The 57,671-nt window shown below is 57.6% G+C and carries 49 protein-coding genes, 1 tRNA gene, 1 pseudogene and 1 riboswitch (1 of these 52 running past the window's edge); of the genes and pseudogenes, 36 read left to right on the plus strand and 15 right to left on the minus strand.

Annotation, left to right across the window (positions count from 1 at the left end):
* From DHN60_RS19315 to DHN60_RS19340, 5 genes and pseudogenes are all read left to right on the plus strand, one after another.
* Positions 1-211, plus strand: a 211-nt coding sequence (locus DHN60_RS19315; protein WP_159089299.1) for an integrase core domain-containing protein, incomplete at its 5' end; no start/stop codon positions are given.
* A 315-nt stretch (positions 212-526) separates the two neighbouring features.
* Positions 527-814 (plus strand): co-chaperone GroES, encoded by a 288-nt coding sequence (locus DHN60_RS19325; RefSeq protein ID WP_108838961.1) that lies wholly within the window; start codon positions 527-529, stop codon positions 812-814.
* A 44-nt stretch (positions 815-858) separates the two neighbouring features.
* Positions 859-2,487 (plus strand): annotated as a pseudogene (gene groL, locus DHN60_RS19330) (chaperonin GroEL).
* Positions 2,488-3,124: 637 nt separating this feature from the next.
* Entirely contained in the window at positions 3,125-3,373 is a 249-nt protein-coding gene (locus DHN60_RS19335) for a hypothetical protein (RefSeq protein WP_234423716.1), read from the plus strand.
* A gap of 23 nt (positions 3,374-3,396) precedes the next feature.
* Positions 3,397-3,753 carry an SPW repeat protein gene (locus DHN60_RS19340; protein WP_108838963.1) on the plus strand — a complete coding sequence of 119 codons (357 nt, stop codon included), beginning with the start codon at positions 3,397-3,399 and terminating at the stop codon, positions 3,751-3,753.
* Positions 3,754-4,138: 385 nt separating this feature from the next.
* Here the strand turns inward: DHN60_RS19340 and ilvC are convergent, their stop codons facing one another.
* Positions 4,139-5,161: a ketol-acid reductoisomerase gene (gene ilvC / locus DHN60_RS19345; protein WP_108838964.1), complete on the minus strand. Its 1,023-nt coding sequence runs from the start codon at positions 5,159-5,161 to the stop codon at positions 4,139-4,141.
* Positions 5,162-5,295: 134 nt separating this feature from the next.
* Here ilvC and DHN60_RS19350 point away from each other — a divergent pair, with 134 nt between their 5' ends.
* The 4 genes from DHN60_RS19350 to DHN60_RS19365 all read left to right on the plus strand — a co-directional run bounded on the left by DHN60_RS19350 (position 5,296) and on the right by DHN60_RS19365 (position 8,284).
* Positions 5,296-5,751, plus strand: coding sequence for an Lrp/AsnC family transcriptional regulator (locus DHN60_RS19350; protein WP_108838965.1), 456 nt, complete (start codon positions 5,296-5,298; stop codon positions 5,749-5,751).
* Entirely contained in the window at positions 5,748-6,224 is a 477-nt protein-coding gene (locus DHN60_RS19355; protein WP_108838966.1) for an Lrp/AsnC family transcriptional regulator, read from the plus strand. The genes DHN60_RS19350 and DHN60_RS19355 overlap by 4 nt, the downstream gene beginning before the upstream one ends.
* Before the next feature lie 41 nt (positions 6,225-6,265).
* Entirely contained in the window at positions 6,266-7,072 is an 807-nt protein-coding gene (locus DHN60_RS19360) for a zinc-dependent peptidase (protein WP_108838967.1), read from the plus strand.
* Between the two features lie 84 nt (positions 7,073-7,156).
* Complete coding sequence (locus DHN60_RS19365; RefSeq protein ID WP_108838968.1) at positions 7,157-8,284, plus strand: aminotransferase class V-fold PLP-dependent enzyme; 1,128 nt, start codon at positions 7,157-7,159, stop codon at positions 8,282-8,284.
* Positions 8,285-8,359: 75 nt separating this feature from the next.
* Here the strand turns inward: DHN60_RS19365 and DHN60_RS19370 are convergent, their stop codons facing one another.
* The gene (locus DHN60_RS19370; RefSeq protein WP_108838969.1) at positions 8,360-8,821 is read right to left on the minus strand and encodes a GatB/YqeY domain-containing protein; all 462 of its coding nucleotides are present in this window, start codon (positions 8,819-8,821) and stop codon (positions 8,360-8,362) included.
* 213 nt (positions 8,822-9,034) lie between these two features.
* Here DHN60_RS19370 and carA point away from each other — a divergent pair, with 213 nt between their 5' ends.
* Both carA and DHN60_RS19380 read left to right on the plus strand, forming a co-directional pair.
* On the plus strand, positions 9,035-10,192 hold the full coding sequence (gene carA, locus DHN60_RS19375) for a glutamine-hydrolyzing carbamoyl-phosphate synthase small subunit (RefSeq protein WP_108838970.1): 1,158 nt from the start codon (positions 9,035-9,037) through the stop codon (positions 10,190-10,192).
* A gap of 90 nt (positions 10,193-10,282) precedes the next feature.
* On the plus strand, positions 10,283-12,169 hold the full coding sequence (locus DHN60_RS19380; RefSeq protein ID WP_108838971.1) for a glycosyltransferase: 1,887 nt from the start codon (positions 10,283-10,285) through the stop codon (positions 12,167-12,169).
* Here the strand turns inward: DHN60_RS19380 and DHN60_RS19385 are convergent.
* A complete protein-coding gene (locus tag DHN60_RS19385; protein ID WP_108838972.1) occupies positions 12,166-12,819 on the minus strand; it encodes a GntR family transcriptional regulator in 654 nt (217 codons plus the stop codon). The two genes, DHN60_RS19380 and DHN60_RS19385, sit on opposite strands and share 4 nt — an antisense overlap.
* A 103-nt stretch (positions 12,820-12,922) precedes the next feature.
* On the opposite strand from DHN60_RS19385, the gene DHN60_RS19390 reads away from it, so the two are divergent.
* Together DHN60_RS19390 and DHN60_RS19395 are read left to right on the plus strand one after the other, a co-directional pair.
* The gene (locus DHN60_RS19390) at positions 12,923-13,570 is read left to right on the plus strand and encodes a pyrimidine 5'-nucleotidase (RefSeq protein ID WP_108838973.1); all 648 of its coding nucleotides are present in this window, start codon (positions 12,923-12,925) and stop codon (positions 13,568-13,570) included.
* A gap of 64 nt (positions 13,571-13,634) precedes the next feature.
* The gene (locus DHN60_RS19395) at positions 13,635-14,846 is read left to right on the plus strand and encodes a UbiH/UbiF family hydroxylase (RefSeq protein ID WP_108838974.1); all 1,212 of its coding nucleotides are present in this window, start codon (positions 13,635-13,637) and stop codon (positions 14,844-14,846) included.
* A gap of 42 nt (positions 14,847-14,888) precedes the next feature.
* On the opposite strand, the gene DHN60_RS19400 is transcribed toward DHN60_RS19395, so the two are convergent.
* The 3 genes from DHN60_RS19400 to ctaD form a co-directional block, all read right to left on the minus strand.
* Positions 14,889-15,377, minus strand: coding sequence for a DUF2244 domain-containing protein (locus DHN60_RS19400; RefSeq protein WP_108838975.1), 489 nt, complete (start codon positions 15,375-15,377; stop codon positions 14,889-14,891).
* 94 nt (positions 15,378-15,471) lie between these two features.
* On the minus strand, positions 15,472-16,095 hold the full coding sequence (locus DHN60_RS19405) for a peptidoglycan-binding domain-containing protein (protein ID WP_108838976.1): 624 nt from the start codon (positions 16,093-16,095) through the stop codon (positions 15,472-15,474).
* A gap of 325 nt (positions 16,096-16,420) precedes the next feature.
* Positions 16,421-18,094, minus strand: a complete 1,674-nt coding sequence (ctaD, locus tag DHN60_RS19410; RefSeq protein WP_108838977.1) for a cytochrome c oxidase subunit I — start codon at positions 18,092-18,094, stop codon at positions 16,421-16,423.
* 314 nt (positions 18,095-18,408) lie between these two features.
* Here ctaD and DHN60_RS19415 point away from each other — a divergent pair, with 314 nt between their 5' ends.
* Positions 18,409-20,766 (plus strand): Hint domain-containing protein, encoded by a 2,358-nt coding sequence (locus tag DHN60_RS19415; RefSeq protein WP_108838978.1) that lies wholly within the window; start codon positions 18,409-18,411, stop codon positions 20,764-20,766.
* On the opposite strand, the gene lipB is transcribed toward DHN60_RS19415, so the two are convergent.
* Together lipB and DHN60_RS19425 are read right to left on the minus strand one after the other, a co-directional pair.
* Complete coding sequence (lipB, locus tag DHN60_RS19420; RefSeq protein WP_108838979.1) at positions 20,763-21,416, minus strand: lipoyl(octanoyl) transferase LipB; 654 nt, start codon at positions 21,414-21,416, stop codon at positions 20,763-20,765. The genes DHN60_RS19415 and lipB overlap by 4 nt on opposite strands.
* 5 nt (positions 21,417-21,421) lie before the next feature.
* A complete protein-coding gene (locus tag DHN60_RS19425) occupies positions 21,422-22,087 on the minus strand; it encodes a DsbA family oxidoreductase (RefSeq protein ID WP_108838980.1) in 666 nt (221 codons plus the stop codon).
* A 159-nt stretch (positions 22,088-22,246) separates the two neighbouring features.
* Here DHN60_RS19425 and DHN60_RS19430 point away from each other — a divergent pair, with 159 nt between their 5' ends.
* On the plus strand, positions 22,247-23,575 hold the full coding sequence (locus tag DHN60_RS19430; protein WP_159089300.1) for a peptidoglycan-binding domain-containing protein: 1,329 nt from the start codon (positions 22,247-22,249) through the stop codon (positions 23,573-23,575).
* Positions 23,576-23,694: 119 nt separating this feature from the next.
* Positions 23,695-23,781 (plus strand) — tRNA-Leu (locus DHN60_RS19435).
* 182 nt (positions 23,782-23,963) lie between these two features.
* Here the strand turns inward: DHN60_RS19435 and DHN60_RS22405 are convergent.
* From DHN60_RS22405 to DHN60_RS19445, 3 genes are all read right to left on the minus strand, one after another.
* Positions 23,964-24,104: a hypothetical protein gene (locus DHN60_RS22405; protein WP_159089301.1), complete on the minus strand. Its 141-nt coding sequence runs from the start codon at positions 24,102-24,104 to the stop codon at positions 23,964-23,966.
* 986 nt (positions 24,105-25,090) lie between these two features.
* Positions 25,091-26,521, minus strand: a complete 1,431-nt coding sequence (locus DHN60_RS19440) for a DUF1214 domain-containing protein (protein ID WP_108838982.1) — start codon at positions 26,519-26,521, stop codon at positions 25,091-25,093.
* Positions 26,522-26,866: 345 nt separating this feature from the next.
* Complete coding sequence (locus DHN60_RS19445; protein ID WP_108838983.1) at positions 26,867-28,084, minus strand: FkbM family methyltransferase; 1,218 nt, start codon at positions 28,082-28,084, stop codon at positions 26,867-26,869.
* Positions 28,085-28,690: 606 nt separating this feature from the next.
* Between DHN60_RS19445 and DHN60_RS22410 the strand changes: the two genes are divergently transcribed.
* The 3 genes from DHN60_RS22410 to DHN60_RS19455 all read left to right on the plus strand — a co-directional run bounded on the left by DHN60_RS22410 (position 28,691) and on the right by DHN60_RS19455 (position 31,114).
* Positions 28,691-28,855, plus strand: coding sequence for a hypothetical protein (locus DHN60_RS22410; RefSeq protein WP_159089302.1), 165 nt, complete (start codon positions 28,691-28,693; stop codon positions 28,853-28,855).
* 235 nt (positions 28,856-29,090) lie between these two features.
* The gene (locus DHN60_RS19450) at positions 29,091-29,876 is read left to right on the plus strand and encodes a mannosyl-3-phosphoglycerate phosphatase (RefSeq protein ID WP_108838984.1); all 786 of its coding nucleotides are present in this window, start codon (positions 29,091-29,093) and stop codon (positions 29,874-29,876) included.
* 11 nt (positions 29,877-29,887) lie between these two features.
* Complete coding sequence (locus DHN60_RS19455) at positions 29,888-31,114, plus strand: glycosyl transferase (protein WP_108838985.1); 1,227 nt, start codon at positions 29,888-29,890, stop codon at positions 31,112-31,114.
* Between the two features lie 22 nt (positions 31,115-31,136).
* Here DHN60_RS19455 and DHN60_RS19460 read toward each other — a convergent pair whose 3' ends face one another.
* Positions 31,137-32,882, minus strand: a complete 1,746-nt coding sequence (locus DHN60_RS19460) for a sugar phosphorylase (RefSeq protein ID WP_108838986.1) — start codon at positions 32,880-32,882, stop codon at positions 31,137-31,139.
* Positions 32,883-33,118: 236 nt separating this feature from the next.
* Here DHN60_RS19460 and DHN60_RS19465 point away from each other — a divergent pair, with 236 nt between their 5' ends.
* Positions 33,119-34,237 (plus strand): CaiB/BaiF CoA-transferase family protein, encoded by a 1,119-nt coding sequence (locus tag DHN60_RS19465; RefSeq protein ID WP_108838987.1) that lies wholly within the window; start codon positions 33,119-33,121, stop codon positions 34,235-34,237.
* On the plus strand, positions 34,234-35,421 hold the full coding sequence (locus DHN60_RS19470) for an FAD-dependent monooxygenase (RefSeq protein WP_108838988.1): 1,188 nt from the start codon (positions 34,234-34,236) through the stop codon (positions 35,419-35,421). The genes DHN60_RS19465 and DHN60_RS19470 overlap by 4 nt, the downstream gene beginning before the upstream one ends.
* Before the next feature lie 16 nt (positions 35,422-35,437).
* Here DHN60_RS19470 and acs read toward each other — a convergent pair whose 3' ends face one another.
* The gene (acs, locus tag DHN60_RS19475; RefSeq protein ID WP_108838989.1) at positions 35,438-37,390 is read right to left on the minus strand and encodes an acetate--CoA ligase; all 1,953 of its coding nucleotides are present in this window, start codon (positions 37,388-37,390) and stop codon (positions 35,438-35,440) included.
* A gap of 717 nt (positions 37,391-38,107) precedes the next feature.
* Here acs and arsB point away from each other — a divergent pair.
* The 5 genes from arsB (at position 38,108) to DHN60_RS19505 (ending at position 43,646) form a co-directional block, all read left to right on the plus strand.
* Complete coding sequence (gene arsB, locus DHN60_RS19480) at positions 38,108-39,145, plus strand: ACR3 family arsenite efflux transporter (RefSeq protein WP_108838990.1); 1,038 nt, start codon at positions 38,108-38,110, stop codon at positions 39,143-39,145.
* Positions 39,146-39,402: 257 nt separating this feature from the next.
* Positions 39,403-40,287 carry a DMT family transporter gene (locus DHN60_RS19485; protein WP_108838991.1) on the plus strand — a complete coding sequence of 295 codons (885 nt, stop codon included), beginning with the start codon at positions 39,403-39,405 and terminating at the stop codon, positions 40,285-40,287.
* 230 nt (positions 40,288-40,517) lie between these two features.
* Positions 40,518-41,534: a TRAP transporter substrate-binding protein DctP gene (gene dctP / locus DHN60_RS19495; RefSeq protein WP_108838993.1), complete on the plus strand. Its 1,017-nt coding sequence runs from the start codon at positions 40,518-40,520 to the stop codon at positions 41,532-41,534.
* An 82-nt stretch (positions 41,535-41,616) separates the two neighbouring features.
* Positions 41,617-42,246: a TRAP transporter small permease subunit gene (locus tag DHN60_RS19500; RefSeq protein ID WP_108838994.1), complete on the plus strand. Its 630-nt coding sequence runs from the start codon at positions 41,617-41,619 to the stop codon at positions 42,244-42,246.
* On the plus strand, positions 42,246-43,646 hold the full coding sequence (locus DHN60_RS19505; protein ID WP_108838995.1) for a TRAP transporter large permease: 1,401 nt from the start codon (positions 42,246-42,248) through the stop codon (positions 43,644-43,646). The genes DHN60_RS19500 and DHN60_RS19505 overlap by 1 nt, the downstream gene beginning before the upstream one ends.
* Positions 43,647-44,696: 1,050 nt before the next feature.
* On the opposite strand, the gene DHN60_RS19510 is transcribed toward DHN60_RS19505, so the two are convergent.
* Both DHN60_RS19510 and DHN60_RS19515 read right to left on the minus strand, forming a co-directional pair.
* Positions 44,697-46,055, minus strand: coding sequence for an adenylate/guanylate cyclase domain-containing protein (locus tag DHN60_RS19510; RefSeq protein ID WP_108838996.1), 1,359 nt, complete (start codon positions 46,053-46,055; stop codon positions 44,697-44,699).
* Between the two features lie 261 nt (positions 46,056-46,316).
* Entirely contained in the window at positions 46,317-47,237 is a 921-nt protein-coding gene (locus tag DHN60_RS19515; protein ID WP_108838997.1) for a CehA/McbA family metallohydrolase, read from the minus strand.
* Positions 47,238-47,492: 255 nt separating this feature from the next.
* Between DHN60_RS19515 and glpD the strand changes: the two genes are divergently transcribed.
* The 10 genes from glpD to DHN60_RS19565 form a co-directional block, all read left to right on the plus strand.
* Positions 47,493-49,070 (plus strand): glycerol-3-phosphate dehydrogenase, encoded by a 1,578-nt coding sequence (gene glpD, locus DHN60_RS19520; RefSeq protein ID WP_108838998.1) that lies wholly within the window; start codon positions 47,493-47,495, stop codon positions 49,068-49,070.
* A 43-nt stretch (positions 49,071-49,113) separates the two neighbouring features.
* Entirely contained in the window at positions 49,114-49,869 is a 756-nt protein-coding gene (locus DHN60_RS19525) for a metallophosphoesterase (RefSeq protein ID WP_108838999.1), read from the plus strand.
* 223 nt (positions 49,870-50,092) lie between these two features.
* Positions 50,093-52,954, plus strand: coding sequence for a monovalent cation/H+ antiporter subunit A (locus DHN60_RS19530; protein WP_108839000.1), 2,862 nt, complete (start codon positions 50,093-50,095; stop codon positions 52,952-52,954).
* A gap of 1 nt (position 52,955) precedes the next feature.
* A complete protein-coding gene (locus DHN60_RS19535; protein ID WP_108839001.1) occupies positions 52,956-53,291 on the plus strand; it encodes a Na+/H+ antiporter subunit C in 336 nt (111 codons plus the stop codon).
* Positions 53,288-54,835, plus strand: coding sequence for a monovalent cation/H+ antiporter subunit D (locus DHN60_RS19540; RefSeq protein WP_108839002.1), 1,548 nt, complete (start codon positions 53,288-53,290; stop codon positions 54,833-54,835). Before DHN60_RS19535 ends, DHN60_RS19540 begins: the two co-directional genes overlap by 4 nt.
* A 1-nt stretch (position 54,836) precedes the next feature.
* Positions 54,837-55,340, plus strand: a complete 504-nt coding sequence (locus DHN60_RS19545) for a Na+/H+ antiporter subunit E (RefSeq protein WP_108839003.1) — start codon at positions 54,837-54,839, stop codon at positions 55,338-55,340.
* Entirely contained in the window at positions 55,337-55,624 is a 288-nt protein-coding gene (locus tag DHN60_RS19550; protein ID WP_108839004.1) for a K+/H+ antiporter subunit F, read from the plus strand. The genes DHN60_RS19545 and DHN60_RS19550 overlap by 4 nt, the downstream gene beginning before the upstream one ends.
* Positions 55,621-56,010 (plus strand): monovalent cation/H(+) antiporter subunit G, encoded by a 390-nt coding sequence (gene mnhG / locus DHN60_RS19555; protein ID WP_108839005.1) that lies wholly within the window; start codon positions 55,621-55,623, stop codon positions 56,008-56,010. Before DHN60_RS19550 ends, mnhG begins: the two co-directional genes overlap by 4 nt.
* A 152-nt stretch (positions 56,011-56,162) precedes the next feature.
* Positions 56,163-56,268, plus strand: a riboswitch (guanidine-I (ykkC/yxkD leader).
* 78 nt (positions 56,269-56,346) lie between these two features.
* The gene (locus DHN60_RS19560; RefSeq protein ID WP_108839006.1) at positions 56,347-57,399 is read left to right on the plus strand and encodes a putative urea ABC transporter substrate-binding protein; all 1,053 of its coding nucleotides are present in this window, start codon (positions 56,347-56,349) and stop codon (positions 57,397-57,399) included.
* Positions 57,400-57,441: 42 nt separating this feature from the next.
* Positions 57,442-57,671, plus strand: partial view of an ABC transporter permease gene (locus DHN60_RS19565; protein WP_108839007.1) — the 5' portion only. The gene runs 583 nt beyond the window's last position; the window shows 230 of its 813 coding nt (coding positions 1-230); its start codon is at positions 57,442-57,444; the stop codon falls past the right edge of the window.

Here is a 57,671-nt window from a genome sequence, read left to right on the forward strand (position 1 = left end):
TTGGGAGAACGGATACTGCGAAAGCTTCAATGCCCGTCTCCGCGAGGAGCTGCTCAACGGCGAGGTCTTTTACTCGCTACGCGAAGCCCAAATCATCATCGAAAAATGGAGAAAACACTACAACACCAAACGACCCCACAGTGCACTGGGCTATCGCCCACCGGCACTGGAAACCATCATCCCGATGGAAACCACGCCAATCATGCACTAACATTCAAACTGGACCACTCAGGTGGGGCTGATCACCGTTCCAGGCGTCAACGAGACGCTTCCGGCGGGAGAGTACGAGATCGAAACGGAATTGGTTTCACCCCCGGATCAACAGGATCCCGCAGCCTGGAAAGCCTCAGTCCTGGTGAAACTTGATCCCCGGACATCGCATCCGGGGCTTACACGGTCTCTGACCCCTATTGTAGAGTTCCGTCGGGATAGCCACTTTTGATACATTGGCACTCAGGTGTGGCGAGTGCCAATGTGTCCCTATGCATGCCACCCCTACCCGGAAATCCCGAAAAGGAGCATTTCCATGATGTTTACACCCCTACATGACCGTGTCTTGGTCCGCCGTATTGAAGGCGACGAAAAGACCTCGGGCGGCCTGATCATCCCTGACAATGCAAAAGAAAAACCGCAGGAAGGCGAAGTCGTATCCGTCGGTGCCGGTGCAAAAGACGACGCAGGCGAACGTATCGCAATGGACGTCAAAGCTGGCGACAAAATTTTGTTCGGCAAATGGTCGGGCACTGAAATTAAGATTGATAGCGAAGAGCTGATGATCATGAAGGAGAGCGACATCTTAGGCATTATGGCCTGAACGACGCGTCCCCTTTCACACATCTTTCATTTAGGAATACCGACATGTCTGCAAAAGACGTCAAATTCGGCACGGACTCCCGTGACCGCATGCTCATTAATACGCTCGCCAACGCAGTCAAGGTCACGCTTGGCCCCAAGGGCCGCAACGTGGTCCTCGACAAATCCTATGGCGCGCCACGCATTACCAAGGACGGTGTTACAGTCGCCAAGGAAATCGAACTCTCGGATGCGTTCGAGAACATGGGCGCACAGCTCGTCAAGGATGTTGCATCACGCACCAATGACGAGGCAGGCGACGGCACAACAACCGCCACGGTTCTCGCTCAGGCCACCGTCAAGGAAGGCATGAAGTCGGTCGCCGCTGGCATGAACCCGATGGACCTCAAACGCGGTATCGACAAAGCGGTCACCGCCGTTGTTGCCGAGGTCAAGGCAATGTCGCGGCCAGTGGGCGATACGGCCGAGATCGCCAAAGTCGGCACAATCTCCGCGAACGGTGAGGCTGCTATCGGTCAGCAAATCGCGGACGCGATGGCCAAGGTCGGCAACGAAGGCGTAATCACCGTCGAAGAGAACAAAGGGCTGGAGACCGAGACCGAAGTGGTCGAAGGCATGCAATTTGATCGCGGCTATCTCAGCCCGTATTTCATCACAGATACCGCTAAAATGACGGCGACCCTGGAAGACTGCGTCATCCTCCTGCACGAGAAGAAACTGACATCTCTGGCACCCATGGTGCCCTTGCTTGAGGCTGTGATGCAGTCAAACAAGCAGCTTTTGGTGATGGCAGAGGACATTGACGGTGAAGCACTTGCGACGCTTGTCGTGAACAAACTGCGCGGTGGCCTGAAAGTCGCCGCTGTCAAAGCGCCCGGATTTGGGGATCGCCGCAAAGCGATGCTGGAAGATCTTGCCGTACTGACGGGCGGACAAGTGATTTCCGAAGAACTGGGCATCAAGCTCGAAAACGTCACAATGGACATGCTTGGCGATGCCAAAAAGATCACAATCACCAAGGACACTACAACTGTGATCGACGGTGCTGGCGACAAAGAAGCTATCGCTTCGCGTGTCACCCAAATCCGTGCACAGATTGAAGAGACCACCTCTGACTATGACAAGGAAAAGCTGTAGGAACGGCTCGCCAAACTGGCGGGCGGTGTTGCGGTAATCAAAGTTGGTGGCGCGACCGAGATCGAAGTGAAAGAGCGTAAGGACCGGGTTGATGACGCCTTGAACGCAACTCGTGCAGCCGTCCAAGAGGGCGTCGTACCAGGCGGTGGCGTTGCACTTGTCCATGCGGGCAAGGTTCTGGAAGGTCTAAAAGGTGACAACGCGGATAAGGATGCGGGTATCAAGATCATCCGGAAAGCCCTTCAGGCCCCGTTGCGCCAGATCGCTGAAAACGCCGGTGTCGATGGCTCGGTCGTGGCTGGAAAAGTACTTGAGAACACCAGCAAGACGTTCGGTTATGATGCGCAGTTGGACCAGTACGGCGATATGTTGAAGGCCGGTGTCATTGATCCGACCAAGGTCGTTCGGATCGCGCTGGAATACGCGGCATCGGTTGCGGGCCTGCTCGTTACCACCGAAGCGATGGTGGCGGATAAACCCGTCAAGCCAAACCGCCACGGCATACCCGACATGGAGGGTATGGAAGGCATGATTTAGAAGCGAACTTTTGCTCGCGGCATTGGAACCAATCTTTATGAGCCGCGAGCAGCATATTTCTGAAGACGGCTCGCACCAGCGACCTTGCTTCTTTGGTCGCTCTGCCCCCTGAGTAGACCATGTCTGAAGGCTCCGCTTTCTGACGTTAAGTTGCTCCAAGCTGATCTGTGTAAGCGTCGAAAACTGGAATGTAAGCTAGCTAGAGAATGCCTGCTGAAAATTCAGTAGGAAGTGTGTTTTCGAGTATTTAAGCGGCGCGCAAGTGGCAGTTCCCTAAAAAAGAAATTCTTCTTTCGCGTGCCGCTCTTTCTCGAAGTGCCTAGGAAAGGACACCACAATGAAACTCAACACCAATACCATCTTGGAAAAGATGAAGTCCGTTAAAGCCAGCTGTGGAGGCGCACCCTTCGGTGAAAAAAGAACGCAGGCCTAGAGACATTACAACGCTGCTGAGCGCCGCGCACAAAGCGAATGACGACATCAAGACGAAATACGAACTCGACGCGGCCAGGAAGGCCCTTGCGTAATTAATAACGGCCGCGTGAAAAAACGGGCCAGTTTGCGCAAATGCAGAATGCAATATGCCGGGACCTGAACCGCAATCCATGATGGATTGCCCTAAATTGATTGGAAAAACGTGAAAAATGCAACTCTCGTAGCTGCCCTTGTGACATCCGTCGCATTCTCTGCCAATGCAATGTCCGCCGACACTGATACCGACGGCGACGGCATGGCATCCTTCGCTGAACTTCAGCTTGTGTACCCTTTCCTCACCGATTCAATGTTCATGGACATCGATACAAACGGCGATGGCCTTGTCGACGACGAGGAAATGGCTATCGCCGTCGAGCTTGGCAATCTCGCGGATCCTGAAACCGATGCCTGAAACCAAGGATTGGAGTGCGCGCTATGCAGAATCGTGAAGCTTTCAGATGGACCTTCACCGCCTCGGGGCTCTGGCTGATGTTGTCGCCATTCATGCTTCTCGGCGGCCAATCGGCTCTTAGCAATGCCCTCGTTGGAGATGCAGGACTGCTCATTCTCTCGGGGCTTTTGGCATTGACCGTAGCGGGCTACGGCCACAGTAAACATTACCTGATCCAGACCTATCTGGGAGTTTCCTACGGTTTGGTTTTGGTAGCGGCTCCTTGGTTGTTCGGATTCACCGAACCTATGACCGCCTGGAATGCCGGCGTGGTCGGAACGGCTTTGGTTCTGGCGGGCCTTTATGTGGTGTTTCAAAAAATGCCGAAACACCACGCATAGTGAAGACACTGTGTGGGGCGGCAAACGCCCCACACTTCTAATCGTTGTCCTTGCCAATACTACTCACCCTGCATCTCTTCCGGAGATGGCTATTGGCCATTGACCGCGAGTCGAACGCTTCGCGACTTATGGAGGAATGGACAGACTGTCTCACTGGACCAAGGTCGTAACCACTGGAGGTGTGCAACTCGTGTGCACTCCAAAGTGAAGGTCCGGAAAGCGCACGAAAGAAGCCTCTTGCGCAAACGCAGCGAATTCACCCTTCGTCCGCACAGCGGACACCGTACCTATGCCTTCAATCCGCTGAAACCCAGCCTTGCCAGCGATGGTGTAAGGATGGGCAGGGTTGCCCATCCTCCGTTGCGTTTGGCGTCGCAGCCGTGCCTTAGTTCTTGGCTTTGTCGACCATTTTGCCTGCCGAAATCCAAGGCATCATGCCGCGCAGGGTTTCGCCTGTGGCTTCGATCTGGTGTTCGTCGTTGATCCGGCGTGTCCCTTTGAAGAACGGCTGGCCAACTGCGTTTTCGGTCATGAAGTCACGCACGAATTTGCCGGTTTGGATGTCGGTCAGGATGTCCTTCATCCGTGCCTTTGTCTCGTCGTACGGCAGCACGCGCGGGCCGGAGACGTATTCGCCGTACTCAGCCGTATTGGAGATCGAGTAGTTCATGTTGGCAATGCCGCCCTCATAGATCAGGTCCACGATCAGCTTCACTTCGTGCAGGCATTCGAAATAGGCCATCTCGGGGGCGTAACCCGCCTCGACCAGCGTTTCAAAGCCCATGCGGATCAGTTCGACCAGACCGCCACACAGAACGGCCTGTTCGCCGAAGAGGTCTGTTTCGCATTCTTCGCGGAAGTTGGTTTCGATGATGCCTGAGCGGCCGCCACCGATGGCGGAGCAGTAGGACAGGCCGATTTCCAGCGCGCGGCCGGACGCGTCGTTGTCGATCGCGACAAGGCAGGGCACGCCGCCGCCTTTGACGTATTCACCGCGCACGGTGTGGCCGGGGCCTTTGGGGGCCATCATGACGACGTCGATGCCTGCTTTGGGTTCGATCAGGCCAAAGTGCACGTTCAGGCCGTGGGCGAATGCGATTGCAGCGCCTTCACGGATGTTGTCGTGCACATATTTCTTGTAGGTTTCGGCCTGCAGTTCGTCGGGCATTGTGAACATGATCAGGTCGGCCCAAGCGGCGGCTTCGGCGATGCCCATTGTTTTCAGGCCTTCGCCTTCGGCTTTGGCGATGGATGGCGAGCCTTCGCGCAGGGCAACGACGACGTTCTTGGCGCCACTGTCGCGCAGGTTCAGCGCGTGGGCGTGGCCTTGGGAGCCGTAGCCGAGAATGGCCACTTTCATGTCTTTGATCAGGTTGATGTCGCAATCGCGGTCATAATATACGCGCATGTCTTGTCCCTCCGGGGTTGATGTCTGGGCTGGGTTATACGGATGTTCTGTCGGTTGGACAGCGTTGGTTTTTGAGTTATTTTGGTGTCAAGTGGGGTAGATCATGCGTAAGAAAGCCACTATGCGGTGAAATCATGTTAGATGATGTAGACCGCCGCATAGTGCGCCAATGGCAGGCCGACCCGACCCTTGCCCCTGCTGATCTGGCGGAGCGGGCGCGGGTCAGTGTGGGCCAGCTTGCCCGTCGTCAGGCCAAGTTGCGCGAGGCCGGGGTGGTCAAGGGGGTCGTTGGCATCATTGACTGGGCGGCACTTGGATACGCGGTTGAGGTGTCTTTGCGCGTGACGTTGGACAAGACCCAAGGTGCGGCCTTTGACGAATTTATTGCCGGTGCCCGCGAGGTGCCCGAAGTGATCGAGATCCAAACGTTTTTGGGTCGGGTTGACGTGCGCCTGTCGGTCATCGCGCGGGACATGGCCCATTACCAGCATCTTTATCGCAGTCGCATTCTGGTCTTGCCCCATATCGCGGATATCGAGGCGCTGATGCATGTGGCCCGCATCAAGAGCGATCTGGCGCTGCCGTTATGACGTTGGATTACACAGATTTCGCGATCCTGCGGATGTTGGCGCAGGATGCAGGGCAGGGTGCGGGGGCCATTGGGCGCGCTTGTGGACTGTCGCAACCTGCCGCGTGGCGCCGGATCAAGCGGTTGCGCGAGGCGGGTGTTTTTGGGGGGCAGCGGCTGGTGCTGGATGCGGCGGGCCTCGGGTTTGGTGTGACTGTGTTTCTGGGGGTGAAACTGGCCACCAAGGGCCGCGTTAGTCTGGATGATTTTGAGCGCGCCGTCAGCGCCATTCCCGAGGTGCAGACGGTTGAGCATGTGCTGGGACTTTATGACTATCGCCTGCGCGTTGTGGCCCGCGACCTGCCCGACTTTGAGCGAGTTTTGCGCCGTCGCATAATGACTTTGCCCGGTGCGGGCGAGGTCGAAGCCAATGTACTGCTCAGCGAAGAGCGGCGCCCGGGGCCACTGGGGGTTGGCGCGCCCGGCGTTGGCTGACATTGCCTTTTCCCGGCTCAGGCCTGTAGTAGGATCACACCATGCTCGTCCTTTTGCTTATCATCGTTGTTTTGGGTGTGATCGGCGCACTTTACGTCCGTCGCGTGCGCCATAGGCGTGCGCTGCTGAGTGCGCCTTTGACCGACCGGGAGTGGGACATCCTGTTTGATGCCGTGCCTTTGCTGCGCCGCATGCCTGTCAAGTTTCGCGCAGCGTTCGAGGGCAAGGTCAATCTGTTCCTCGACCAAGTGGAATTTCAGGGCTGCAACGGGCTGGAGGTTACCGAAGACATGGAACTGTCCGTTGCCGCGCAGGCCTGCCTGCTCGTGGTGAATACGGATCGCTGGTACGACAAGCTGACCACCGTGTTGATGTACCCGGCGGCCTTCAAATCCAAGCAGGTGCGCCGAGACGGATATGTCGTGAGCGAGGCCGAAGTGGTGCGGACCGGCGAAAGCTGGAGCAGGGGGCCAGTGATCCTGTCATGGAGAGACGCACAAATCGGGGCAGAACAGGATCGCAGCGGGCACAATGTGGTTTTGCACGAGTTTGCCCATCAACTCGACGATATGTCCGGGCGCACGAACGGCATCCCGGTACTTGAGCCGGGGCAGGCCTTTGCAACATGGGAGGCCGTGTTCGTGGACGCCTTCAACCGCCATGTAGATGATGTAGAGAATGGTCGCAGAACGGCTGTTGACGCTTACGGCGCTACCAATCACCAGGAGTACTTTGCCGTCGTCATTGAGCTCTTTTACGAACGGCCTGCCGTGCTGAAGCGTGCGGAACCCAAGGTGTACGAACAGATTTCCAAACTGTTGCGACTTGATCCGGTGACATGGGGCTGAGCATCCAATTGAATACCAAGGTAGACTTTGCCTTTGGTGCAACGCTCCGGTAATTCATCAAGTTAATGATGGGAGAAACATGACATGGCTGCACTTTTGGATACCGTAGACCCGACCGGTCTGGAAGAATTCTCGGTGGTTTTCACGGATCGCTCGCTGAACCACATGAGCGTGGCCTTTCAGGGGGTGATGAACGACATCTCGTCCATGTTGAAGGATGTGTATTCCGCTGACGCTGTGGTCATTGTGCCCGGTGGCGGCACCTTTGGAATGGAGGCTGTGGCCCGTCAGTTTGGACGCGGATCGGACGTTTTGGTCGTGCGCAACGGGTGGTTCTCCTATCGTTGGTCCCAGATTTTTGAACTGGGCGGGCTGACCGCCTCTACCACGGTGATGAAGGCGCGCCAGACTGGCAATGCAAGCCCGTCGCCCTTTGCCCCTTGCCCGATTGACGAGGTGGTCGAGGCCATCCGGACCCAGAAACCCGACGTTGTGTTTGCCCCGCATGTAGAAACAAGCGCGGGTGTGATCCTGCCGGACGACTACGTTGCAGCGATGGCGGCGGCGGCCCACGATGTCGGCGCGCTGATGGTGCTGGATTGCATCGCATCGGGCTGTGCCTGGGTTGATATGCGAAAGCTAGGTGTGGATGTGCTGATTTCCGCCCCACAAAAGGGGTGGTCAGCCTCGCCTTGTGCCGGTTTGGTTATGCTGTCCGAGCGGGCAGTGGCCCGGATGGAAGAGACCACATCAGACAGTTTCGCCATCGACCTCAAGAAGTGGCACCAGATCATGCAGGCCTATGAGAATGGGGGCCATGCCTATCACGCGACCATGCCCACGGATGCGCTGCGCGATTTCCGTGACACCATGAAAGAGACGCAGACCTATGGGTTTGACAAGCTGAAGGATGCGCAATTGGCGCTGGGCAATGCGGTGCGCGCGATGATGGCTGACAAGGGCATTACGTCGGTTGCTGCTGATGGTTTTGGGGCACCGGGCGTTGTCGTCAGCTATACCAGCGACCCTGATATCCAGACCGGCAAACGGTTTGCGGCTGAAGGGATGCAAATCGCCGCCGGTGTGCCGCTGCAATGCGATGAGCCTGCGGATTTCCGGACTTTTCGGATTGGCCTGTTCGGTCTCGACAAGCTTTATGATGTGGATGCGACGGTGGCCCGGTTGGGACGTGTTGTCGATCAGGTGCTGTAAAGGCGGGCGCCCACGCGTCCGCCTTGAGGGGCAGAGCAAGGATGACACCCTGAGGTGTGCCTTGCCCGCCTCAGGTCAGCCGCACAAACGGTCCTTGACCATCGGCCCAACGGAGCCAAAGTCCATTTGGCCCGTATATTTGGCCTTTAGCACGCCCATGACCTTGCCCATGTCGCGAATGTTGTCCGCGCCCACTTCGGCGATGGCGGCATCAACGGCCTTGGCGGAGGCCGCTTCGTCCAGCTGTTGCGGCAGAAATTCTTCGATCACCGAAATCTCGCCCAACTCACGTTCGGCCAGATCAAGACGCCCACCTTCTTCGTAGGTGCGCGCGCTTTCGACCCGTTGCTTGGACATTTTGCCCAGAATGGACAGCACTTCGGCTTCGCCCACTCCGTCGTCCTGGCCCGCGGCGCGGGCGTCGATGTCCTTGTCTTTGATGGCTGCATTGATCAGACGCAGCGTCGACAAACGCACCGCATCTTTCTCTTTCATAGCCTGTTTCATCGCAGCCGAAATCTTCGTGCGCAAATCCATATTCGACGTCCATCCCCATGGCCTCGTGATAAGCGCACATTCATAGGCCATGTCAGATTGTGTGGCAAGGCATGCAATTCTTTCTAACCTATTGATATTGCTCATATCTGTAAAATACTGATCCTGCTTGACCCGGCCCACTGGTACCATTAGTTTCCGCGCAATTTGCTGCCCATAGGGCGTGCACCCCCCCTTGTTGCCAAAGGTTTGCCCATGAACATCACCGCTCCGCCCGCGCCAACCGCCTGCCTCGCGCTGGCCGATGGAACGCTGTTTTACGGCGCCGGTTTCGGGGCGACGGGGCAGGTCGTGGCCGAGTTGTGCTTTAACACCGCGATGACCGGCTATCAGGAAATCATGACCGACCCATCTTATGCCGGTCAGGTGGTTACCTTTACGTTTCCCCATATCGGCAACACCGGCGTAAACCCCGAAGATGACGAAACCGGCGATCCCGTGGCCAGTGGAATGGTTGTGAAGTGGATGCCAACGCAATCGTCGAATTGGCGCGCGACCGAAGAATTGTCTTCGTGGCTGGCTGCTCGGGGACGCATCGCGATTGGCGGCGTCGACACACGGCGGCTGACCCGCGCCATCCGGCAGGCAGGTGCGCCGCATGTGGCGTTGGCCTATGACCCCAACGGGAATTTCGACACTGATGCCCTTGTCGCCGCTGCGCGCGACTTTGCCGGGCTTGAAGGCATGGATCTGGCCAAGGATGTGACCTGCGCACAGTCCTATCATTGGAACCAGATGCGTTGGGCCTGGCCCGAGGGTTATACGCCCCAGAACGATCCAAAATACAAAGTCGTCGCCATCGACTATGGCGCCAAACGCAACATCCTGCGCTGCCTTGCTTCTGCGGGCTGTGATGTGACCGTGTTGCCTGCGACGGCGACCGCTGATGAGGTTATGGCCCATAACCCTGACGGCGTGTTTCTGTCTAATGGCCCCGGCGATCCGGCCGCCACCGGCGCATACGCTGTGCCGATGATCAAGGACGTGCTGACCCGCGATCTTCCTGTCTTTGGCATTTGCCTTGGCCATCAGATGCTTGCGCTGGCCCTTGGGGCCAAGACGATCAAGATGAACCATGGCCATCACGGTGCCAACCACCCGGTGAAAGACCTTGAGACCGGCAAGGTTGAAATCACCTCGATGAACCACGGCTTTGCTGTAGATGCGCAAACCTTGCCTGAGGGCGTGGAGGAGACGCATACATCGCTCTTTGACGGTTCGAACTGTGGTATTCGGGTCAAGGGCAGGCCGGTCTATTCGGTGCAATACCACCCCGAAGCCAGCCCGGGCCCTCAGGACAGCTATTATCTGTTCGAACGCTTTGCTGCGGCTATGGACGCACAGCGCACCTGACTCAAAACCGTTCACCCTAAATAGAAATTTTAACGTCCCATTAACCATGCGGGCGCACTGTGGCTTGACCCATAGGTTCAGGCCCCGAGAATGAGTGATCCTTTGCTGCGTTTGTCCGCGCCGCGCCCCGTTGCGCGGCGCGACCGCCCCGGCTTGCCGGTGGGGCGACAGTTGGTCAATGCCGGGCTGATCAGCCAGACAGCCGTGTTGCAGGCGCTGGCCATGCACCGGCGCATCGATTCCCCCTTGGGTGAGATTTTGGTGGCCGAAGGGCATGTGGCGCGTGACGATGTTCTGTCGGCGCTGGCCGTTCAATATGATGCCGACCGCGTGGATATGGATATCGATCCGCCCGATCCGGTCATGTCAAAGGCATTGCCCGCACATTTGTGCCAACGCTTTGGCGTCGTGCCGTGGCGCTGGATTGACAACACGTTGATGGTTGCAACCACGCGGCCGGATCAGATGGAGGCGTTGGCCGCCGCGCTGCCGCGCACCGCCCCGTCGATGTTGCCGGTGATTGCGGATCAGGATCAGATCATCGCCCAAACCAGTGCGCTTCATGGCGCGCGCCTTGCGCGGCGCGCTGTGACCAAGTTGCCTGCGGCGTTCAGTTTTCGGACATGGTCACTGGGTGCGGCGATGGGGAGGGCGCAGGCTGTTCTGGTTGCGGGCGTCGTTTTTGGGTTGATTGCCCTTTACCCGGCATGGGCCTTGACTGGCCTGATTGCATGTGCGGTGCTGACGCTGGTGATGACAACAACGCTCAAGGCCTTTGCCCTTGGCGCACGCATGACCCATCAACTGCCCGCCCGAGTCGAACCATTGGTGCTGGTCCCGAGAGGCCGGGCCCCCAAAATCTCTGTTATGGTGCCGCTGTTCAACGAAGAGCGGATCGCCGAAGCCCTGATCCAGCGCCTGTCCAAACTCACTTACCCCAAGGCTTTGCTGGAGGTTGTGTTGGTGCTGGAAGCCAAGGATGAGGTCACGCGCGCCACGCTAGAGCGCACGGATCTGCCCAGTTGGATGCGGGTGATCGAGGTGCCCGATGATGGCACGCTTACCACCAAACCACGCGCGATGAACTATGCGCTCGACTTTTGCAGGGGCGATATCATTGGGGTGTGGGACGCCGAAGACGCGCCCGAACCCGACCAGCTAGAAAAGGTCGTTGCGCAATTTGCCAAGGCCGGGCCAAAGGTGGCCTGCCTGCAAGGCATTCTTGATTACTACAACCCGCGCCAGAACTGGCTGTCGCGCTGTTTTACGATTGAATATGCAAGCTGGTGGCGTCTGGTGTTGCCCGGTGTTTCCCGCCTTGGCCTCGTTTTGCCGCTTGGGGGGACCACAGTGTTTTTCCGCCGCAGCATTCTTGAAGACATTGGGGGCTGGGACGCCCACAACGTGACCGAAGACGCCGATCTTGGGATCCGCCTTGTGCGACATGGCTTTACCACCGAACTGATCCCGACCGCGACCTATGAAGAGGCAAACTGCCGTGCGTGGCCGTGGGTCAAACAACGTTCGCGCTGGATCAAGGGATATCTGATCACCTATTTCGTGCACATGCGTTCACCACGCGCCCTGATGCGGGATCTGGGGTTTTGGCGATTTATGGGCATTCAGGCGATGTTTCTGGCCACCGTCATACAATTTGCGGCCTTGCCTGTGCTTTGGAGTTTTTCGCTGCCTGTGTTTGGCTTGCCCCACCCGGTGGTCGAAACGCTGGGCCCCGTAGTCGTCTGGCCAGTGGCGGTGTTCTTCTTCGGCACCGAGGTGCTTAATATCGTTATTGGTATGCTTGCGGTTTCAGGCCGTCGGCATCGCCATTTGCTGGTCTGGGTGCCCACGCTTGTGTTCTATTTTCCGCTTGGGGCACTGGCGAGTTACAAGGCGCTTTATGAATTGGTGGTCAAGCCGTTCTACTGGGACAAAACCCAGCATGGGCATGGCAAGGCGGACAGCGACGCACCTTAGCCTTCGTCCTGACGTGCGTCCGCATCCTGCTTGAGACGGGTCATGAACGCCACAGAGATATGTTCGCGCAGCGCCTCACCTGCGCCTGCCTCGTCCTTAGCTTCGATGGCTCTGACGATCTTGTCGTGTTCGTCTTGCGCAATCCGGGTACGCCCCACCGCTGCCAGTGACGTTGTGGCCATCAGCGCCATAGTGCGGTGCACCAGATCAAGCTGTTGCACCAGATAGCGGTTGTGCGATGCCAGATGGATTTGTTTGTGAAAACGCCGGTTGGCGCGTGACAGCGCGGCCGGGTCGCCAATCAATTCATTGTCCGCTTCGACCATTTCGCGCAGAATGCGGACCTCTTCATCCGTGGCATGGCGCGCCGCGAGGGACGCGGCCAACCCTTCCAACTGGCTGCGTACAACGTAAAGCTCGGACATCTGGTTGTGATCAAGAGAGGCCACTATCAGGCTGCGCCCATCGCGCGCCAGCAGCGACTGGGTTTCAAGGCGTTGCAATGCCTCGCGCACCGGGGTGCGGGACACGCCAAAGCGTTCGGCCAACTCGCTTTCCACCAACCGGTCGCCGGGGCGATAGGTGCCGATGTCGATCGCCTCAAGGATCAGGGAATAGGCATCGGTGTTGTTGGAGCGCGCAGAGGGCATGGGGCAAGGCTCTTAAGTCGTTGATATAGCGCACCCTAGGGTGCCGGGCGTGACCCGCGCAACCCTCTTGCAGTTAATCGCACCCCGCTCTAAGCCTGCGCCTATGCCAACTGCTGAATTCGCCCATGTGCGTGCCTGGGTCTTTGACCTCGACAACACGCTTTATCACCCTTCTGTCCGCCTCTTTGATCAGATCGAGGTTCGGATGACGGCCTATGTGATGGAGGCGCTTGGCGTGGACAAGGCCGAGGCAGATCGGCTGCGCGTCCACTATTGGCGCGAGCACGGCACCACACTGGCGGGCCTGATGCGCGAACATGACCTTGATCCCGATCCATATCTGGTGGACGTGCACGACATTTCGTTTGATGCTTTGCAACCCGATGCGGATCTGCACGCCCGCATCCGTGCGCTGCCCGGGCGGCGGATTGTCTACACCAACGGCTCGGCGCCTTATGCCGAGCAGGTGCTGGCAGCGCGGGGGCTTTCGGGTCTTTTTGATGCGATCTATGGCGTGGAACATGCGGGCTACCGGCCCAAACCCGAACACAGTGCCTTTGAAGAGGTGTTCACCCGCGACGGGCTGGACCCGGCCGTGGGTGCGATGTTTGAGGATGAGCCGCGCAACCTTGCAGCCCCCCACGCGATGGGGATGAAAACGGTCCATGTGGCCCCCGACCCGGTGGAAGAACCCCATATCCACCACCACACAGACGATCTGAGCCACTTTTTAACTCGGTTGACCGGGTAGGACAGGATGCCGCCTTGGCCCGGCGGCGCAAAGGCATATGTCCTGGTGTAACGAAAGGCACATCATGCGCGACATCACCCCTTGTGATATTCTGATTTCCGGCGGCGGCATTGCTGGCCTGACCGCAGCGGCGGCCTTTGGCGCTGCGGGCTTTGATGTCATCTGTGTCGATCCCACCCCGCCCGTGACCGAGCGTGAGGCGACAGGGTCAGACATGCGCACAACGGCCATGCTGCAACCTGCCCGCGACCTTTTGGAGCAAGCTGGTCTTTGGGAGGCCCTTGCCCCCCATGCCACCGCGCTTGACGTGATGCAGATCGTGGACGCGGGCGGCACTGACGGATCAGCACGCGAAATCAGAGCCTTCCGCGCCAGCGATGTGTCCGATCTGCCCTTTGGCTGGAACCTGCCCAACTGGCGATTGCGCCGGGAAATGGTCGCGCGGCTTGAGGCGATGGACCGCGTGGATTTCCGCCCCGGCGTTGGCACACGCAGTCTTTTGGGTCGCACTGCCGAGGCGCGTGTGGGGCTCTCTGACGGCAGCCGTATCAGCGCACGGCTCGTAATCGCGGCAGACGGGCGCGCGTCGCCCATGCGCACCGTGGCCGGCATCGGCGTGACCACCCGTCGCTATGGGCAAAAGGCGCTGGCCTTTGCCGTAACGCACCCGATTCCGCACCAGAATGTGTCGACCGAAGTGCACCAGACCGGCGGGCCGTTCACCCTTGTTCCTTTGCCTGATCATGATGGAATGCCGTCTTCTGCCGTTGTCTGGATGGACGATGGGGCGGCCAGCATGGCGCGGATGCAAGCGGATGTCGCCGATTTCGAAGCAGAGATGACAGCGCGCAGTTGTCATATGCTTGGCCCTCTTACGCTGGCGTCGCGGCGCACGATTTGGCCCATCATCAGCCAATATGCCGAACGGCTGAGCGCGGCCCGGCTTGCTCTGATCGCGGAGGCCGCACATGTGGTGCCCCCGATCGGCGCGCAGGGCCTGAACATGAGCCTTGCGGACACCGCGACCCTGCTGGACCTCGCACAGAAGCGCCCTGAAGGCCTTGGGGATGCGGCGATGCTTGACGCCTATCACCGGGCACGCATGGGCGACATTCGGATGCGTGTGACGGGGATCGACCTTTTGAACCGCGCCAGCCAAGCGTCTTCTACAATGGCCCGCGATGCACGTGCCTTTGGGCTGAAAACCCTGCACGAAGTGGCGCCTGTGCGCAAAACGCTAATGCAACTGGGTCTTGGAACACGCAGCGCAGGTTAGGCAGAGGGCGTTTGCGGCCCTACGCTGTGCTGCTGTACTCTTTTAGTTGGTCGGTTTCAGCGCCTTTATCAGATCGTCATAAAGGGCGACGCGCTCTTCTTCGCTCAAAAACGCGCCGATTTCGACTTCGCGTCCCATGCCTTTGAGCGTCACATATTGCGGCACTGGCCCCTCGCGGTCGTATTTGATCACTTGCGCCCAGTAGCGGTTGCAGTCCCATTCTTGTGTGTCGCCCTTTGGATTGGTGCGAACCAGATGTGCCTGATCGTCGCTGAGGGTCAGCACTTCGATGATTTGTCGCGCCCGCCGATTGCGCCGCAATGCAAAGTAGATGCCCCACACCGCCAGCATCAGGAACGGCAACAGCCCCCACAGCACCACGCTGCCCAGAAGCGGCAGGGCCGGAATCAGGATCAGGGTGAACGTGGACAGCACAAACGCCGCCATGCCTTTTTGCGGCAGGGAGTTGTGTGGCCACAGGTGCAGTTCCTGCGTTGGTGCGTCTGGTGCTGTTGTCCACTGATAGGGCATGGGGAAGAGTATATGGCCCGCAGCCAAAAAGTCGAAGGGCAGGGTGTCGCGGGGCAGTGTGCGTCCCGCGACAGATGGTGAGCCTTGCGAAGTCCTAAAGATCAATCGCGCCTGTGAGCGGCGCGCTTGAGGGGGCAGGGGTAAGGTTGCGCTGTTGCGTGGCACCTGAGGCCAGGTCTTCGCGGTAAAGTTTGAGCAGGCCTTTGGTGCCGTCGGGCAGGCTCGCAATGGTGCCAAGCGTTGTGTCCCCGGCGGCTTCTGCCCGAAGGTAAGAACTGGTCAGCAGTTTTTGCTGAAAGCTGGTCAGGGTGCCTGTTTCGTCATAGCCCATATAGCTTTGGTATTCGGAAATGGCGCGGCGTGTGGCGGGCCCGATGCGCCCGTCTATGTGCCCCGCGTTAAATCCGAAGTAGGCGAGCGACGACTGAATCTCGCGCCCTTCCGGTGTCGCCGGGATGCTGGTGCGATACGTCTTTTTCGGAGCCGCGCGGCGGGGTGCCGAGGTGTAGGTCTGCGGGGCGGCGGCACGGGACCGCAGGCGTTGCTGTTCCTCGCGTGCCAGTTTTTGTTTGCGCACCTCTTTTTGGATCAGCGCACCGGCCACGCCGCCAAGGACGGCACCGGCCAGGAAGTCGCGGGTATCGGCGCTTGCTCGCGTGGCGGGGACAAGGGTGAGCGCGGTTGCCAGAACGGCGGATGTAAGTTTGATCGGTAACATGTGTTGGGTCCTTTTTTCTTGGTCCTGCGACAGACGAGGCACAGCGTTTGGGCGGCGTGATCCACGGGGTGGCAGTTGAGAAAGAGTATGTTCCGGGTTGGCGCGCCGAAAAGGGCGCACGGCTTTTGCCTGTGTGGCCCGGCGAGGGTCTGCCAAAGGTGCGGGTTTGACAGGCAGCGTCCTGCCGGAACAGGCGCTTTGTTATTGCATATCAAGTGGGGCGCGGCGGGCAGGGTGCTGGCAGGTGCCTGATCGCCGTGGCGTACCAAAGCAAAAGGCCCCAGCGTGACACCGGGGCCTTTTGAATTTTCACTTTACAGCTTTGCTAGTGCGAATGCTGTTTGTCCCAGTCTTCCTGCTTTGGCAGGATTTCGAACGTGTGCTCTGGCGGTGGGCTGGGCAGTGTCCATTCCAGCGTGTCCGCATACTCGTTCCATGGGTTGTTTTCTGTCACCACCGCACCTTTGCGCAGCGAGTAGATGATCACCCCAAAGAAGAACAGGAACGACGCAAAGCTCAGGAACGCGCCCCATGAGGACCATGCGTTCCAGTAGGCGAATGCCTCGGGATAGTCGATGTAACGACGTGGCATGCCCTGACGACCCAAGAAGTGTTGGGGGAAGAAGGTCAGGTTGGCCCCGATAAACATTGTCCAGAAGTGCAGTTTGCCCGCCCATTCAGGGTACATGCGACCCGTCATCTTGGGGAAGTAGAAGTAGATCCCCGCAAAGATGCAGAACACGGCCCCAAGCGACATCACGTAGTGGAAGTGAGCCACCACATAGTAGGTGTCGTGATAATAGCGATCGACCGCAGCCTGCGACAGAACGATGCCTGTAACGCCACCCAAGGTGAACAGGAACAGGAAGCCGAAGGCCCACAGCATGGGTGTTTTCAGCTCAACCGAACCGCCCCACATGGTCGCGATCCAGCTAAAGATCTTGACCCCTGTGGGCACCGCGATGACCATCGTGGCCAGCATAAAGTAGGCCTGTTGGTTCAGCGACATACCGACCGTGTACATGTGGTGCGCCCACACGACAAAACCCAGCACACCAATGGCGATCAACGCCCAGACCATCGGCAGGTAGCCGAAAACGGGCTTGCGCGAGAACGTCGCAATGACGTGGCTGATGATGCCGAAGCCGGGCAGGATGATGATGTAGACCTCTGGGTGTCCGAAGAACCACAGGATGTGCTGGTACAGCACAGGGTCGCCGCCACCGGCAGGATCAAAGAAGGTAAAGCCAAAGTTACGGTCCATCAGCAGCATGGTGATCGCACCGGCCAGAACAGGCAGGGACAGCAGGATCAGCCAGCTTGTGATGAAGATCGACCACGAGAACAGCGGCACTTTGAACAGGGACATGCCAGGGGCACGCATGTTCAGGAATGTCGTGATCATGTTGATCGCACCAAGGATCGAGGACGCGCCCGACACGTGGACCGCGAAGATCGCAAGGTCCATGGACATACCCTGTTCGTTGGTCGACAGCGGCGGATACAGCACCCAGCCGACACCTGATCCAAGCTGACCATTGCCACCCGGTGCCAGCACCGAACAAATCGCCAGCGTGGTGCCTGCGACGTAAAGCCAGAAAGACAGGTTGTTCATCCGTGGGAACGCCATGTCCGGCGCGCCGATCTGCAAGGGCATGAAATAGTTGCCAAATCCGCCAAAGAGGGCAGGGATGACCACAAAGAACATCATGAGAATGCCGTGACCCGTGATCAGAACATTCCAAAGATGCCCGTTGGGCGTACATTCGCCAGCGGCAGCCGCTGTGAGGCGCGCGCCTTCCATGCACATGTACTGGACACCGGGGTCCATCAGCTCAAGGCGCATGTAAACGGTAAAGGCCACCGACACAAAGCCGACGACGGCTGAAACGATCAGGTACAGAATACCAATGTCTTTGTGGTTGGTGGACATGAACCAGCGAGTGAAAAACCCGCGCTCGTCTTCGTGTTCGTGGCCGTGAATGGCTGCGTCTGCCATGCGGTGCCTCCTAAATATGTGTTCTCGCCGCGCGCGGGGTTCCCTACCACGCAATGCGTTGGACCCGTTCTAGAGTTTTGCACTCAGCGCTTCAATAACTGATCTCACGTTTAACCGGGGTGAATTGTCGCGCATTGTCGCCCAAATTGCCGCTTTTTCCTACTCTGCCATGCCATGAAGTTGGGCCTGTCGCAGAATAATGCCGCATTTTTGCTAAGTGGTCGTCAAACTTCGTTCATTGTTCGACCGAATTTGCCGAGTACGTCACCGTCAAATGTGCGCAAGGCACAGTATTTATTGAGTGATTGAGTAATATGGCAACCAACGACAATACGAATCCAGGCACTGAGGACGATCAGGTCATTTCCGGCACCACCGGGACGGACACGCTGACGGGTGCGCTTGGCTCTGACACCATCAATGGCGGCGCGGGCGCTGACGTTCTGAGCGGGGACGGTCCGGTTGCGGGCAGTTGGCTGTTTGAGGCGTATGATTACAATTTCAGTTCAAGCGCTGGACAAGCTTTTGACATTGAAAACGGGACACTGACCGGAACGGGTTACGTCACTGATTTCAATGAAAGTGGATTAACCAGCACATTGCGCAATGACGGGGTGAACAACCCTGCGGATTTCGGTGTCATCTACACCAGCACGCTAAACACGACTTTGGGCGGTACCTACCGTTTGACGACGCGTTCTGATGATGGCTCAACCATTCAGATATTTGATTCCAGCGGCAATCCATTGTCCTTTGACAACCAGACTGGTGGCACGCTGGATTATTTGAACAATGACTTCCACCAAGGTGCCAGAACGCGCTACGGCGATGTCGAGCTTGACCCCAACGAAACCTACACCATCCAGATCCGCTATTGGGAAAACCAGGGCGCGGATGTTCTGTCGGCGACGATTTCAGGCCCCGACACAGGCGGCGCCGCTGAAGACCTTTTGACCACTGACATGATTGGCATCCCTCCGGGTCCGCTGAATTCTGTCACTGGCACCCCGGCAGGGGTCGAGGGCGATGATGTACTGGATGGCGGTGCGGGCGATGACACCGTTTCCGGCGACGGCGGCGATGACACGCTGATAGGTGGTGCCGACAATGACAGTTTGATCGGCGGGACGGGCGATGACAGCCTGACCGGAGATGGCGGCAATGACACCCTTGAGGGTGGTGCCGGATCGGACGAACTCGAAGGTGGTTCGGGCGATGACGTTATCACAGGCGATGACGGATCTATCGAGACGACTATTTACAAGGATGATTTTGAGGGCACGGTTGAGGGCTGGTCCAATAACCAGACCGAAACGGATTCCGGCCTTGGCACCTCTTTGGGCCGTTTCGGCAGCCCGGATGGCACAATCGCGACCCAGCGCACCTTTGATATCGGCTCTGACGCCGAACAGATCAACGTGGCGTTCGACGCTCTGCTGTTGGACACTTGGAACGGCGAAGATTTTATCATCACTGTCAACGGCACCGAAGTCCGCGTGCCGTATCTTGAAGGGGATGCAAGCGACCCGGCTCCACAGGCATTTGTCGGACCGGACGGCGCGACATACAGCTTTACCTTCACCAATCAGGCACAGGGCGACCTTGGTTACTCTACCGGTGACGATGCGATCCTCAATGTCGCGCTGACCATCACGGATGCTCCGGGCAGTCTGACGATTGGCTTTGGCTCGGATCTCAACAGCACGATCGCAAACGAAAGTTTTGCGATCGACAATTTCAGCGTGGTCCGCGTCGACACCGCCAACGATACGATCACTGGCGGGACGGGCAATGACACGTTGACGGGCGGGGATGGCGATGACGTCTTTGTCTACACCTCTGGCGACGGCGACGATGTCATCACGGACTTTAACACCGGCAACACCGGTGGGATCGAGGATGACGATCAGGCCAACAACGACTTTATCGACCTGTCTGCATTTTATACCCATCTGGGCGAGTTGCGGGCCGACCTTGCGGACAACGGTATTCTTGACCAGTCGGTTGGCGACTTCACGGACAACACCGCCCTTGGTGGGTCTCTCACGTTCACCGGAGTGCCGGGCAGTGATCTGACTTTTGACAACACCAACGTGGCCTGTTTCACGCGCGGTACCCTGATCGAAAGCGTTGATGGTCCGGTGCCTGTGGAAAAGTTGCGCAAGGGTATGCGTCTGAAGACGTTGGACAATGGCAACCGTCTTGTACGCGCGGTCTTGCGCCGCGAAGTGGATGCGCGCGGCGACCTTGCGCCGATCCACATCTGTGCTGGTGCCCTTGGCAACACCCGCGATCTGCTGGTGTCGCCGGCGCACCGGATGTTGATTTCGGACTGGCGGGGACAGATGTTGTTTGGAGCGGATGAGGTGCTGGTGAGTGCAGCGAACCTTGTGCGCGGCGATCTGGTCTACCGTGCGCCGCGTCCACGCATCACCTATTATCACATCTTGATGGACAGCCACGAGATCATCTTTGCCGAAGGGGCCGCGACCGAAAGCTTTCACCTCACCCGCGAGGCGGCTGAAGCGGTTGAATATGGCCATAGTGAAGAGGATGCTGTTGCGGCTGAAATCGCGCGGATGTTCCCAGAACTTTTGGCTTGTGCCAGCAAATGTGCCCGCCCAGCCGTCAAGGGCTATGAGGCGCGTGCGTTTGCAGGTTTGCTGGGCTAATCCGCGCCGAAAATCTGCGTGAACCGCTGTTTCAAGGCGACATCCACATCGTCCATGGTGACGGGCAGGCCAAGGTCAACCAGAGATGTCACGCCGTGATCTGCAATCCCACAGGGCACGATGCCGTCAAAATGAGACAGGTCCGGTTCAACGTTGATCGACAGCCCGTGAAAGCTGACCCATTTGCGCAGGCGGATACCGATGGCGGCGATCTTGTCTTCTGCCGGTGATCCGTCGGGCAGGGGGGGCTTTTCTGGTCGTTCAACCCAGACGCCGACGCGGCCCTGCCGAATTTCACCGCGCACGTTGAAGGTATCCAGCGTGGCGATCACCCACGATTCAAGCTGGTGCACAAAGGCGCGCACATCTTGGCCGCGTTTGCCCACATCCAGCAGCGTGTAGGCCACTCGCTGGCCCGGGCCATGATAGGTGTATTGGCCGCCGCGCCGGGTTTCGAACACGTCAAAGCGGTCGGGGTCCGTGAGGTCTTCTGCCTTGGCCGAGGTGCCTGCGGTGTACAAAGGGGGGTGTTCGAGCAGCCATATGCATTCATCGGCCTCGCCTGCCGCAATGGCGGTGGCGCGCGCCTCCATCCATGCCTCGGCCTGGCGGTAATCGGTGAGGCCCTCAGTGGTGATCCATTCGACCATGGGGATCAGGCGGCTGCTTCTTCTTGGGCGACTTGCCGCAGGATTTGCGCGTAAGCATCTGCGCCCTGCGCCCCTGTCACGAGGTATTTTTGTGCAAAGATCATGGACGGCACGCCCGAAATGCCGTGCCCCGTCCAGAACGCCTGTTTTTCACGTACGGAGTCGGCCAGCGCGCCGGACTCAAGCACCTGCGCCGCGTCATCGCGCACAATGCCGACGGATTCGGCTACGTCCAGCAACACCTGCTGGTCGGACACGTCGCGCTGCTTGGTGAAATGAGCCTCAAACAGCGCCAGTTTCAGCGGGTGTTGCAACCCAACGCTCAGCGCAAATTCCAACAGTTGATGGGCAGCAAAACTGTTTACGATTTTGCTGTCCGGCGAAAACTGAAAGTCGATGCCCAGAGTTGCCCCAAGCTGTTGCAGCTGCGCGCGGTTTTGCGCCGACTGTTCGGGGCTTGAACCGTACTTCTCTGCGATATGCTCGCTCAGGTTCTGCCCTTCAGGTCCCATGGCGGGGTTCAACTCGAACGGTTGCCAGCGAATTTGAGCACCCATGCCAGTGACGCCAAGCGCTTGTTCGAGCTGGCGAAATCCGACGATGCACCACGGGCACATCACGTCAGACACGATGTCGATCTGGATCACGGGGGCTGTGTCTGGGGTGCTCATCTGTGGGGCGGTCCTTTTGCAGGGGTGCAAACCTACATCATGCACATTTGCGTATAATTCAAGCAGGGTTGACTGTGCGAGGGGGCGGGTAAGGAAATAATGACTGTGCGAATCCCGAACCGATGGTACGCTGATGATGTATTATTCAGGAGATTTTTCATGCTCACCAAGACCATTACTGCATCCGTTCTAGCCCTGTCATTCGCCATACTCCCTGCAAGCCGAGTTGCTGCGGATGCGGGTGACTTTGTGGCCGGAGCCATTATCGGCGGGGTCATCGGCCATGCCGCAACCAAAAACAGTCAACGCAGAAAGTCATCGTCCAGCACCTATGCCCGTCCCCGGATTCCTTCGACCCAAGAGGGGCGGGAGATTCAGGCCTCGCTAAACTATTTCGGGTTCAATGCGGGCACGGTGGATGGCCAGTTGGGGCAGCGGTCGCGCAATGCGGTGTCGTCCTATCAGGCGTACCTTGGCTATCCTGTCACCGGCTATTTGTCTCCGTTTGAACAGAACCTGCTGATCAGTTCCTACAACCGGGCCCAAGCCGGTGGCTATGCGGTCACCCAACAGGTTGCGACCAACCCGGATGGCACGCGTGGCTTGCTCAAGACCTACCGCGCCGAACTGGCGGGCCAGACCGCGGCCCCTGTTCAGGGCACAACGATTGTTGTGGCACCACAGCCTGCGGCCCCCGCGACCACCACCACAACGACGACTGTGGTGGCCGCGGCCCCAGCGCCCGCACCGGCGGCAGAAGCCCCTGCGGCTGGTTTGCCGAGCTTCCTTGGCGGGGGCGCATCCCCATCGCTTGCGTCGCATTGCAACACCGTGTCGTTGCTGACCAACAGCAATGGCGGCTTTACCACGGCTGCGGCCATGACCGACCCCAACGTGGCGCTGAACGAACAGTTCTGCCTTGCGCGCACCTATGCCATTGCCAAGAGCGAAGATATGATAGCCAAGGTGCAGGGCTTCACCCCGGATCAGATTGCCGCCCAGTGCGAACAATTTGCCCCCGCGATGCAGCCTCATGTGGCCGCTCTGGCGCTCAAACCCCAGCCCGAAGTTGTGAGCGGCGTGGCAGCGTTCATCCTGACCACAGGCATGTCGCCTGCGCAGCTTAAGGGCACCGCGCAGATCTGCATGGGTGTCGGGTATCGCACGGACAACATGGAAGTGGCCCTTGGCTCTGCCCTGATGCTTTATGCCATGGGGGATCATGTCTATGGCGAATTGATGGGGCACCATCTGGCCCAAGGGTTCGGCACATCTCAGCGGGTGGACACGGCGCGTGTTTGGTATGCCGAAGGCATCCGGGCAATGGACAGCGGCGCGCCTGCTGTCTTTGCCCCTGGTCAGCCCGAGCGTACCGAGCTTTTGCGCAAAGCGTCGCTCAGCCTTGGGACTTCCAATTCCAGTGTGGTCCCTCAGCAGCCGCAAGTGCAGCCTGCTTCACTGCCTAGCTTTGGCGTTGCCAGCGACTAAGGACGCGCACTCAGCAACATCAAATGACCGGGGTCTTGGCGGGCCCCGGTTTTTCTTTACGAAGTGCTCTTGGCAAGGGATGCGTTCGCCGCTAAAGACCCTTCACCAAGTCAAGGCATGCGGCCGTGGCGGAATTGGTAGACGCGCAGCGTTGAGGTCGCTGTGAGGTAACACTCGTGCGAGTTCGAGTCTCGCCGGCCGCACCATATGTTTCCATCAATTTATTGATTTTAAACAATACATCTGGATGTATTGTTCGTGTATCCACCTCAATATCCACCCTTGGCACTGTGGGTGATCATTGAAGATGGTCATAAACTGAGGATTCGGCTTTCTGAATCTTTGGCCTTTATTGGCCACGCATCCGACAGAAAGGCAGCGAGCGCCATCAGAGGTCGCTGAGGTTGCCAAACTTCTGAGAGATGAAATCCGCCCATCCAAGGGTGCTGCGGTATTCCGCGTCCTCCAGTTCGTCCACTAGCCGGTGATACGTCCGCCAATACATGCCTTTAGGTTTGATACCTTCCATCAGGTCCGGGTCATCCGCCTAGCCTAGTCGCTCTCGTATCTTGTCGGCCTGCCGTTGGCCGCGCTGAAAATCGGCTTCACGCTGAGATGGGTAAATTAGCTGACAACAATGCCGACACGCGAATATCTGTCCCCCATAGAGCTTTGCCACCCGTCGCCCACATCCGCGCGCCGGGCAGGCGAACCACTCGCGATAGCCGCCATAGTGACATGGCTGGGAAAGCAAGCGGACAGGATAATCGTGGCTCTCCCATTCGTCGCCATAGTCTCGGCTGCGATAAATGAGCCTGACTTGTCCGTGCGCTGTCTGCACTTGGATATTGGCAACCTTTTCGCCGTCGATGGACCATCGCCATCCAAAGCGCCTTCCCGGAGTCAGGAAGCCCTCGCGCGCCCACCGCCGCACATCAATGCTGCGATAGTTTGCTGTGGTGTTCTTGACGTTCCATTACCAGTGTCTTCCGCTGCCGATGCCACCCATTTTCGTTTTCGTATTTTGTCGAAATCATAAACGAATTTTGATTACTTGCGAAGCCGGTGTTCACTTAATGCTCCACTTATGGCTTGGCCCAATTCAGTTCCCTCAGACCTCGCTAAAGCGCCGGATGAAATCGCGCGCTATCGCGACGCACCTGCGTCATCAGACGTTTGGGAGGTTCTGAAAGAATGGCTTGAGCAAAATGGCGTGACGCCACCGTCTCGCGAAGCCTCGGATAAATGGCGGAGTTGAAAGGTGTACAGTGGAGAGATCAATCACGGCGGTCTGCACCAATGACTGCTATTCCGGACAAAGCAGCCTTTCGCCGCATCGCCCACCAATCACCGCCTTGCGGACGAAGCAGTCATTTGCTGCATGCTATGTCCGAAGACTAAGCGGTCGAACTACGCGCAAAATTGCGCGAGACCAAGGATCCCGCTTTCACGACTATCATCTATTGGACCTGTTATACTCGAAAACGGTGTCGCAACGTCCATGACATAAATTGACTACTCGATAAACTTTTCGATCTTGGGCAGTTGGTAGTCGCCGCTGAACAGTGCTTCACCTGGGCCGTAAAAGCGAAAGTAGGGAAACCACCCGCCTCCTGTGGCTGTGGGCACATAGTTCGATTCCGAAACGCCGTCTGGTAGTTCGGGACCGAAGACGACGCGTACACTGCCATCTTCGTTGACTTCAAGGTCCTCTGTCGACGCGACCCCATACTTTTCGAAGCCGTCAAGAAAGGTTGCATCCTCGAAATCATAGACCAAAACCGACCAGAACTGGCTTACGGGCACATCAGGTGGCACAACCAGACTGTAGGTCGTTCCTCCATCGAGGCGTTCGTCGTCAGCATCCCTGCTGGTCAGCAAATACATCGTGGGGGGTGCCGTCAGATTGAACTCTTCGGCAGAGGTATAAAATGCAAAGAACGAGCTGCCACGGTCATCAAGTGCAATCGCACCAGAGTCCAAGAGCCAACTAAATGTCGTTTCATAAGAAGACGCTGGGGTTAGAACCGTCCATCCATTCCCCATTTCCTGTTTCTCAGAATGATTGTCGAAGTAGGCTTCTTGCAGAAAAACCTTCGCTTCATTTGCAGCATGATCGAGGATCTCAAGCTCGCGCTCTGTGGGCGTGAACTCTCGCCCCTTTTCAATTCCCAAGCGGCGCAACATTCCAAGTGCAACAGCATCTCGTTCTTCAAGGTTCTCGCTCTGAACAAACTCATCAATCAGCACAAATAACGAGCGATCGAACTCAACGACGCCATCAATATCCATTCCCTGTACATCCAAGTACTGGGTTTGCGCGGGTTGCCCAGGGTCGAAGATTTTCAGTTTTTTGGTGAACTCTTCGGCCGCGGCCAACGAATTGGGTGAGGCATCGGGAATAATCGGTCGTAGGAGTGTATAACCGTTTAACGTTGTTTGAGGCAGGACATAATCCGCATCAAACGTGTCCCCGTCGTATCCTTCAGGCACAATGAGGTAGCTAGCACCAGCACCTTTATCCCGTCCTTTCGCACCGACGTCGGCAAGTGGGCGCTGCCAAATGTCCATTAACGTACCCCAAAGCCCGAGGTCATCTTCCGTGGGCGGCACGTCGATCATTACGGGGCCGTCGGCGATGTTCCAAAACGCCATCACATAGGGCGTCGTATTATTTGGAGTTGTCACCGCTGCCCTGTAGTCTTGGATCTTGGAGAAGTAGCAGACAACGTTGTAATCACAGCCCACCTCTGCAAAACCATCCCTCATCGCAAGTGCGTTCGTCAGCGGCATCGCCCAAACAGCGGTTTCCACAGCGCGGCGATGAACCATCTTTTCCTGTGTCGAAAGCTCGGACGGAAGCGCATCGTTCTGCGCAATCGTTTGGGTGGCAAACCAAGTTGTTCCGGCAAGAACTACTGCAAACGCAACTGTAGCTTCTTTCATGGTTTATAGATCTCCGTCAAAGTAATTGAGCTGTTTCGGTGGAAAGTAGGGCTGAATTTGGGTTGTCAAAACAAAAAAAGAAAAACGTGTCCCGCTGCAAAATTTCCGTGATGGAACCCAATTGCATTTGCCAAGCCAGGCTTTTTTCGGAAAGAATTGAGCTTCGTAAAGGTTGCAAAACCTGGCCTAAGATCAACGTCGGCTTTGGGCTCAGAGCAGTCGTTCGCTGCGGTGTGTACGAACGAACGCTGTGCGGACACTTGCGACATTCCCGTATCGAAACAGCCAGAGCAATTCCAGTCCCGCTCCCACACATGACCGCCAAACCTGCATGGCTTTCGGGGGTCAGTTCAGCCTTGCTTTGGCAAACAATACGGTTTCATCGTTGTGCAAGGTCCCGTGCTGCAGATAAAACTCGTAACCCAATCCGAGCCCGTCAATGTAGGACGGAATAGTGTGGAAGTCTTCGAGCTTGTGATAGACGCAAATTGCCAAAGTGGGTCTGTCGCGTTCCAAAATCCTCTTCGCCCCTTTGAGGGCCGCCAGTTCAGCACCCTCAATATCCATCTTGATGTAGTCTATCCGCTCAATTGGCTTGCTCCCGGCGAGGTCGTCGATACTCAGCGTCTCGACCTTCGCCTCGTTTCGGTACTCCCGATAGCGAGGCAGGACAAAAGACAATAGTTTGTGTTTCAAACGGCGCGTGGCAGACCTGCTATCGACGACCAGATGCGTCGCGGGCCCGCTCCCTCTTACGCTGAACGCTTGTCCTGAAATTTCACCAACCGGGGCCTGAACGACGTCCGAACGCTGCGACAGGTCTGGATTCAATGCGAGATTCCGTCGGAAAATGGCGAGATTGCTCGGTGAAAACTCGAACGAGAAAACTCGCCCGGTTGCACCGACCGCGTGCAGGAAGAAAAGCGACGTTCCACCAAAACACGCGCCACAATCCAGAACGGTGTCACCTTTCGCGGGCGCGATCACCTGATCAGCGCCTCTGTACACATATTGGGAATGAGAGAATTCGTTGATGACGCCGAATGCCTTCGTGAAGATCTTCACATTGAAACCGAACGGATTGAGATCAAAGAGAGAGAGTTGCCCCCCACCCGGTTCAGTAAACTTTTCCGGCGTCTCAGCCTCAACGTTTTCCAGCGTCTCTCGCGTTAACCAGAAGTCGGCGCAATCAAGCGGCAGCGGTACATAGGGCCAACCCAGTATGCGGTAGGCCAGTACTGTCAGGAGGGTCTGTCGCGACAGATCATCGTGCATCGCCTGGTAGAGCCAAGTCCACTCGTCTGAATGCCGCTCCAATAGCGCGATAGACTGAGCAACCCTGTCCTCGGCGGTAGCTGCACCTTTGGGCACGTCGTATCCATCCGGTTCCATCCCCTCCGATGAACGGGGATCCCTCGTGACCTCTTCCGACTGTGCGAGACCCTCCAGCACCAGTCGCATATCTTGAAAAAATGAATCTGTTTCGCTACTAAGATACCGCGTGGACACCGGTGGGGCTTCGGCAATTGAAAGCTCTTTCATCTGCATTTTGAAGTCTTGCATGGTTCATCCCGAGTACAGTCAGTCTTTACGCCACCCAGAAATCGTATATCCGCCTCACTTGCAAGTCACACAGATCGTTTGTTCGAAACGGATTCCCTTGCATCGCGGATGCGGATACGTTTAACTTTCCCGCCCAATATCGTCATGAGCTTCTAAGTTTGCTACATGAGCAACAGCTTTGGATAGCTGAACGGCCGTTCCGGGCTCAGAGTTGTCGTTCGCTGCAATTTGCATCAATGTCCGCTTTGCCACCAACCGTCAGCTTTTGGTTTTGCATGCCCAAAGCCTGGCGACTTGAGTCGTGGCAGCTTCTGAGAGGTGGTTGGTTCTTTGGTCATTTGAAGTCCTGCCTATGGCTATGAGTCCTGACTCCAGAAACATGATCCCCCGCACCCGACGTGTTGCAATGGTCGCTGGTATGAGATGAATTCCCATACATTTCATTGCATGTGTGCAGTGGCTTTCCCGCAGCGTTTTGAAAGCGTGATGGGCGGACGTTTCTGGGCTGGTTTGAGGCCGAGAACAGTCTGTTTCTTGGGTCGCAACAAAACCGAACAATTTTTGTGGTATTATAGAGATGTAGTTTATTGAGTTTGAGGATTGGTTATGAGTAAGCAAGAAGCTGTATCGCGGTTGGTGACATTGATCTGGCAGAGGTTTCGCGGGGTCCCAATTGAAGACGTCGAACGCGCGCTTGTGAAAGAAGGCTGGGCCATTGGCGCGGTGCGCAAAGCAATAAATGCCTACCGTTCAGCCCGACAATTCATCTGACAACAATTCGATACCTTCAAATGCATCATGCGCTCCATTGATGCGTACGACCGCCACCGCGGTGCAGCGTGATTTCTTGCTGCACGCGCGCGGGAACGTCCGCTTATTTTGATTGGATAGAGCCACCGCGCATGTCTGACCCAAGACTGTGCAACTTTTACGATGTTTCGCCCCGTCGGCGGTAATCCCTGCCATCCACCTTGCGGTTCGCGTCTCACATTGTCATGCATATGCCATGACCACTGCACCGCCTCTTATGGTGTTCTCCGATCTGGACGGCACCCTGATCGATCAGCACACCTATGACTGGACACCTGCGGGGCCCGCTCTTAACGCGCTGAAAGAGGTGGGGGCGGGGGTTGTTCTTGCCAGCAGCAAGACGGCTGTTGAGGTTGACGCCTTGCGCAGCGAAATGGGGTTGTCGGGCTGGCCTGCGATTGTCGAAAACGGCGCAGGGTTGCTGGGCGCGCATGCGGCGCCCGACAGCATGGTGGATCAATACACGCGTTTGCTGGCTGCCCTTGATGCGTTGCCGGATGCGTTGCGCAGTTCGTTTGTAGGCTTTGACGACATGAGCGCGGCGGAGTTGTCTGCTGCAACCGGTTTGTCCGCGAAAGGGGCCGATCAGGCGAAACAGCGCGCATTTTCCGAACCCGGCACATGGTACGGATCGCAAGAGGAAAAAGAAGCGTTTCTGAGCCAGTTGCAAGAGCAGGGCATTGTCGCGCAGCAAGGCGGGCGGTTCCTGACACTTTCCTTTGGCGGAACCAAAGCTGAACGGGTGAGCGCCCTAAAGATGGAATACGCACCCAAGATTACAATCGCGCTTGGCGATGCGCCAAACGACATAAGTATGCTGGAGGCATGTGATTACGGGGTCGTGATTGCCAATCCCGCCCGTGCGCCGTTGCCGCCGCTGAACGGCGAAGACGGTGGGCGCATCCACCGCACAACAGGTGCAGGGCCTGCCGCTTGGAACGAAGCGGTGTTGGATTTCTTGGCACGACACAACTTGACGTAAGGACAGACTTTTTGGCCGACTTTCACCAGAACGGAAACATTGCCACCCTGCACAATCTGCGCACGCGCTCTTCGGCGGAACTGGCCGACGAACTCGTGTCCTTTGCGCAGACGCGCAAGATTTCCCTGATCCTCCCCTGCCTCTATTCAGAGCTGGAAGGGGACGCGATGCCCCATATTCTCTCTGAACTGTCCAAGGTGACGTATCTGCATCGGATCATCATCGGCCTTGATCGCGCAGACGAGGCGCAGTTTCGTCATGCAAAAGCGTTTTTTGAAGGGTTGAACCAGAACCATATCGTGATCTGGAACGACAGTCCGCGCATGCTGGAACTGGGGCGGCGTCTTGAGGCGATGGGGCTTTATCCGGCAGAGCAGGGCAAGGGCAAGAATGTGTGGTCAGCCCTTGGTTATCTGATTGCCTGTGCTGACAGCGCGGTGATGGCCATTCACGACTGTGACATCCTGACCTATGACAACGAGATGCTGGCGCGTCTTGTGTACCCGGTGGCGAACCCGAACTTTCCTTATCAGGTGGCTAAGGGGTACTATCCGCGCATCGGTGGGGATCGCTTGAACGGGCGGGTGACGCGCCTACTGGTTAGTCCGCTGCTGATCGCATTAAAGCGGGTGATAGGGGATCGCGACTATATCGATTACCTGCGTAGTTTCCGCTATCCGCTGTCGGGCGAATTTGCGATGCGCACAGGTATCCTGCCTGATTTGCGTATCCCGTCTGATTGGGGCCTCGAAATCGGGGTGCTGTCAGAAGCCTGGCGTAATCTGGCGCCCAAGGCGGTCTGTCAGGTCGAAATTTCGGACGCTTACGATCACAAGCATCAGGACCTCAGTGCGGATGACGCCAATGAGGGGCTTAGCCGCATGTCCACCGACATCTGCAAGGCCATCTTTCGCAAGCTGGCCGCAGATGGAACCGTCTTTACAGCCAATGTGTTCCGGACACTCAAGGCCACCTATTACCGCAGCGCGTTGGATCTGCTTGAGGCCTATTACAACGACGCCAAGATGAACGGGCTGTCCATTGACCGGCACAGCGAAGAACGTTCAATCGAGTTGTTTGCTGAAAATATCATGCGGGCCGGGCAGGTGTTTATCGAAAACCCGCATGAGACACCGTTTATACCCACGTGGAACCGCGTGCATTCGGCTGATCCCAGCTTTTTGACCGATATGCTGGCGGCGGCGCGCGCTGATGATGCCGAATTTCAAAGCGTTTGATTGACGACAGACGAAGACCGGTTCAAGTCCGGTTTGTGATCCACCGGCATTGATAGGGTGCCAGCGTGATCGTACCGTCAGACGTGTCAATCACCTCGCCCGTCAGCAGATCCACCCAATCTTCATCATCAATCAGGTTCATCGCATCGGTGGCCAGCTCTACCGTCTTTGCACTCACATTATGCAGGGCAAAGATGGATTGATGGCGATCAAGGCTTTGGCGCCAGACTCCAAACACGTCATCCCGCAAGGACATGGTGAATTGCGTGGCATTGGGGTGAAAGGCGGGTTGTTCGGCGCGAATTTTCAACCGGTCTGACAACGCCGCGAGCACACGTGCGTGGGCCGTGGTTGGGTCATCCAGCACCGCGTTCAGTGACGGATAGTCCCAGTTGTGTCGGTTGATCGCACGGTTCATGCCGCGCCGCGCCACCTGTTCGTGATCGTTGCGCGTGCCTAGCATCGAATGGATGTAAAAGGCCGGTATCCCTTCCAGCGACATCACAATAGTCTGAGAACAGATGAAGCGATCAAAGTGATAGCCGTCGGGTCCGTCAAACGTGCGCCCCGTCGCCTCATAAAAAGTGGTGTTGATCTCGTAAGGCGCCTCACCGCCGCCGGGCAGGGCGCGCATGGACACCAACCCGCCAATGTCCTTGATCACGTCGATCATCTTGTCCTGCTCTTCTTTGGGCAGGATGCCTTCGGCGGGGCGCATGCCAATGCCATCATGGCTGGCGGTAAAGTTCAGGTAGGCACAGCCCAATTGCGCGGGCGGCATCCCCTTTTGCCACTTTTGGAGATAGGCGGCCGACCCCGACATCATCGCATGCAGGATGAGCGGGGGCAGGGGGAAGTTGTAGATCGCGTGCGCTTCGTCCCGTTTGCCGAAATAAGACAGGTTTTCGGCCTTGGGCACGTTGGTTTCAGTCAGCAGGATCACCGTCTCGGCCGCGTAATCACACAGCAGGCGCATCAGTTTCACCACCGCATGGGTTTGGGGCAGGTGGATCGAGGGCGAGCCGATTTCTTTCCACAGGAACGCCACCGCATCGAGGCGAATGATCTGCACCCCGTTGTCCACATGCAGGCGGATGATGCGCAGGAATTCGAGAAGCACTTCGGGATTGCGGAAATCCAGATCGATCTGGTCGTGGCTGAACGTGCACCAAACATGACGCGCGCCATGCGTGGTTTCGACCTTTTGCAACAGCGGCGTGGTGCGCGGGCGGACCACCATGTCGAGATCGTCATCGGGCGACGCCTCGAAAAAGAACCGATCATAGGGGGACTGGCCCTGCCGGTAGGCATTAAACCACGCGCCCTGGCTTGAGACGTGGTTCAGCACCAGATCGGACATAAGATGGAATTCGTTTGCGATGCGGTTGATGTCCGGCCAGTCGCCCAGTTGTGGGTTTACAGCACGGAAATCAGAAACGGCAAAGCCATCGTCCGAGGTGAACGGAAAGAAGGGCAGGATGTGCACGCCGTTGACCACACCCTTCATCCTGCGCAACAGAAAGTCGTGCAGCAGGTCGAGCGGTTTGTGCACCCCGTCCACGATGGAGTTGCCATAGGTAATCAGCAGGGCGTCTTTTTCAGTCCACAGGTTGTTGGCGGGTTGGCGTCCCCGTTTGCGCGGCTTGGTGCCTTCGGGCCAGAACGCGTCCACAATCTTGCTGGACAGAATATCGCGGTCGAGATCGGGATAGATCTGTTCAACCAGTTTGGACAGCCGTTGGCCAAAGTTGTTTTTGCTTGGGAGCATCGCGCAGCTATGTCCGGTGTTTTGAGTTGCAGTGCTTTGAGAGAAGCACCGTTTTCGCGGCCTTGCCTAGTCAAAACAAACGGATTCGGGAATGCTGTGTCTCCATCGTGTTGCAAATGCACAGAAGTTAGGGCCTGCGCGGCGAACCTCTCTTGTTCTGTGTGCGTGGTGGGCCTTGCACGTTGTGCACGCTTTGTGTCCAATCGGGCGCGAGCAGGGGGAGAACAAGGGCCAAAATGACGGGCGTGCTGGATGGATTGCGGGTTGTCGAATTTGCCGGGCTGGGGCCTGCACCGCTGGCCGGGCAGTTGCTGGCTGATATGGGCGCGCAGGTCACAGTGATTGACCGCGCATCTGCGCCTGTCGATCCCACGGATGTGAACCGGCGGGGCAAACGCTCGGTCGCGCTAAACCTTAAATCCCCCCAAGGACGCGACGTGGCGCAGGCCCTGATGGCCCAGTCCGATATTCTGATAGAAGGGTTCCGTCCCGGCGTGATGGAACGCCTTGGGCTTGGCCCCGAAACGTGCCCCGATACGCTGATTTATGGCCGCATGACAGGTTGGGGGCAGTCCGGCCCGATGGCGCATGTCGCCGGGCACGACATTACATACCTTGCGACAACGGGCGTGCTCAGCCTGATGGGCAGCGCGGATGCACCGCCCAAGCCGCCGCTGAACCTAGTCGCGGATTACGGTGGTGGTGCGCTGTTTTTGGTCTGTGGGCTGTTGGCGGCGGTGATCTCGCGCGGTGTGACGGGCAAAGGGCAGGTGGTGGATGCGGCCATGATTGACGGCGTTCCAGCCATGATGGGCCTGATCCACGGGATGATGGCGAAAGGCGATTGGCGCGAACCACCTGGTACCAACTGGTTGGATGGGGGCGCGCCATTTTATCGCTGCTACCGTTGTGCGGACGGGCGTGATGTGGCCGTTGGCGCGCTGGAGCCGCAGTTCTATGCGCTGTTGCTGGACGGACTGGGCCTGAGTGATGCCATGCTCCCAGACCAGAATGACCGGGGCAGTTGGCCTGACATGACGGCCCGCTTTGCGATCATTTTTGCGCGCCACCCCCGAGACCACTGGGCCGAGGTGTTCTCGGGCACTGACGCGTGCGTCGCCCCCGTCCTGTCGATGGATGAAGCGGCAAAGGATGCTCATCTGGCACCACGCGGGACTTATGTAGAGGTCGGTGGCGTGCGCCAATCAGCACCTGCGCCGCGTTTTTCGCGCGCGCCTGCGGGAACTTTGCCTGCACCCGCAGCCCCCGGTGCGCAAACGGACGTGATCTTGGCAGAGTTGGGCTATGACGCGTCAGCCATTCGCGACTTGCACGATGGCGGGGTCTGTACGTGAGGGCACTGATCGCAGGGGCCGGGATCGGCGGGCTTGCCAGCGCGATTGCGCTGGCCCTGCGTGGCTGGGAGGTCGCCGTTTTCGAACAGGCCCCCAAACTGACCGAGATCGGCGCGGGCCTGCAGATATCCCCAAACGGCTGGCGTGTTCTTGAGGCTCTTGGTGTCGCGGAGGCCTTGCAATCTACTTTGTTTGAACCCGAGGCCATCGAGATGCGTATGGGGCAGGGCGGGGCGCAGATTTTTCGACTGCCGATGCGCGGATTCGCCCGCGACCGGTGGGGTGCGCCCTATATTCATATTCACCGTGCGGATCTTGTCGGCGCACTTGAGGCGCGACTGCTTGGTTTGCAAATCGGTGCCATTCGCACCGGGCACGCGGTTGCTGGCTATGAACAGACAGAGGATGCCGCCTCCCTGACAATGGCAGATGGAACTACGCACTTAGGCGACATCGTGATCGGCGCAGACGGGCTGCATTCAGTGATCCGCACGCAGATGCTGGGCGCTGACACCCCGCGCTACACCGGTAACGTGGCGTGGCGGGCGGTTGTACCTATTGAGGCGCTGGGCGCACTCGCGCCGCCGCCAACGGCCTGCGTCTGGGTGGGGCACAAACGGCACGCCGTCACCACGCGATTGCGGGCTGGCAACCTCGCGAACTTCGTGGGTATGGTGGAAAGCGACATTCCGACAAAGGAAAGCTGGCGGGCCGAAGGACATCGGGCAGACGCTGAGGCCGCCTTTGACGGCTGGGCCCCGGAAATCCGCGCGATCCTCGACAACGCCGATGTTCTGCATCACTGGGCACTGTTTGATCGTGCACCACTGCCGCACTGGCACGAGGGACGCGTGGCGGTGATGGGGGATGCGGCGCACCCGATGCTGCCGTCGATGGCGCAAGGGGCGGTGCAGGCATTGGAGGATGCATGGGTCCTGTCAAAAAGCCTTGAGGAGAAGGCCACACCGCAAGACGGGTTTGCCGCCTATTTCAGACAGCGGATCGACCGCGTTTCGCGTGTGCAAAAGGGATCAGCGGCAAATGCGCGATTGTTCCATCACGCCCACACACCGGGGCGCTGGGGTTTTTATAGGCCAATGGGGCTGGCGGCACGGCTTGCTCCCAACGCGTTTCATGCGCGTCAGGACTGGGTCTACGGCCACGACGTAACAGGCGCGGGCTAAACCCGCGCCTTTGCCATCAGGACTTGTTCATCCGGTTTTCGATCAGATCGTCCACCACCGACGGATCGGCGAGGGTCGACGTGTCACCCAGCGCGCCAAAGTCATCCTCGGCAATCTTGCGCAAGATACGACGCATGATCTTGCCTGACCGGGTTTTGGGCAGGCCGGGGGCCCATTGGACCAAATCGGGCGACGCGATTGGGCCAATCTCCTGACGGACCCAAGTGCGCAATTCCTTGCGCAACTCTTCGGAAGGCTCTTCACCGTTCATCAAGGTCACATAGCAGTAGATGCCTTGGCCTTTGATATCATGGGGATAGCCGACAACAGCGGCCTCGGCGACTTTGGCGTGGGCGACAAGTGCGCTTTCGACCTCGGCTGTGCCCATACGGTGGCCCGAGACGTTGATCACATCGTCGACACGGCCCGTGATCCAATAGTCACCATCTTCGTCGCGGCGACACCCGTCACCGGTAAAGTAGTAGCCCTTGTAGTCCGAGAAATAGGTCTTCTCGAACCGCTCATGGTCTTCCCAGACGGTGCGCATCTGACCGGGCCAGCTGTCGGCGATGACCAACACACCTTCGACTCCGTCACCGTCAATGACTTCGGCAGTGGTTGGTTCCAGCACCAGTGGTTTGATGCCAAAGAACGGCTTCATGGCGGAACCGGGCTTGGTCGCATGTGCGCCGGGCAGGGGGGTCATCAGGTGCCCGCCGGTTTCAGTTTGCCACCAGGTGTCCACTATTGGGCAGCGCCCGCCGCCGACGACGTTGTAATACCAGTTCCAAGCCTCGGGGTTGATTGGCTCACCCACGGTGCCGAGCAGTTTTAGCGAGGACAGGTCAGCCTTTTCCACAAAGCTGTCACCTTGGCCCATCAGCGCACGAAGAGCTGTCGGGGCGGTGTAGAATTGCGCCACTTTGTGCTTTTCGCAAACCTGCCAAAAACGGGATGCGTCCGGATAGGTGGGCACGCCTTCAAACATCAGCGTCGTACCGCCATTGGCCAGCGGGCCATAGACGATATAGCTATGCCCGGTGACCCAGCCAACATCCGCGGTGCACCAATAGATGTCACCGTCATGGTAGTCGAAGGTGATCTCGTGCGTCATCGCGGCATAGACGATGTAGCCGCCCGTGGTGTGCACAACCCCTTTGGGCTGACCGGTGGAGCCGGATGTATAAAGGATGAACAACGGGTCTTCGGCGGCCATTTCCTCGACCGGGCAATCGGCAGAGACATCTGCGGCGGCCTCGTGTAGCCAGTGATCCATTCCGTCACGCCATGCGATCTGCTGTCCCGTGCGCTTGACCACCAGACAGTGAGTGTCGTGCATCACGTTGATGAGGGCCTGATTGACGTTGTCCTTCAGGTTCGTGACACGACCGCCGCGCGGAGCACCATCTGCAGTGATCACAACCTTGGCGTCACAGCCCGAAACGCGCGCCGCCAGAGCATCCGGAGAGAAGCCAGCGAACACGATCGAATGAATGGCGCCGATGCGGGTACAAGCCAACATGGCATAGGCTGCCTCCGGGATCATGGGCAGGTACAACACTACCCGGTCCCCTTTGCCGACGCCCAGCGACTTGAGCACGTTGGCCATCTTGCAGGTCTCGGCGTGCAGCTGCTTGTACGTAATGTGCTGGGCCTCATCCTCGGGGCTGTCGGGCTCCCAGATGATGGCCGTCTGATCGCCGCGTGTGGCCAGATGACGGTCAATACAGTTGGCCGATACGTTCAGCGTGCCATCTGCGTACCAATTGATCGAAACATTGCCGAGGGTGTAATCGACGTCTTTGACCTGTGTGTAGGGTTTGATCCAGTCGATCCGCTTGCCATGCTCGCCCCAGAACGCGTCGGGGTCGTTGATCGAGGCTGCATACATCTCATCGTATTTTGCGGCGTCGATATGCGCGCGCGCCACCATGTCTGCACTCGGGGCATAGGTCTTGATATCGGACATGAATGTTCCTCCGGTCTTCATTCCAGTCGTTCGGGAAATGCGCACCGAAACTCCGTCCAACACTGGTTGGCGGGGTAGACTGGCGCGCGGCCTCCTCCCATTGCGGCGATCATACCCATTGCTGAAAAGAAAGGAATAAAAGGCTGGAATAGCAGGATTTTGTTGTGAAGGATTTTTACGTAAGTGGTGGAGTTAGTAAAAATATGATGCGATGGTCTAAAAGGAACATTAGAAACAGATGGTTAGCTGTAAACCAATTGGGGCGCACTTTGTGCAACGCGCGCGTCATTACTCAAAGCATCCGACACGACATCTCAACGCAACAGGTGTGACCCCCCAAAGGCGCGCCGTATCCGTTGCCGGTGCAGCAGGTTCGACAAGTCCACACAGATGTTGTGTTGGGCGAACAAGGCGCAACGCCATTGCCCGTTTTGATCGCCGCACAGTTCCTCTTGGCGGACAAAGCAACAGTTCATCGGTGTATCATAAGGTTCGTCTTGGTGAATTAGAGTTCCTCGTCATAATCCTAACGTCCGGCTCCGCACCTTGCATCCTGACTACTCTGCCGGAATGCACATAATCATTACCATCACAGGACAGCATTGTTGGCGTGACACTTGCGGCGCATTGCGGGATCATTAATAGATATCAATCGGCGGCCGTGACTGCCATCGGCTCCGGGCAACTCCTGAGCGAATACAAGGGGCCTAGAACACGTTGAGCATCTTCGAACGATACCTGACTGTCTGGATTGCATTGGCTATGCTGGCCGGCATTTCTATTGGCAGCATCGCACCTCCTCTGGTTTCTGCGATCGCAGCAGCTGAAGTGGCCAACGTGAACCTGGTGGTCGCAGTACTGATCTGGGCCATGGTCTATCCGATGATGGTCGGAGTTGATCCATCCAGCCTTCGCGATGTGGTCAAACAACCCAAGGGCCTTGCCATCACGCTCATCGTCAACTGGCTTATCAAGCCTTTTACGATGGCCGCTCTTGGAGTGTTGTTCTTTGAGGTGGTCTTTGCGGACCTGATCGCGCCGGAGGATGCACAGCAGTATATTGCGGGCCTTATCCTTTTGGGGGCTGCGCCGTGCACGGCCATGGTGTTTGTCTGGTCTCAACTGACCCGTGGCGACGCAAACTACACCCTTTTGCAGGTTTCGGTGAACGACGTTGTTATGGTCTTTGCCTTTGCGCCGATAGTTGCCATCCTTTTGGGCGCAACAAACATTGTAGTGCCTTGGGAAACACTGGTGCTCTCTGTTGTTTTGTTTGTTGCACTGCCGCTGTTGGCAGGCCTTTGGACCCGGAAACGATTGGGCGGAGCAGATCGAATTGAGGCTTTTCAGGCGCGCGTCAAACCTTGGTCGATGGTCGGTCTCATTGCGACGGTCGTGATCCTATTTGGACTGCAAGGTCAGGTCATTCTAGAGAAACCTCAGGTCATCGCCTTGATCGCGGTGCCGATCCTTTTGCAATCATATGGCATCTTTGCCCTCGCTTATGCGGCGGCCTATGCCCTGAAAGTCCCGCATCGCATTGCTGCCCCGTGCGCTTTGATCGGAACGTCAAACTTCTTTGAGCTGGCGGTCGCCGTGGCCATTAGCCTGTTTGGTCTAAATTCGGGTGCAGCGCTCGCAACAGTTGTTGGCGTCCTTGTCGAAGTGCCAGTGATGCTCTCTTTGGTTGCCTTTGCAAACCGCACGCGTTCGAAGTTTGCGTTAAAACAGGAACCTGAGTCTGAAACGTCATAGGCGAAAACGCTTGGGCTCGCCTGCGACGCTGAGCAGTAATGGGTTAGATGGTCCGAACAAAGAACATGGTGATTGCGGCAGGATGCTAAAGCCCAAGGCGACAAAAGGCTGCCACACAAAAACAATGCTGCAGACATCCGTTGCAAGCCAGAGGGCCATTCACCTCGCCCGCAGACACTGATTGCCAATGCGTTGGTCTGATCCTACAGCTATGGTCTGAGTTCCCCCAGACAATTTAAAGGGTCGCCGCAGGTTTGATGCCCAATCGCTTCTCTTCTCATGTCACAGGAACCGCCGCTGCATGGAGCATCGTCTTGGTGTGGTCGTTTTGGTTGATTGTAAGTCGTGTTGCCAGCCAAAGCGGACTGACGATCTATGATCTGGCGGCGATGAGATATGGTTTGGCGTCGCTCGTGGCCTTGCCGCTTTGCCTTTATTACAAGCCATGGAGGGGGTTAAGCCTGTCCAAAATTGCGGTGCTCTCGTTCATTTTGGGGCCTGTTTATATTCTCATCGTATTTTCTGGTTTTCTCTACGCGCCCGCAGCGCACGGTGGGATATTTATGAACGGGATGTTGCCCCTGTTCAGTATTCTTTTCTCGGTCGTTTTTTTGCGTGTGCTGCCCAGCTTGCGTCGTTTCCTGGGGGCGGCGCTTATTCTCATTTGCTCTGTGCTGTTGGCATGGGATGGAAGTGTTTCAAGCGGTGACTACGCATGGTTTGGTGATCTGCTTTTTGTTGTTGGCGCTCTGTTTTTCTCTTCTTATGTCATTCTTTCTGAGCGGTGGCAGCTGAGCGCGATGCAGATCATCTTTTGCGGAACAATCGTCAACGCGTTGCTCTACCTGCCTATTTGGGCAATTTGGCTGCCCTCTGGCCTTTCAGATGCGCCGACGGGCCCGCTTTTGTTGCAGGCCATCTACCAAGGATTTGTGCCGAACCTGATTGGTTTGCTTTTTATTGCACATGCATCGCGGGCAATCGGAAATGGGAACACCTCTTTTATTCTAGCGGCTGTGCCGGGTGTTGGCGCGATTCTGGGGGTTCTGGTTCTGGGTGAAAGCCTGACAGTGTTCAGTATTTTGGCCATCACTTTCCTGACCGTCGGGTTGCTTATGAGCGTGCGACGGCAAACTCAGTAGCCGAAGGCCGCATTCACGACAAAGCATCGCTGGGCTGAAAGCAGGCTTTGGCACAGCGCAATCTCACGCGGGTCTCGCACGATAACCTTTCCACCAAAATCGCCGACCACCCCCTCCGGCAACGCACCAATTCCCTTTGCTTGCGCAATCAACTTGGCAACCGCCCGGCACCACGCTAGCTTCTCGCCCAAGCGGGCACGAGAAGCGGCCCGCATCTAGGGAGACTATACATGAACAAATTTGCTGTAGGCGCCGTTGTCGGTGCCATTTCGTGCACTTTCGCGCTGGAGGCTGCGGCCACAGAATGGAACGTATCCGTCTGGGGCAAGCGCCGCGCGTTCACAGAACATGTGGAAAAGCTGGCCGAACTGGTCGCTGAAAAGACCGGTGGCGATTTCACCATGAACGTCAGCTATGGCGGTCTGTCCAAGAACCGCGAGAACCTCGATGGTATCTCTATCGGCGCGTTCGAGATGGCGCAGTTCTGTGCTGGCTATCACGCCGACAAGAACCGGGTTGTGACCGTTCTGGAACTGCCGTTCCTTGGGGTTGAGAACCTTGAACAGGAAGTGGCCGTGGCCCGCGCGGTCTATGCGCACCCCGCCGCGACCGAAGAAATGGCGCAGTGGAATGCAAAACTGCTGATGACGTCGCCTATGCCACAGTACAACCTTGTCGGCACAGGCGAGCCTCGTGATGAACTGGCCGAGTTCAAAGGCATGCGTGTGCGAGCCACAGGTGGTCTGGGCAAAGCATTCGAAGCCGTTGGCGGTGTGCCAACATCCGTGACCGCGACCGAGGCCTATCAGGCCATGGAAGGCGGCGTTGTCGACACAGTGGCCTTTGCCCAGCACGCGCACCTGTCATTCGGCACGATCAACCAGGCCGACTGGTGGACAGCCAACCTGAACCCCGGCACCGTGAACTGCCCGGTGGTGGTGAACATCGACGCCTATGACAGCCTGTCGGATGAGCACCGCGCCGCCCTTGACGCTTCGATCCCCGAAGCGATCGAACACTACCTGACCAACTACGCAGAACTGCTGGAGCGTTGGGATTCGGTTCTGGCCGAAAAAGGCGTTGAAAAGGTCGAAGTGGCCCCCGAAGTGATCGCGGAGTTCCAAGCGGTTGCGGGCAAACCGATCCACGATGCTTGGATTGCCGACATGGAAGCACAGGGCCTGCCGGGCCAAGAGCTTTATGATCTGGTTGTGAGCACTTTGGCCGACGCCAAAGGCGGCAGCTAAGCATTTGCCTCGGGCCGCTGCGCTTTGCGTGGCGGCCCTCGCCAATAACAACACCGAAAATCAACAAAAATGGGGGTAGATCATGGCAGGCTCTGCGGCGGTGCTTGAAGATTCCAGTTTGCTCAGTCGACTGGACCGCGCGCTGCTCCCGATAGAACGGTTTGGCGCGCTCCTGTCGGGTCTTGCGATCTTTTCCCTGATGTTTCTGGCTGCCTATTCGGTGACGGGGCGCAAATTTTTCGCCTCTCCGCTGCCCGGCTATGTGGACTATATCGAAGCGGCCATGCCGATCATTGCGATCATGGGCGTGTCTTATGTGCAGCGCGACGGCACTCATGTGCGCATGGACATGCTCGTCAGCGCGCTCCGGGGCCGTGTCCTGTGGTTCTTCGAACTGATTTCCGTGCTTCTGATCCTGCTTCTGATCACCGCGCTCACGTGGGGCGCATGGGAACACTTTGACCGCTCTTTTGACTGCGCGCGCCCCTTGTGTAGCCGCGACAGCTCCATCGACATCGGGCTGCCCATCTGGCCGAGCAAACTGGTGGTGCCCATCGCCTTTGGCATCCTGACCCTGCGGCTATTGTTGCAGGCGTGGGGATACGGGCGGGCCCTGATCCTTGGGCTTGAGAACCCTGTGGCGGTGCCCCTGAACCTCTCTGTCGCCGAACAGGCGCGGATTGAGGCCGAAGCGCTGGAAGGGACAGACTGATGGAACCCATTGAAATTGGGCTGTGGGTCAGTGGTGGCCTCTTGGTCTTTGTCCTTCTGGGCATGCGCGTGGCTTTTGCCGCAGGTTTGGCGGGTTTTGTCGGTCTGGTGTGGCTGCGCTGGAACGGATTTGACTACGACCCTGAACGGTTTTGGAAGGCGGTCGAGATCAGCGTTAAAGTCGCAGGGCTTACACCGCACTCTAAGGTTTCGGCGCAGGTGCTAAGCCTGATCCCGGTGTTCATCCTGATCGGTTACCTCGCCTACCATGCCCAACTGACAACGGCCCTTTTCACCGCTGCCAAACGGTGGGTGGCGTGGGTGCCGGGCGGTCTGGCAGTTGCGACGGTGTTCTCAACAGCAGGCTTTGCGGCTGTGTCCGGCGCGTCCGTGGCAACAGCGGCGGTGTTTGCGCGCATCGCCATCCCCGAAATGCTCAAGATCGGGTACAACAAGCAATTCGCGGCAGGGGTCGTGGCGGCAGGGGGCACGTTGGCCTCGCTGATCCCGCCGTCGGCCATCCTCGTGATCTACGCGATCATCGTGGAACAGGACGTGGGCAAGCTGCTGCTCGCAGGCTTTGTGCCCGGTGCATTTTCGGCCATTGTCTACGCCGCACTGATCATCGGCATTGCGATGGTGTTCAAGACGGTGGGACCACCCGTGACAGGGTTCACATGGCGCGAACGGTTTCAGTCGCTGCCCCCCGCCATGCCGATCTTTGCGGTGGTGATCATCATCATTTTCTTTGTCTACAACCCGTTCGGAGACGCTTGGGGCACGCCCACAGAAGGCGGGGCCATCGGGGCGTTCATCATCTTTCTTATGGCGCTGTACAAAGGCATGCGCTGGGGGGAATTGAAACGCGCACTTCTGGATACGGCCAAGCTGACGGTGATGATCTTTACTATCATCTGGGGCGTTCTGATCTATGTGCGGTTCCTTGGCTTTGCGGAGCTGCCGGCCGCGTTTTCAGACTGGATTACCTCGCTGGAAATGTCGCCCATGCTGATCCTGATCTTTATCCTGCTGGGGTATGCGGTGCTGGGCATGTTCATGGACGCCATCGGGATGCTGCTGTTGACACTGCCCGTGGTCTACCCGGCGGTGATGGCGCTGAACGGGGGCGAGTTCGTTTCCGCCGCCGACAGTGCGTTTGGCATGTCAGGACCCATGTGCGCGATCTGGTTTGGGATATTGGTGGTCAAGATGGCCGAGTTCTGCCTGATCACGCCGCCCATCGGTTTGAACTGTTTCGTGGTGGCGGGCGTGCGCGACGACCTGACCGTGCAGGATGTATTCAAAGGCGTGACCCCGTTTTTCATCGCGGATGCCGCGACCATCGCGATGCTTGTCGCGTTCCCGGGGATCGTGCTGTGGCTGCCGTCGCTGGCGGGGTAGGGCGCAGCCCGTTGCCAGTTCTGCCATTCGCTGCAGTCTACATGCGCACGCGGGGAATGGCGGTGGTGTGCCCAAGGTGACCCACGTTTCAAAGTGGACGCATGTTTGGACTGAAAGGCCATTGGAATTAAAAAATTGATGGATGTCTTATGGATTGGGATCAAATGGCTCGCCCATGGCTCGACGCGGTCCGGGGTTTGGAAGCTTCGTTCAGTGAGGTATTTGGCGCGCTCTTTGACGCCGTGAAACTGCAATAGCAAAAAATGCCCGCCACTTGGCGGATTTTTCATGCAGAAGCCCGCCGGGAACAACAAACAAAATTCAAAGAGAACTAGCCCGCAGCCACCGAGCACATCCGGTGGGGAGGTAACTGCTGGGTTCACCTCACATGAGTGCCCCTAAATGCTGCGCGTTTTGGGACCGCTGCCAAGGGACTGTGTATTTCGCTCAGCCCTTGTTTTGCTCTTCTCCAAACATGGCGTTCAACATCCTTTCGTTGGGAAGAGAATGGACATCAACGAAGGCTCGCACTTAGCGATCCCCGCCTCGAGAATAAGCGACGCAAGTTTCGTCTGACACCTTCCCAACACAGATTTTGGTCCCACCCGTCACTGTATCTAGGACGAGGTAAACCCCACCAGTCAGATCTCTTAAGACCTTATACCTTCCATTGTCAGCAAGCGCAGGAGTAGCCATTAACATAAGTATGACCGATAGGTGTCTCATTACTTCGTCTCCTGTTGAACCGGCAATGTAGTACTCAGCCAAAAAGAGTTCTAGTTGCCAAAAATCACTTTCTGTTGGTGAGTGTTGCGTCCTAGTACGACCAAAAGGATCGAGGTTATCGAACGGCTGCTCAGTGTTGGAAAACCACCATCTAATGAATGTGCTCGAAACACGGGTTTGAGCCCAAACTACCCGTTGGTAGATGTTGCATCTTTTGTCAGTAAGAGCGGTTTCCGGACATTCGCTGTCGGTTGCTCCAAAGCCTGCGATACGCATTTGTAAGCACTTGTGACCTGTTTGATAACTAAGTTTGACTTACAGTATTCAAGCCACCGTATGCAGCACCCAGGCACCGGGCACCCCCTTCAAAGTGTGACTGCCTGCAGGTTCAAACTGCAACCCGGAGCCGGCGACAAGGTCGTGGACTGTGGACGAAACCCGACACGTACCTCCCGGTGTTGTATCGAGAATCCGCGCCGCCAAATTAACAGCAATTCCGGAAATATCATCGCCCCGACGTTCGCATTCTCCTGTATGTATGCCAGCTCGAACGGAAAGACCCAAAGATGCCGCCTCGACTTGTATGTCACGTGCGCACGCTACCGCGCGGCTTGGGGCCGCAAGCGTCGCCAGAACTCCATCGCCCAACGTTTTGATGAGAGTGCCACCTTGCCGGGCAATGTTGCGAGCAGCTGCAGTATCATGGGCTTCGATCAAGTCACGCCATTTGGCATCGCCAATTCGAACTGAAGTTTCAGTAGAACCAACAATGTCGGTCATCAAGATTGTGGCCAATACTCGATCGCTTGACGGCCCCTTTTCCGACAGTAACGCAAAAGAAGTGATCTCGTGGGCCATTTCGTCAGTATCACCAATCCAAGGTAGGTGGTCGTCTCTATCAAGAATCTTGAGTTTTCCGTTCGGTAAGTTGTCGGCCAAGTAGTGTGCCTCATCCATATTAACCGTTTGATCACGCTCGGAATGCAAAACAAGTGCGGGAGCGCTAACGACTTGAAGAATTGGTCGAATATCTAGTTCGTAATTCAGTCGGGTGATTTTGATGGCCGAAGCAGGACTACCGGACTGAACGAGGATTTTGTTCATGAATGCTCGCTGCATTGGATCGTCACTGACCGAAGGAGCCACAGTTTCAAAGAAACTTTCAAAGCTACCCCAGTTCTGACTCAAATCGGCTATATCATTTTCAAAATCAGCTCTTTTTATACCGTGTGGCCAATCTGGTTTCCATGCCTTGCAAGGAAAGCAACCAGCAAGAATAATACTGCTAACGCGTTCGGGATAGGTGGCCGCAAACATTGTCGTCATGTTCCCGCCTTCGCTGATTCCGAAGATCGAAGCCTGCTCTGACCCGACCGCGTTCATGACTGCGCGAATGTCGTCGGAACGTTCCTCAAGTGTCGGCGCACCTACGTCACGGTCGGACATTCCGGTCCCGCGCTTGTCAAATAGGATGAGGCGGCATCGCTCTGACAGGCGAGTGAGAAAGCGGTTGTATCCTGGATGCTCCCAAACAATGTCAATATTGCTGAGCCAGCCCGAAGCATAGACAAGATCTACCGGCCCATCCCCCACCACCTGATAGGCGATTGCCACATCGCCAGCCCTCGTGAATTGGGTTGGAGGCTTGTCCATATCGAAGCCCTTGGTTGTTTCAACAGTCATCGTGTATGATCGCGGCTTAACTGACAAGCTTTTGCACCTTTGGTGTTGGCTATTGGCTCGCCCCAAGTCTTCTTTGTATTGACCACCAAGGTCGCCAAAGGGCTGGAAGCAGTTGTTAGCCTACAGGCTACGAAGGCCTGGAAAGTCCGCAACTCGGACATTGATGGCCGGTGCGGCGAATGACGGCTTGATCCGCAAAGCCGCCACTAACCTCACCTTATCAAACCACACCGCACGCCTGCGCATCACGCACCGCGCATTCTAAATCCGGATTGGGTTGGACCACGCCCGTCTGCCCGACGCATCAATCACCGTCACCCGAATCCACGGGCTATCGCGCAGCCGTTTGCGTGGCATCACCGCGCGTGTCATCGACGCTCCGTGCACCGCCGGAGAGACAGAGCCGTGTCCCAGAACGGTCATCACGCTAACAGCCGAACAGGTGACGATGACCTCGTCGTCCGTAACCTCAACGTTGTGCAACTCTGGTCCTTGCGAGGCATAGAAATCTCCTCGTTTCAACGCCGCGAGCAGCAAGTCGGGATCATTGGCCTCGGCCTTGACCATCACCCAGCCACCGAAATGATCGGGGGCATGGAAATGGGCATCATCGGTTGCGATCAGGGTCACATCGCGCCCTTCTGACATCAGCAAATCGGCATAAAAGGTGCCGTCCGGGCGGTCACATTCCACAGCACATCCGTGATTGTAAATCTCAACCGCGTGGGCGGATGTGATCGAGCGGGCATCGTCCATCGTCATGCCGGACCATTGGGGGTGAGCGATGGTGACAAAGGCCCCGGCTGCGACCGCGCGGGCGGCAATCTCGGGGCCTGTTTCCTGATCTGGGATCGGCACAAATTCTGGCGAATTGGAGGGCGCGAAAAAGCTTGGCAGCCCGACGGCCAAAATGTGCCACAGCTCGCCATTCTCCATCGCACCAGAATGCAGTTCGGCCCCCAGAATTGTAGTAAAGCTGTCATCCCGATACGGCACCGTATCCGCGATGGGATAGTCGAAAGGTCCGACAAAGTGATCGGTCAATGCAATGAAATCATACCCTTCCGCCTTGTAGCGGCGGCAGACTTCCTCGGGCGGCAAGGCCCCGTCAGACAGGTCAGAGTGGGTGTGCAGGTTGCCCCGCCAGAACGTGCCCGGAGCGGTGAAGGCAGATAGGGTCATTGGCGCAGCTTTCTTTGTGTAAAGGGTGCGTATTTCAGTTCACATCAAGGAATGTTTGGCACAGGCCCAGACGCCGTGAAACCATCATTTTTGAAAATCTGCTTGCAGCAACGATGCCGCCCGTGGGGGGGCATTCTGGCGATTGGCTGCGCCTTGCGGTCACTGGTGGGTCAAAAAAGGCGATTGGAAACTTGCGAATGTGCCGGTGCGTGCATACTCATGACCTCGTCCCACATACCATAGGAAGGCTGGCCCATGCCCGCAGATACAGACACCAAGACTTACGATCTGTTCGTCATTGGCGGCGGCATCAACGGGTGTGGCATCGCGCGCGACGCGGCGGGCAGGGGGATGCGCGTGGCGCTGGCCGAGATGAACGATCTTGCGTCTGCCACCTCGTCTGCCTCGACCAAGCTGTTTCATGGCGGGCTGCGCTACTTGGAGTATCTCGAAATCAATCTGGTGCGCCACGCACTGGAGGAACGCGAAATCCTGCTGAGCGCCATGCCCCATATCAGCTGGCCCATGCGCTTTGTGCTGCCCTACAGCCCCGACATGCGGTTCGAAGGCGAAACACCGGTCTCGCGGATGCTGGCGCGCGTAATGCCGTGGATGAAGGGGCGGAGACCTGCGTGGATGATCAGGCTGGGCTTGTTCGCTTACGATCATCTGGGGGGGCGCAAAATTTTGCCAAGTACCTCAACGCTGAACCTGAACACCGCGCCGGAGGGCGCGCCGCTGGTCGATAAATTCCAGAAGGCATACGAATACTCGGACTGCTGGATCGAAGATTCTCGACTGGTTGTTCTGAACGCACGAGACGCCGAAAACCGAGGCGCCCGCATCATGGTGCGCACGCGGGTGGAAGCGGCCATGCGGGATGGGGATCACTGGGTGATCACCGTGCGCGATACTGCGTCCGACAAAGTCGAGACCGTTCACGCCAAGATGCTGGTCAATGCGGGTGGCCCCTGGGTCGGCGATATCATCCACGGCAAGCTTGGCCTGAAATCCAACGAAGGTGTGCGCCTTGTGCGCGGCAGTCACATTGTGACCAAGCGGCTATTTAAGCACGACAAATGCTACTTTTTCCAAGGCACCGATGGGCGCATCATTTTTGCCATTCCATACGAGACCGACTTTACCCTGATCGGAACCACGGACGCCGAACATCGTGACCCCGATGTGCGCCCCGAATGTACTCCGGAAGAACAGGCCTATTTGATCGATTTCGCCAATAAGTACTTCAAGCAGGACATCAGCGCGGCGGACGTGGTCTGGACGTATTCCGGCGTGCGCCCGCTTTATGATGACGGTGCCAGCAGCGCGACAGCGGCGACGCGGGATTACACGCTGAAGGTTGACCAGAGTGACGGTGCGCCGATCCTCAACATCTTTGGCGGCAAAATCACCACCTATCGCAAGCTGGCCGAGGATTCGATGGACAAGATCGTACCGTTCTTTCCCGGAACACCCGGGCACTGGACTGCAGGCGTGGCCTTGCCCGGAGGGGACTTCGAGGTGGACGGTTTCGATGCGCTGGTGTCGCGCTTGAAGTCCGAGTTCAGCTTTCTTGATGCGTTCTGGGCGCGGCGTCTGGTGCGCGCTTATGGGACGGATGCGTGGACCGTGCTGGGGGATGCGGCAACAGCGGATGATCTGGGGCAAGCGTTTGGCGCGACCCTAACAGCACGCGAAATCAGCTACCTGATGGCTCATGAATACGCGCGCACTGCCGAGGACGTTGTGTGGCGGCGTAACAAGCTGGGCTTGCGGCTAGAAAAGTCGCAGATCGCTGTGCTGGATGAATGGATGCAGAAACAACAGCCGTGACCTGACTTGCTTCAGGTGTCTGCGGTGTGGTTGCCTTTGATCCATGGAATTTGACACATCCACCTCTTTCGCGGTGATCGCAGACATCCACGGCAATGCCGATGCGCTGAGCGCTGTCCTGTCGGATATTGATGCACACGGCATTGCGACCATCCTGAACCTTGGCGATCATTTCAGCGGTCCTTTGGCGGCGGCCGAAACGGCGGGTCTGCTCGCAAGCCGGGAGATGATCAGCATTCGCGGCAACCATGACCGTTGGTTGATCGAACAGGACCGCGCCCACATGGGTGCGTCAGATGCCGCCGCCTTTGATCAATTGCGCCCGCAGGATTTTGACTGGCTGCGCCGCCTGCCTGCAACCCGCAGTTTTGGGCAGTCCGTGTTTATGTGCCACGGCACACCGGACAGTGACACCACCTATTGGCTTGAAACGGTATTGGGCGATGGCACTGTCGCACCAAACAGCCGCGAACAGATCGAGGAGGCGGGGGCGGGCGTGGATTGCCAGTTGATCCTGTGTGGTCACACGCATCTGGCGCGCATGGTGCGTTTGAACGATGGGCGCGTCATCGTAAATCCGGGAAGTGTCGGTCTCCCTGCCTATGACGATGACGCGCCGGTGCCTCATGTGGTCGCGACCGGGTCAAGTGAGGCGCGCTACTGTATTGTGCAGTCAATGGACGGGACGTGGGACGTGACCTTTCGCGCGGTGCCGTATGACACAGCGCGCATGTCACAGATGGCACGCGATGCCGGGCGTCTCGACTGGGCGCGGGCTGTTGCAACGGGATGGCTTTGAGATTCAGGCATCCTGTGGGTCGTCCATTGCTTGACGCGGTTGCACCAATCAGCAAGGTTTAAGGCGCAGAAGAATGATCACGTATCATGGACGAACGGACGTGCCCAAAAGGGGCACGGGCAGGGCGTTTCGATAGTACTCGACAAAATCTGTCGATTATGATTGATCTGCGCGAAACTTGGTCCAAGTAGAGGGCTGATAAAAAAGATCGGGCGGAGGTTTCGTGTCACTCTTCATTCTAGTCGCGTTGCCCTTTTTGGGGGCTTTGCTGCCCGGTCTCATGAATTCGGCCGGGCGCTCCGCGTGTGCGGGTGTGACATTCACCGTATCGCTCACGGCTTTCATCGGATTGCTGACCAATCTGCCCAGTGTGCTGGCCGGAGAAGTGGTGACCGCCCGCGTCGACTGGATGCCAGTCTTGGGGCTGAACTTTACCCTGATGCTGGACGGGCTTGGGTTCTTCTTTGCTTTGCTGATCCTTGGGATCGGTTTGTTGATCATCGCCTATGGGCGCAACTACCTCAGCCGCGAAGACAACATGGGCCAGTTCTTTACCTATCTGCTGCTCTTTCAGGGCGCGATGGTGGGGATCGTTCTGTCTGATAACGTATTGCTTTTGCTTATTTTCTGGGAACTGACATCGCTGTCATCCTTCCTGCTTATCGGCTATTGGAAACACCTGCCCGAAGGGCGACAGGGCGCACGAATGGCCCTCACTGTGACCGGTATGGGCGGGCTTGCCATGATCGGCGGTATGCTGATCCTCGGCCAGATCGTGGGCAGCTATGACCTGTCCGTGATCCTGCAAAACCGTGAACTCATTCAGGCCGACCCGCTTTATCTCCCGGCTCTGATCCTGATCTTGCTGGGCTGCTTCACCAAGTCTGCGCAGTTCCCGTTCCACTTCTGGCTGCCGCACGCAATGGCGGCGCCGACCCCTGTGTCGGCCTATTTGCACTCGGCCACGATGGTGAAAGCGGGCATTTTCCTGATGGCCCGCATGTGGCCGGTTTTGTCCGGCACGCCGGAATGGTTCGTGATCGTCACGACAGCCGGTCTCGTCACCATGTGTATCGGGGCGGTGATTGCGCTGTTCAAACACGACCTCAAGGCGCTTTTGGCCTTTTCGACCGTCAGTCATTTGGGTTTGATCACCATGCTTTTGGGCACGGGTACTGCCTTTGGTGCGATGGCGGCGATGTTCCACATCCTGAACCACGCGACGTTCAAGGCTGCGCTGTTTATGTCCGCAGGGATTATCGATCACGAGGCACACACGCGCGATATTCGCCGTCTGGGTGGTTTGCGCACGCTGATGCCAGTGACCTTCGTGATAGCGACGCTTGCGGCCCTATCCATGGCGGGCATTCCTCTTCTGAACGGGTTCCTGTCCAAGGAAATGATGCTGGAAGAGGCGAACCACACCGTTCTGTTCAACGTGCCCTGGCTGGTTCCTGTGCTGGCGACAGTCGGATCGGTGTTTTCAGCCGCCTACTGTTTCCGCCTGATCGGGCATACGTTCTTTGGCCCTGTGCGCGATGACTATCCGGCCAAGCCGCATGATCCTCCGGCCGGTCTGTGGATGCCTCCTGCAATTTTGGTGGTGTTGGTGGTTGTGATCGGGGTGGCTCCGTTTCTGGCCGAGCCCTTTGTCAAACTGGTCACGGCCTCTGTTCTGGGGGGCGAGGCGGAAGTGCCCAAAGCCTATTTCAAGATATGGCACGGCCTTGTGCCCGCGCTTTACATGTCCATCATCGCCACGGTGGGCGGCCTGATCCTTCTGATGGTGTTCAAGCCGGCCTTGCGTATCTGGGATGGCGCCCCACGCCCGGAAGCCAAAGTAATCTTCGAGGCGATTGTCGAGGCTGCGGCTACGCTGGCGCAAAAGCTGATCCTGCCGCTGCACAATGGCGCGTTCTCGCGCTATGCCGCCATCGGGTCGGTCGCCATCATCGGGGCAGGCTTTCACGCTTGGAGTACGGGGCAAGTCGGCCCCGCTACCCGCACGGCACAAGCCGCAGACCCTGTGGCCATTGCGGGCTGGGGTATGCTTGTGGCGGCGACGGTTGGTCTTGTGTTCCTACACCGCAATCGCCTGTTGTCGCTGATCCTAATCGGCATCGTTGGGTTGATGGTTTCCATCGGCTTTGTCTTCTTCAGCGCGCCTGATCTGGCTATGACGCAGTTCACGGTCGAAGTGGTGACAATCATCCTGCTGCTGCTTGCGCTCAACTTCCTGCCGAAAACGACGCCGGTCGAAAGCTCGGTCTTGCGGCGCGTCCGCGATGTGGCTGTGGCTGTTGCGGGCGGTGTTGCGACATTCGGGATCGCCTATCACTTTCTGCTGCGCGATGCGGTCACGACGCCTATTTCCGAATTCCACCTTGCCAATTCTTACAAGGGCGGTGGCGGCACAAACGTCGTCAACGTGATCCTTGTCGATTTCCGGGGCTTTGACACTTACGGCGAGATTATCGTGCTCGGCATTGCGGCCCTGCTGATCTACGCGCTGACGCAATCCCTGCTGGGTGGACCAGTGCGGGCGCGTTTGCTGAACCGCAAACCGGATCAGCCGCGGGCAGGGGATATGCACCCGATGATGATGGTGGTCCTGACGCGGGTGATCATGCCGGTCGTGATGATGGTCGGTTTTTACATCTTCCTGCGCGGGCATAATGAACCCGGCGGAGGCTTCATCGCAGGGCTTATCGTGTCGATCGGCGTGGTGATGCAGTACATGGCGAGCGGGTTCAACTGGGCGTCGGCGCGCTTGCACTACCCCTATCACGGGGTGATCGGCGCAGGCGTGCTGGTTGCGGGCCTTACAGGCATTGGGTCGTGGTTCGTGAACAAACCGTTCCTCACTTCGGACTTTACGTATGTGCGCATCCCGCCCTTCGAGAAATTCGAGCTGGCCACCGCAGCGCTGTTTGATGTCGGCGTGTTCCTTGCCGTTGTCGGCGCCGTGATGCTGTCGCTTGAAAGCTTCTCGCGTTTGGCGCGCCGCGCCCACGAACCAGAGACGGAACACCCCATGGACATCGACCCCTCGCGGGATGTCGAAGATGCGAAAGGGGCCGTGTAAGATGGAACTGCTTGTCGCCTCTGCCATCGGTATCATGACAGCCGCCGGGCTTTATCTGCTGCTGCGCCTGCGCACGTTTCCGGTGATCCTTGGGATTTCACTGCTGACCTATGCGGTGAACGTTTTCCTATTTGCCTCTGGGCGCCTGACGATTGGGGCACCCCCGGTCTTGCGCGACGATATGACCGTTTATTCTGATCCTCTGCCGCAGGCGTTGGTGCTGACGGCCATCGTGATCTCGTTCGGTATGACGGCGGTGGTCGTGATGATCGGTCTTGGTGCCTTTCTTGGATCAAACGACGATCACGTCGATGATCAGCCGGAGGACACACAATGACCCACTGGTTGATTGCACCCGTTGTTCTACCTGCAATGCTGGCGCCGTTTATCGTGCTGGCCGCACGCTATCACATTGGCATCCAGCGCGCGTTTTCTGTGGCTGGGGTTGTGGCGCTGATCGTGATTTCAGCTGCACTGGCGTGGAATGCCTCTGACGGCACGGTTGAGATTTACCAGCTTGGGGATTGGGCCGCACCATTCGGGATCATCCTAGTGGGGGACAGCCTTTCGACACTGATGGTTCTGCTCACGGCGGTGCTGGCCTTGTGCGTTCTGCTTTATGCCATCGGGTCAGAGTGGGATGACAGGGGCACGCACTTCCATGCCTTGTTCCAGTTCCAGTTGATGGGGATCATGGGCGCGTTTCTGACAGGCGATTTGTTCAACCTCTTTGTTTTCTTCGAAGTGCTGTTGATCGCGTCCTATGGCCTGATGATCCATGCCGGCGGCACAGCGCGACTGCGGGCAGGGGTGCAGTATGTGCTGTTCAACCTGATTGGCTCGACCTTGTTCCTGTTCGCGCTTGGCTCAATCTACGCCGAGACCGGGACCCTCAACATGGCGGACCTCGCGGCGCGCGTGGCGCTTATTGATCCGGCGGAAACCGTTGGGATACGGGTCGCCTCTGTCCTGCTGCTTCTGGTCTTTGCGATCAAGGCTGCTGTGGTGCCGCTGCACTTCTGGTTGCCCTCCAGCTATGCCGAGGCACCGGCCCCGGTCGCGGCCCTGTTTGCGATTATGACCAAAGTGGGCGGCTACGCGATCATCCGCGTCTACACATTGATCTTCCCGCCGGATGTGGAGGTCACGTCAGGCCTGCACGATCTGTGGTTGCTGCCCGCCGCACTTGCGTCACTGGCGATCGGGATGATTGGGGTGCTGGCGGCCAAACGGCTGGACCGCCTCGTGGCTTTCGCGGTCATCGGGTCCATGGCGATGGTGATGGTTTCGATCGCACTCTTTACTCCGACTGGCATCGCAGCAGCCCTGTACTACATCGTGCATTCGACCCTTGCGGCGGCGGCCTTGTTCCTGATTGCGGACCTTGTGCGCACGGGGCGGGGCAACGTCGAACTGACTGCGCAAGCGCCAATGGCAGGCGCTGCGCTTACGGCTGCGTTGTTCTTTATCGGCGCGATTGCGATGGCGGGTCTACCGCCCTTGTCGGGGTTCATTGGCAAGCTCTTGGTGCTGGATGCTGCGTTTGACACGGACATGATGGTGTGGGTCTGGATCATCGTTCTCTGTTCCAGCCTGATCAGTATCCTCGGCTTTGCACGCGCAGGCAGTGTTCTGTTCTGGAAGGCGCACAGTGTCACCCATTCAGAAGATGATTTGGTCATGCCGCGCCCCACGACTCTGTCCTATGTGGCAGTCGGCGCATTGATCGGTTTGTTGACCCTGCACACGGTCTTTGCGGGTCAGGTACACGGGTACACCACACGGATTGCGGCCACGCTGTTCGAACCAACCGCTTATAGCAATGCGGTGCTGAATACGCCCGGAAAACTCTCCAAACCCAAGAAAGAGGAGGAGCACTGATATGGCCCGTCGCGCCTTTTTCTGGCTGCTGCCACACCCTTTTCTGACCATCCTTTTGGCGGTGGTGTGGATCCTGCTGCAAAACGAGTTTTCCGCAGGCATGGCTGTCTTTGGTTTGATCCTTGGAATCCTGATCCCGTGGGGCACGTCGATCTGGTGGCCCGACACGCCAAGTGGATTTCATGTGGGCAGGATGTTCAGCTATTCGCTGATGGTGATTTGGGACATCATCAAGGCCAATATCGAGGTGGCGTGGATTGTTCTGTCGGTGTCCAATGACAAGTTGAAACCTGCATGGATCGTGGTGCCTCTTGATTTGGTGCAGCCCGAAGCGATCACCATTTTGGCAGGCACCATCACTCTGACACCCGGCACCGTTTCGGCGGACCTGTCGGACGAAGGCCACAGCCTGCTGGTCCACGTGCTGCACACCGATGACCCGGATTCGGTGCGGGATGAGATCAAGACCCGCTATGAGGCCCGCCTGAAGGAGATTTTCACATGAGTTCCGCGACTGGCATCATAGACATCGCCGTGATGATCACCTTTTGCGCACTGGCATTGGGTCAGACCCTTTCGATGGTCCGCCTTGTGTTGGGTCCCAGCTATGGCGACCGCATCCTTGCGCTGGATACGATGGTGATCAATTCGCTGGGCCTTGTTGTTGTGTTGGGCATTCATCAAGGCGTGCAGATCTATTTCGAGGTTACGCTATTGATCGCCATGCTTGGCTTTGTCTCGACCGTTGCGCTGGCGCGGTTCCTGCTGCGGGGGGACATCATCGAATGACCGGACAGATCATCGCGACATATGCCGCCGCCCTTAGCCTTTTGATCGGGTCAGGATTCATCATGGTTGGGGTCATTGGCCTGTTGAAATTCAACGACCCGATGACCCGCCTGCATGCGCCGACCAAGGTGGGTACAATCGGGATCGGGATGTTGCTACTTGCGTCACTTTTGCACTCTTATGCGATTGGTGGCTCATCCATGCACGAACTGCTGATTATGGCGTTCCTCTTTGTGACGGCGCCTGTATCCGCGAATTTCATCGCCAAGGTGAACATTCATCAGCGCAGTTGCTCCACGCCTCCTGAACCACCAGAGGACGACACGTGGTCCACGTTGAATTCCCCGGAAGGCGACGTTGAGGACACAGCCTCGCAAAAGGGCTAGTGGCAGGCATGTACGCCCTATTTGTTGTATTGGGCGCCAAATCCTGAGCAAAAGCGGGGCATGTGCCTAAAGATTGGGCGGATTCGCGTGGTCTGTATGGCTGTATCCCGCAAATTCATTGTGCATAGCCCATTACCGCACGCAGTCTAAACATGCAGGATGTCTAGGGTTCCGCCTCATGTCAGAGGGTCAGGTCCAAGAGACATCGCTGGCCGGGCGCACCCGGTTGGTACACGGCGGGGCAAAATCCCGGGAGGCTACTGCGCAGGTTTGACCCGCGCTCCGCATGCCCATCCACGCGGTCAATCCATCCTTTAAACAAATGGGGACTGACCGATGAAGAAATTTGCAACACTCACCTCTGCGGCGCTTTTGCTGGCCAGTACGGCCATGGCGGATGGACATGTCAAAACAGAATTCAAGATGGCGTGGACCATCTATGTGGGCTGGATGCCATGGGGCTATCTGGAAGACAGCGGCATCATGGACAAATGGGCCGCCAAATATGAAATCGACGTCGAGATCGTGCAGATCAACGACTATATCGAAGGGATCAACCAGTTCACGGCAGGCGCATTTGATGCAGTAGGGGCCACCAACATGGACGCGCTGTCGATCCCGGCGGGTGGCGGTGTGGACACCACGACACTGATTGTGGGCGATTATTCAAACGGCAATGACGCGATCATTATCAAGGGCGAAGGCGATGTGTCATCGCTCGCGGGGAAAACGGTCAACCTCGTTGAATTGTCTGTATCTCACTACCTTCTGGCCCGCGCCCTTGCCAGCGCTGGTCTGTCCGAACGTGACCTTGAAGGGCTTGTGAACACTTCGGATGCCGACATGATCGCAGCCTATGCGACGGACGACGTGACACATCTGGTCACATGGAACCCGATGGCCGCCGAAATCCTTGCCGATCCGGTCGCCAACAGCGTCTATGACAGCTCGGACATTCCCGGCGAAATCGTGGACATCATGTGGGCCAACACCGAAGTGCTGGAAGCCAATCCAGCGTTCGGGAAGGCTGTCGCAGGGGCTTGGTTCGAAGTGATGGAACTGATGGCAGCAGGAGATGAAGAGGTGCTGACAGCCATGGCCGAAGCGTCGGGTACCGACCTTGCAGGGTACAAAGCACAGCTTGCCGCGACCGAGATGTTTTATACCCCGGCCGAGGCTGTCGCCTTCACCGAATCCGAAGAGCTAAAGACAACGATGGTCAGTGTGGCCGAGTTCCTCTTTGAGAACGGGATACTGGGCGAGGGCGCTCCATCGCCAGACTTTGTTGGTGTCGAATACCCAGATGGGACGATCACCGGAGATTCCAGCAACGTCAAACTGCGTTTCGACACCACGTATATGCAAATGGCCGCCGACGGCGCGCTGTGATGAAAGCTGGCCTGCTACGCGTGGCTGTGGCGGGCCCCTGATATGCGATTGATCAACATCACTCCTGGCCGAGCACTGACGGCATTCCTCGTGCTGCTGCCCTTTGCGCTTGTGCTGATCGCCTATGCGATTGGATCGGACATTCGGCTGACGGCGAACCCGTCAGACAAGCTGCTGCCCGCCCTCAGCACCATTGGCGACACAATGGTGCGTCTGACAACCGAAGGCGACAGGCGCACTGGTGATATATTGTTCTGGGTGGACACGTGGGC

This window comes from Tateyamaria sp. Alg231-49, from assembly GCF_900143535.1.
Classification (GTDB): domain Bacteria; phylum Pseudomonadota; class Alphaproteobacteria; order Rhodobacterales; family Rhodobacteraceae; genus Tateyamaria.

What these genes read in the sequence shown, in the direction of transcription:
- DHN60_RS19390 (WP_108838973.1), top strand. Translation starts at nt 12,923, where the DNA reads ATGCCAACTGCTGAATTCGCCCATGTGCGTGCCTGGGTCTTTGACCTC.
- DHN60_RS19505 (WP_108838995.1), top strand. Translation starts at nt 42,246, where the DNA reads ATGGAACCCATTGAAATTGGGCTGTGGGTCAGTGGTGGCCTCTTGGTC.
- DHN60_RS19405 (WP_108838976.1), bottom strand. Translation starts at nt 16,095, where the DNA reads ATGTTACCGATCAAACTTACATCCGCCGTTCTGGCAACCGCGCTCACC.
- DHN60_RS19515 (WP_108838997.1), bottom strand. Translation starts at nt 47,237, where the DNA reads ATGACCCTATCTGCCTTCACCGCTCCGGGCACGTTCTGGCGGGGCAAC.
- lipB (WP_108838979.1), bottom strand. Translation starts at nt 21,416, where the DNA reads ATGGTCGAATGGATCACCACTGAGGGCCTCACCGATTACCGCCAGGCC.
- ilvC (WP_108838964.1), bottom strand. Translation starts at nt 5,161, where the DNA reads ATGCGCGTATATTATGACCGCGATTGCGACATCAACCTGATCAAAGAC.
- DHN60_RS19510 (WP_108838996.1), bottom strand. Translation starts at nt 46,055, where the DNA reads ATGACTGTTGAAACAACCAAGGGCTTCGATATGGACAAGCCTCCAACC.
- DHN60_RS19485 (WP_108838991.1), top strand. Translation starts at nt 39,403, where the DNA reads ATGCCCAATCGCTTCTCTTCTCATGTCACAGGAACCGCCGCTGCATGG.
- DHN60_RS19465 (WP_108838987.1), top strand. Translation starts at nt 33,119, where the DNA reads ATGACGGGCGTGCTGGATGGATTGCGGGTTGTCGAATTTGCCGGGCTG.
- DHN60_RS19460 (WP_108838986.1), bottom strand. Translation starts at nt 32,882, where the DNA reads ATGCTCCCAAGCAAAAACAACTTTGGCCAACGGCTGTCCAAACTGGTT.
- DHN60_RS19415 (WP_108838978.1), top strand. Translation starts at nt 18,409, where the DNA reads ATGGCAACCAACGACAATACGAATCCAGGCACTGAGGACGATCAGGTC.
- DHN60_RS19365 (WP_108838968.1), top strand. Translation starts at nt 7,157, where the DNA reads ATGGCTGCACTTTTGGATACCGTAGACCCGACCGGTCTGGAAGAATTC.
- DHN60_RS19425 (WP_108838980.1), bottom strand. Translation starts at nt 22,087, where the DNA reads ATGAGCACCCCAGACACAGCCCCCGTGATCCAGATCGACATCGTGTCT.
- DHN60_RS19350 (WP_108838965.1), top strand. Translation starts at nt 5,296, where the DNA reads ATGTTAGATGATGTAGACCGCCGCATAGTGCGCCAATGGCAGGCCGAC.
- carA (WP_108838970.1), top strand. Translation starts at nt 9,035, where the DNA reads ATGAACATCACCGCTCCGCCCGCGCCAACCGCCTGCCTCGCGCTGGCC.
- DHN60_RS19450 (WP_108838984.1), top strand. Translation starts at nt 29,091, where the DNA reads ATGACCACTGCACCGCCTCTTATGGTGTTCTCCGATCTGGACGGCACC.
- DHN60_RS19440 (WP_108838982.1), bottom strand. Translation starts at nt 26,521, where the DNA reads ATGAAAGAAGCTACAGTTGCGTTTGCAGTAGTTCTTGCCGGAACAACT.
- DHN60_RS19400 (WP_108838975.1), bottom strand. Translation starts at nt 15,377, where the DNA reads ATGCCCTATCAGTGGACAACAGCACCAGACGCACCAACGCAGGAACTG.
- DHN60_RS19550 (WP_108839004.1), top strand. Translation starts at nt 55,337, where the DNA reads ATGAGTTCCGCGACTGGCATCATAGACATCGCCGTGATGATCACCTTT.
- dctP (WP_108838993.1), top strand. Translation starts at nt 40,518, where the DNA reads ATGAACAAATTTGCTGTAGGCGCCGTTGTCGGTGCCATTTCGTGCACT.
- ctaD (WP_108838977.1), bottom strand. Translation starts at nt 18,094, where the DNA reads ATGGCAGACGCAGCCATTCACGGCCACGAACACGAAGACGAGCGCGGG.
- DHN60_RS19545 (WP_108839003.1), top strand. Translation starts at nt 54,837, where the DNA reads ATGGCCCGTCGCGCCTTTTTCTGGCTGCTGCCACACCCTTTTCTGACC.
- DHN60_RS19395 (WP_108838974.1), top strand. Translation starts at nt 13,635, where the DNA reads ATGCGCGACATCACCCCTTGTGATATTCTGATTTCCGGCGGCGGCATT.
- DHN60_RS19340 (WP_108838963.1), top strand. Translation starts at nt 3,397, where the DNA reads ATGCAGAATCGTGAAGCTTTCAGATGGACCTTCACCGCCTCGGGGCTC.
- glpD (WP_108838998.1), top strand. Translation starts at nt 47,493, where the DNA reads ATGCCCGCAGATACAGACACCAAGACTTACGATCTGTTCGTCATTGGC.
- DHN60_RS19525 (WP_108838999.1), top strand. Translation starts at nt 49,114, where the DNA reads ATGGAATTTGACACATCCACCTCTTTCGCGGTGATCGCAGACATCCAC.
- DHN60_RS19540 (WP_108839002.1), top strand. Translation starts at nt 53,288, where the DNA reads ATGACCCACTGGTTGATTGCACCCGTTGTTCTACCTGCAATGCTGGCG.
- DHN60_RS22410 (WP_159089302.1), top strand. Translation starts at nt 28,691, where the DNA reads ATGAGTAAGCAAGAAGCTGTATCGCGGTTGGTGACATTGATCTGGCAG.
- DHN60_RS19325 (WP_108838961.1), top strand. Translation starts at nt 527, where the DNA reads ATGATGTTTACACCCCTACATGACCGTGTCTTGGTCCGCCGTATTGAA.
- DHN60_RS19360 (WP_108838967.1), top strand. Translation starts at nt 6,266, where the DNA reads ATGCTCGTCCTTTTGCTTATCATCGTTGTTTTGGGTGTGATCGGCGCA.
- DHN60_RS19535 (WP_108839001.1), top strand. Translation starts at nt 52,956, where the DNA reads ATGGAACTGCTTGTCGCCTCTGCCATCGGTATCATGACAGCCGCCGGG.
- DHN60_RS19385 (WP_108838972.1), bottom strand. Translation starts at nt 12,819, where the DNA reads ATGCCCTCTGCGCGCTCCAACAACACCGATGCCTATTCCCTGATCCTT.
- DHN60_RS19500 (WP_108838994.1), top strand. Translation starts at nt 41,617, where the DNA reads ATGGCAGGCTCTGCGGCGGTGCTTGAAGATTCCAGTTTGCTCAGTCGA.
- mnhG (WP_108839005.1), top strand. Translation starts at nt 55,621, where the DNA reads ATGACCGGACAGATCATCGCGACATATGCCGCCGCCCTTAGCCTTTTG.
- DHN60_RS19430 (WP_159089300.1), top strand. Translation starts at nt 22,247, where the DNA reads ATGCTCACCAAGACCATTACTGCATCCGTTCTAGCCCTGTCATTCGCC.
- DHN60_RS19445 (WP_108838983.1), bottom strand. Translation starts at nt 28,084, where the DNA reads ATGCAAGACTTCAAAATGCAGATGAAAGAGCTTTCAATTGCCGAAGCC.
- DHN60_RS19370 (WP_108838969.1), bottom strand. Translation starts at nt 8,821, where the DNA reads ATGGATTTGCGCACGAAGATTTCGGCTGCGATGAAACAGGCTATGAAA.
- DHN60_RS22405 (WP_159089301.1), bottom strand. Translation starts at nt 24,104, where the DNA reads ATGGAAGGTATCAAACCTAAAGGCATGTATTGGCGGACGTATCACCGG.
- acs (WP_108838989.1), bottom strand. Translation starts at nt 37,390, where the DNA reads ATGTCCGATATCAAGACCTATGCCCCGAGTGCAGACATGGTGGCGCGC.
- DHN60_RS19380 (WP_108838971.1), top strand. Translation starts at nt 10,283, where the DNA reads ATGAGTGATCCTTTGCTGCGTTTGTCCGCGCCGCGCCCCGTTGCGCGG.
- DHN60_RS19355 (WP_108838966.1), top strand. Translation starts at nt 5,748, where the DNA reads ATGACGTTGGATTACACAGATTTCGCGATCCTGCGGATGTTGGCGCAG.
- DHN60_RS19560 (WP_108839006.1), top strand. Translation starts at nt 56,347, where the DNA reads ATGAAGAAATTTGCAACACTCACCTCTGCGGCGCTTTTGCTGGCCAGT.